Source organism: Janthinobacterium sp. KBS0711, from assembly GCF_000988085.1.
Classification (GTDB): Bacteria; Pseudomonadota; Gammaproteobacteria; order Burkholderiales; family Burkholderiaceae_D; genus Janthinobacterium; species Janthinobacterium lividum_E.
In genome coordinates, this window is sequence record NZ_LBCO01000035.1 from 134,457 (window position 1) to 177,276 (window position 42,820).

A 42,820-nucleotide genomic window follows, 5' to 3' on the forward strand; every position below is an offset into this window, starting at 1 on the left:
GGCCACCGTCGCACTGACGGCGCCGGCCACTGGGGGCGCCACCACCACCGTGACGGAATAGGCGCGCGACCCCGTGTAGGGTCCGCTGCCGCTGCTGCTGTCGGTCGCGGTGACGGTGAAGTTATATGGCCCCGCTGCCGTCGGCGTGCCGGACAAGGTGCCGTCCGCCGCCAGGCTCAGGCCCGTCGGCACGCTACCACCGGTGATGGCATAGCTATACGAGGCCGTGCCGCCGCTGGCGGCAATGCCCTGGCTGTAGGCGACGCCTGCTGTCATCGCCGGCATCACCGTTGGTGCCACCGTGATCGTAGGCGCAGTGACAGTCATCGAGTAGGCGCGCGCGCCGGAATACGGGCCGCTGCCCGTTGAACTGTCCGTGGCGCGCACGGTAAAGTTGAAGACGCCGCCCGCTGTCGGTGTACCCGAGAGAGCGCCGGTGGCGGTATTCAGGCTCAGCCCGGCCGGCAAGGCGCCGGCGCTGATCGCGTAGGTGTATGGCGCGGTGCCGTTCGCGGCCGTCACGTTCTGGCTATACGCCGTCCCTACGGTTGCTGCCGGCACGGTGCTTGGCGCAATAGTGATGGTGGGGCCGCCGACCGTGATGGTCACGGTGGCGGGTGCCGACGTGCCCACGCCGTTGCTCGCCGTGTAGGTAAAACTGTCCGGCCCTCCGTAACCTGCCGTCGGCGTATAGGTGATGCTGGTGCCGTTGGATGTCGCCATGCCATGGCTTGCGGCGGAAGCCACGGCCACCGAAGTTGCCGCGCCCCCGCTCAGGTTCAGGGTGATCGGATTGGCGCTGCCGCCGTAGGCCACCGTGGCGCTGACATTACCGGCAACGGGTGCACCAGCAGCCACCGTGCCGGAATACGCGCGCGCTCCCGAATAGGGGCCGGCGCCGCCGCTGCTGTCGGTCGCGGTGACGGTAAAACTGTAGGCCCCGGTGGCTGCAGGCGTGCCGGACAAGGTGCCGTCCGCCGCCAGGCTCAAGCCCGTCGGCAGGCTGCCGGCAGTGATGACATAGCTATGCGGCGCCGTGCCGCCGGCGGCCGTAATGCTCTGGCTGTAGGCGAGACCTGCCGTCATCACCGGCAAGGTTGACGGCGCCACAGTGACCGATGGCGCCGACACCGTCAGCGAGTAGGCGCGCGCACCGGAATACGGGCCGCTGCCCGTTGAACTGTCCGTGGCCCGCACGGTAAAGTTGAAGACGCCGCCGGCCGTTGGCGCGCCCGTCAGCGCGCCGGTGGCGGTATTCAGGCTGAGTCCGGCCGGCAGGGAGCCGGCGCTGATGGCGTAAGTGTAGGGACCCGTGCCGTTCGCGGCGGTCACGCTCTGGCTATACGCCGTCCCTACGCTTGCCGCAGGCACGGTGCTTGGCGCAAGAACGATGGTGGGGCCGGCCACCGTGATCGTCACGGTGGCCGGCGTCGAGGTGCCGATGCCGTTGCTGGCCGTGTAGGTAAAGCTGTCCGGCCCGCCGTAGCCTGCCGTCGGCGTATAGGTAATGCTGGTCCCGCTGGCCGTCGCCGTGCCATGCAAGGCGCTGGAGCCAATGGCCACCGACGTCGCCGCACCGCCGCTCAGGTTCAGCGTTATCGGATTGCTGCTGCTGCCATAGGCCACCGTGGCGCTGACAGCACCGGCCGTCGGCGCACCAGGCGCCACCGTGCCGGAATACGCGCGCGCGCCCGAATAGGGACCGGCGCCGGTGCTGCTGTCGGTCGCGGTGACGGTAAAACTGTAGGCTCCGGCCGCCGTCGGCGTGCCGGACAGGGTGCCGTTCGATGCCAGGGTCAAGCCTGCGGGCAGGCTGCCGGCCGTTCTGGCATAGGTGTAGGTGCCGGTTCCGCCGCTGGCGGCTATCGTCTGGCTATAGGCAACGCCGGATGTCATTGCCGGCAGGGTCGTCGGCGCGATGGCGATGGTGGGCGCGGAGACAGTCAAGGTATAGGCGCGCGTGCCATTGATGGCCAAAGAGTCGGTGGCGCGCACGGTGAAGTTGAAGGTGCCGCCCGCTGTCGGCGTACCCGACAGCACACCGCCAGCACTCAAGCTCATGCCAGCCGGCAAGGCGCCGGCGCTGATGGCATAGGTGTACGGTGCCGCGCCACCCGTCGATGTAAACGTTGTCGTGGGGTATGCCTGGGCCACCGTGGCATTCGGCACGGTGGCCGGCGCCACCACGATGGCCGAGGTGATCGTGACGTTGTAGACGATGGGCTGCCCCACATCATCCCTGACGGTAAACGTGTCCGAAGTCGCGCTGAGATTGGTATTCCGGTAGCGCACGGCATTCGTGGCATTCGAATCTTCCAGCGTGCCATACAGCGGCGCCACCAGGGTTCCCGTCAGGCCGAACTGGGAGCAAGGCGCATTGGTGTAATCCTCGTAATACTCGCCCCCCGCGACGATGCTGACGGCACGCGGGCTCGGGCAGGTGCTGGCGGCGGAAGCCTGGCTGGATAAGAGGGACAGCAAGAGAAACAGCAGGGTTCCCGCCAGGCGCATCAGCCACGATGGCACCAAGCCTTGGGCAGGCGGCGCGCCATGGATCCCGGCAATGCAGCCGTCAACACCGCGGACAGGCGTGAACAGCCATCCAAATTTCGTGAAATTTAGAAACATTTTTCTTCCCTCGATACATTTATCTTGACGCTGGACCTTGTACGGATAACGGTCATGGCAAACCTGCACGACGATGACAGCAACCTTCAACAGGCCTGAAGATGGCTTCCCAGCATGATTGAACCTTGCTTTAAGTCAATCTATGCTACTACGACTCACAAGGAAAGTAACTGCAAGATATTATCAAATAGGGAAGTTTTTTAACGAAAAACAATTATTGTTGAAATGGTGTATTTATCTGGCAACAGAATTGAAAGAGAATGCCTCATGGAGGGCTGGATTGACCAACTCGCCGTGTGTCATGCCAGTGGTTCATCGGGCGTGGGGGCAGCGAATTGGCCTGGCGCAGCCTGCCGTCAGTTGTACGCGCGCAACGCCGGAGACTGTCACCTTGCAAGCCACCCGCGCAGAATTTCTTGCCGACAGGCAGCATGGCCTGCCAGGCGGCTTGCCCGGCAGGCTGCGCCACCTGTTGCCAGCTTTACTGCATGGCTTGCTCCAAGCCAGGCGCAAACTCGGCGCCATGCTTGACCTGCGCGGTAGACGCCTTCAGGGTGGCGCCGATCGGCTCGGCGCGGCCCGACAGGCATTGCCCCAGGAAGTTTTCCGTCACCGCATTAAAGGCGATGTTGTTGACGGGCCGGGCAAAGCCATGACCTTCATCAGGGAACAGCACATACGTGACGGGGATATTCTTCGCCGCCATGGCCGCCACGATCTGGTCCGATTCCGCCACGTTGACTCGCGGGTCGTTCGCGCCCTGGCCGATCAGCAGCGGACGCTGGATGTTTTGCGCAAAGTTCAGCGGCGAGCGCTCCTTCAACAGCGCCTTGCCCTCTTCCGTCGTCGGGTCGCCCATGCGCTTGTAGAACTGCTGCTTGCCCGCTTCCCAGTACGGCGGGATGGTTTGCAGCAAGGTAAACAGGTTCGACGGGCCGACGATGTCGACGCCGCAGGCAAACGTCGTCGGCGTAAACGCCATGCCGGCCAGAGTGGCGTAGCCGCCATACGAGCCGCCCATGATGGCCACCTTGTCGGCCGTGGTCACGCCGCTTTTGACGGCCCATTGCACGGCGTCGAGCAGGTCGTCATGCATCTTGCGGCCCCACTGCAGGTCACCGGCCGAGATGAACTGCTTGCCGAAGCCCGTGGAGCCGCGGAAGTTCACGGACAGCACGGCGTAGCCGCGGTTGGCCAGCCACTGGTGGTAGCCGTTGTAGCCATAGGTGTCGCGCGCCCACGGGCCGCCATGCACCAGCAGCACCATCGGCACCGCCTGCGTGGCCTTGCCGTCGGCCGTCGCCTTCGACGCCTGCGGCAAGGTCAGATAGGACACCAGGGTCAGGCCGTCGCGCGCCTTGAGTTGCTGCGGATACATGGGCACCAACGGCGCGCCTTCCAGTTCGGGCCGGGTCACATATAAACGCGTGAGCTTCTTGGTCTTGCGCTCGTACAGCCAGCTCGATGGCGGCGCCGTGACGGCGTCGACACTCACCAGCCATTTATCGTCGACATCCGTGCGCGACGTTACCGTGAACTGGCCCTGCGTATTTTTCTTCAGGAAAGCCAGGTCGGCTTTCAGTTCGTTCGTCAGCGGCAGATATTCCTGCTGTAGATAATTGACTGTATACGCTTGCACCTGGCCCGTGCGCGTGTCGTACAGCGCGTCGGCGATGTCGGAACGCGGATCTTGCGCCACGACCGTGCTCTTGCCGCTGGCCACGTCCTGCGCCAGCAGCGCCGAAGTATTGCGGCCGCGCGAATCGGTCCAGTACAGAGTCTTGCCATCGACCGTGAAGGCCAGCGGCGCCGTCGTCTGCGAGTCTTCCAGACCCACTTCGGCCAGCGGCGCACTCTCGACCTTGCCGTCCGTCAGGCGGAAATACTGCATGCCGCCATCGGCGCGCGCCTTGCTGGCGATGCGCAGATTGAGCAGCTCATCGGCCAGGTAGCCGCCATAGCCATCGTTCTGCTGCACCAGGGTCAGCTTGCCGCTCGCCAGGTCCAGGCTGTACACGTCATGCCAGCGCGCATCGCGGTTATTGATGCCGACGAGGATGCGGTCCTTCACCTTGCTGCTGATCTGCACGATCCGCACGCGCGTCTTTTCGAACGGCGTGTAATTGGTCTGCTTGCCGCTCGCCACGTTCACGCCGTACAGCAGGAAGTTTTCATCGCCGCCCTTATCCTGGATGAACAGCAAGGTCTTGGAGTCGGGCGCCCAGAAGCTGCTGCGGATGGGCCGCACTTTCTCTTCGGTCAGCGGCCGCGCCTGCGCCAGGTCACCGGCCGGCGCCACCCACACATTGAGCACGCCGTCGCGCGGCGCGATCCATGACAGCCACTGCCCATCGGGGCTGAGCTTGCCACCGGACTTGCTGGGATTGCCAAACAGCTTGGCCCGCTCAATCAGCGGCGTTTCCTTGGCAGGGGCTTGAGCGTGCGCCGGCAGTGCGCTGGCGAACAACAGGACAGGCAGGACATAGCGAATCATGGACACCTCATGGTTGTGGAATGAAGGAAAACATGCTCATTGTGCATGTGCCAGCACATCATAGGCCAAAGCCATGTTGCCAGGTTGACTACAGCGACAGGAGACGAAAATCGGGGGACAGGATGGGGGAAATGGGGGATGAGAAGCAAAGGCGAGGATGGCAAACGGTCACCACGCGGACGATAAAATCGCTGCTACTGCGCGCGGGCGGCAGTCGTTTCGACGGACATCGATGCCTTCCTCTCATGGAGAAAACGCCCGTTCCGGACGGGCGGCCTGATATGGTTATCAGCAGGCCGCCTGATTACTCGAGCACCTCCAGTGCAAGCCAGGATGCATTGCTGGCAGGTATATCACGAGGTAGTTTCATGGAAACGTTCAATTCAAAATAGTCGCCCACATCGACCGTGACCGGCCACGTTGAAAAGGTGGCTTCGTACCCCAGCGAGGTAATGCTGGCATGCTTCGTCGTGCCGGCAAACGTCGCGCCGTTCATGTGCAAGTCGACCCTCAGGTCATTGAACGTTGTGTTGCCATCGATCCGGATGCTGCCGGACAAACGCACCCGTGAACCACGACAGGAATTGGGAATGATGATGCGGGAGACCGATACGCCTGTGGGGAAGAAACCGTCCGTGTCTTCCTGCACGACCAACGGCATGGCTATGGCGGCGAGGTCGCCAGGATGAGCAACAGCGGGCCCAATCAGCAAGTTAACACAGCGGAATTTTTCAGGCCGCAACAGCCGGCCATTCAACACCCGGAGGCCGCCGCCCTTAATAACGCCGCCGCCATCGCGCAACGTGATGCGGCCGCTGGCACCTATCCCTGCGTCCATCAGAATGGAGTCCCCATTGCCCCAAAAGGCGCCCGGCGCTCCGGCAAAGAATGGGTCAACGATCACGTCATGCCCCATGTCGCCGCCGTTGCGGTAAATTCCCTCCGAACAGCGTTCGTAATAACCACTCCAGGTATTGTCCCCGCCATTGATTATCGCCACGGCTGAGTTGCAAGGCTCGAAAATGCACGACGTCCGGTCAGGAATGGCACTTTGTACCAGGTCGCTACCGCCCAGTCCGATCCAACAATTACGATACCAGCAGTTACTGAGCCAGCGCTGCGTCGTCACCAGCCAGGCCGCATCGCCCCATTCAGCACCGTTGACAACGAAAGTGCCGTATTGACAGTCACTGAATTCGGCTCCCATGCGGGTGCCGGCCGCCCCTCCGACGATCACTTCGCCACGATGAAATTTCTCGATCCTGATATTCTCATACCAGAACGGATATGCGCGCTTGAGCCTCACGCCGACGTTCAGGTTTCTGGTCGTAAATGGCTTGCCGCGGCCGTGCCCTGTTGCCCAGCTGTTGACGGGTGGCGCAAAGTCGTCCGCATGGGTAAAGCCCCCGCGCAACGTCAGGTCGCACAGTTTGAAACCGCCAATCCAGTCGGCGCCTATCGGCCCGGTATCCTCGCCGCCATAGTTGGTTATGCAATAGCCGGTCGGACACCGCAAAACAGTCGCATCGCGCCCGGCACCGGACAGGATCTGACCATGAAACTTCAGTACCAGGCGGCCCGTCAAATACGTCCCGGCCGGAAAAATGACATATTTTTTGGCATCCATTGCAGCCTGGATCGCCGCCGTCGAATTTTTCACGCCGGTGGGATCAGCTCCGCCCGCGTACTGGGGATCTAGTATGTTGGCAATGCCATAGTACAACATATCAAGTTGCTGCTCCGTCGTACGCCCGGGACTGCTGTGATAGCCCACCATTGAGGCGCCCGATGGGTGATCCAGATCTTGCCGCAAGGTATCGACAATCGATTGCGAGCTCTCAATGTTATCAACATCATGGATAGTGTTACCAAACGTATCCTTCAAAATGATGCGGTATGCCCCGGCTCCGAACATCAATACTTCACCGTCTGCGTTCGCCAGTGTCGGGTTGGTATTGGCAATCGTCAGCGCCGCATTTTGATAGGTAGCCTTCGGCGTCAGCGTGCCAGCTGCATAGGTAAAAATCTGGCCGCCAACTGGAGGTTTCCAGGAGGCATCCTGAAACAATTGTTTGGCCCACGGCAAGAAACTACCAACCACATTAGATTCAGACGAGTTGGTGGAAATAAGCCTGGCCATTGCCGGTGTCGCCGCCCCTGCGGCCAGCGCAGCGGCAAACATGCTGCGGCGCGCTTTATTTGCTGGTCCAGAATTACTCATTACAACCTCCGCATTTGATCGAACTGAGATTGTACGAGTTGCTGATGACGCCTGCTGTTACAGTATGGAGGCATCTATACCGGCGCAAGCAAGCACGCGATGCTTGAATAGAATAAACGCATGAATTTTAGAGGAGCGCTTGAGATTGTTGATCGAAAGAGCGCGCACCTGAGATACTGGCGGTGCGCGACCCAACGATACGCTTGGAGCATTGCTCCGGAAAGGCCTAGCGCATCATTGCCAGCTTCCATTAACTTGAGGACGTTAACCCACTGGCACCTCTCGTTGCGGACCAGTCGATCCAACGAACACCAGTGCCGCGAACGCGGCCAAGCCGGCGGCGACACCAGCGCCCAGGAATGCGGCCTGAAAACCCGCCAGCACGCCTTCCGTGGTGTGGCCCGTACCGGAGGTCGCAAGCGCAACCATCATGGCGAGACCTATGGCAGAGCCGATCTGATAAGTTGTATTGATCAAGCCTGAAGCCAGGCCTGTTTCCTCAGGCCTGGCGCCGGCCATGCCTGTCATCGTCGTCGGAATATACGCCAGGGCCATACCCAGGGCGGCAAGCAGGGAGGCCGGGAGAACGTGCGTCACGTATGCACCGTTCAGCGGAAGGTTCGCAAACATGAGCAGCGCGCCAGCCATCAGCAACAAGCCAAGCACAAGGTTGGACTTGACGCCAAACCGGCCAATCAGCTTGCCAGAAAATCCCACCATCACGATCATGATCGTGATGGTCATGGGCAGCAACGCCAAGCCGCTGGCGAGCGCCGAAAGACCAAGAATTTGCTGGAGATACAGGTTCAGGAAGAACCAGAGCGGGATCCAGGCGGCCCCAAGCAATGCCATCACAAAATTGCCTGCCGCCAAGTTCTTCGTCTTGAAAATGCCCAGAGGAAGCAGCGGTTCGCGTCGCACGAACTGGCTGATCAGGAAGACGGCGAACAGTCCGGCGGAAATCGGCAAAATCGGCACCGAACCAAGGCTGGCAGATTCGATGGTGACGATGGCATAGACAAGACTGACAAGCGCCCCAGTCACACTGATCGCGCCAAACCAGTCAACGGCCCCAATGCTGCGCGGCGACTTGCGAAGCACGGCTGGAATCAGGGCCAGCACGAGCAGGCCGAGTGGCACGTTAATCAGGAAGGTCCAAGGCCAGGTCATCCATTCGGTGATGACGCCACCTAAAAACACGCCAGCTGAGCCGCCTGCAGCCGCCGCGGCACCCCAGAAGCCAAATGCTTTGCCAAGTTCGGCACCGTCATGCCCGAAAAGGCGCATGACGATCGTCAGTGCGGACGGTGCGATCAATGCGGCACCCACTCCCTGCAATGCGCGACCGGCAAGCAGCATTTCCTGGCTGTGTGCCAGCCCGGCCAACAGCGAAGCAGAAGTCAGTATGGCAAATCCGCTCGTAAAAATACGGCGGGCGCCAAGCAAGTCGCCCAACCGTCCTCCCAACAGCAGCAGGCCGCCAAAGGCGATGACATAGGCATTGAATATCCAGCTCAGCCCACTGGCGCTGAAACCGAGGTCCCGCTGCATGGCGGGAAGTGCCACACCGATGATGGACGTATCGAGAATCACGATGAACTGGGCGGCGCACAGCAAGGCCAGCGCAGCCCATCTCTTCGGATCAGGTATCAATTGTTGCATTGGAGTTCTCCAGATCAATTTCCCGCGTATTGCGATTGACATGGAGTATTTGGCTTACAACGCTGGGATGGTCAAGGGATAAGGCGCAAGGCCCGGACCGCCGTGTATCAACAGGGTCGGCCCGGCATGCCGCTCGCGCACAGGCAGATCAAGGCCTGCCGGCGAGTTGCTTCGTCCGGGGAAGCGCCCCGGCGCCTTCACAGTCGTAGCTTGCCTGCGCGCAGATCTCCCAGCCGCCGCCCAGCGCCTTGTAGATGCTGACAACAGCAAGCCGCTGGTTGGTGCGCGCGACGGCCAGCGCGCGACGGCTGGCAAAGTCGGCCCGTTCCGCTTCGAGCACGTCCAGGTACAGGCCCGCGCCTGCCGAAAACTGTAGCCTGGCAAGTCGCGCAGCCTCGCGGTTTGCCGCCGACTCAAGCAGCCGCAAGCCGAGCGTGCTGCCTGCCGTGTCATGGGCTTTGAAGGCATCGTCCGTTTCCTGGAGTGCGCGCAGGACGGTCTGGTCGTAGACGAGCAGGGCTGCCCGGGCGCGTGCCTCGCTGGCCGCGATGCGGGCGCGTACGCGCCCCGTATCGAGCAGATTCCAGCGGATGACGGGGCCGAGAAAGCTCGACTGCATGCCGGCGTCGCCCATCGCATCGAGGCTCCCCCCGACGAGTCCGATGGAACCCGTTACCTGGACCTCGGGATACAGGCCTGCCGTCTCCACCCCGATGCGGGCGGTCGCGGCAGCCAGGTTGCGCTCGGCCGCCGCAATATCGGCGCGCCGCGCGAGCAGCCCGGCAGGATCGCCCACGGCGATCGTCCGCACCGTCAGCGCATCACTTGCCGGCGTGGCGGCAGGAAGACGGAACGTCTGCGGCACTTCGCCAAGCAGGATGGCCAATGCGTTGACGGAGGCCGCGCGGCGGCGCTCCAGTTCGGGCGCGGCCACCTCCACCGAGCGCAGCAAGGCCTCGGCGCGAAGGCGGTCGAGTTCGCTGGCAGAGCCTGCGCTCACCATGCGCTCGACCAGCGCCAGGCTGTCGCGCTGGCTTTGGGTGATGCTGGCGACGACAGCGAGTTCAGCCTCGATGCCGCCCAGCTCGAACCAGGTGCTCGCCACCGCGGCAGCGACGCCCGCTTGCACGCCGCGCAGCAAGGCTTCGCGCGAACCCGCCTGCGCCTGGCCCGCCTCCACGGACCGCCGCACGCGGCCAAACAGGTCAATCTCCCAGGAAGCATCGACGGTGGCACGATAGCTTTCGCTCTGGCGCGGCTGGCCGGGCAGCGTTTCGGCCTTGCTCAAACGGCGCTTCTCGTACCCGAGCGCGGCCCCGCCTTGCGGCAGGAAACCTTGCCTGTCTTCGCGCAGCAAGGCTTTTGCCTCCGCGAGCCGGGCGGCAGCGATGCCGACGTCGTGGTTGGCCGCCAGCGCCCGCTGGATCAGGGTGACCAGCGCCGGGTCGTCGAAGGTGCGCCACCACTCCACCTCGACCGCTCCCGGCGCGAGACCGGCGTGGGCCTGAGCTGGGCTGCCGGAAAACTGCGATGCGGACAGCGGCGGCGGCAAGGGCGGCGCATAATCGGGGCCGACCGCGCAGCCGGCCAGCAACGTGAGCCCACTCAATGAAACTACAATTGTTTGATACGGGCTATTCATGTCGTGCTCCTGTTCATGCTTGTCTTGGTAATTGGCGTATGGCGCTCGAAGCGGGCCGCCAGGGCGCGCATCACCACATAAAACACGGGCGTGAGGAACAATCCGAACAGCGTCACGCCCAGCATGCCGGCGAACACCGCGATGCCCATGGCCTGGCGCATCTCGGAGCCGGCGCCACTGGCGAAGACCAGCGGCACGACGCCAGCGATGAAGGCGAGCGAAGTCATCAGGATGGGCCGCAGCCGCAACCGGCAAGCTTCGATGACCGCATCGAGCGCGCTCGATCCTTCCATTTCCAGGCTACGTGCGAACTCGACAATGAGGATGGCGTTCTTCGCCGCCAGTCCGACCAGCACGATCAGTCCGATCTGCACGAAGATGTTGTTGTCGCCGCCCGCCAGCCACACGCCGATGATCGCGCTCAGCAGACACATCGGCACGATCATCAGGACGGCCAGCGGCAGCAGCCAGCTGTTGTACTGCGCGGCCAGGATCAGATAGGCAAGCAGCACGCACAGCGGGAAGATGAACAGCGCCGAATCGCCGGCCAGCTTTTGCTGGTAGGTAAGATCAGTCCATTCAAAGCTCATGCCTTCAGGCAGCACCTCCTTCGCCAGCCGTTCCATGACAGCTATCGCCTGCCCCGAACTGACGCCTGGCATCGCGCCGCCCGAGATGTCGGCCGAGGGATAGCCATTGTAGTGAACCACGCGGTCAGGACCGGAGCTGGGCGTGACGGTGACAAACGACGACAAAGGCAGCATGTCGCCGGCCGCGTTACGTACCTGCAAGCGGCCGATGGCCTCCGCCTGCATGCGATGCTCCGCATCGGCCTGGGCCGTCACCTTGTAGGTTCGGCCGAAGCGGTTGAAATCGTTGACATAGAGGGAACCGAGATAGATCTGCAGCGACTCGAACACGTCGGCCAGGCGCACGCCCTGGCTCTTGACCTGGGTACGGTCGATGGCGACCTCGAGCTGCGGGGCATTGACGTCCAGGCTGGTCATGAGGCCGGCCACCTGTCCCGACTCGCTTGCCTTGGTCATCAGGATATGCGTCTGCTGCACCAGGGCATCGAGCCCGGCGCTGCCACGGTCCTCGACCAGCATCTTGAAGCCGCCGGTCGCGCCAAGGCCGGGCACTGGCGGCGGCGGGAACACGCCGAGGAAACCGTCGGGAATGCCGGCGAACTTCGCCTGCAGGCGCCCGGCGATCGCGCTCGCCGTGAGGTCGGGCGTCGTGCGGGCCTTGAACGGGTCGAGCATGACGAACATGACGGCCGCGTTCGGCACGTTGACGAAGCCGTTGATCGACAAGCCAGGGAAGGCGACGACGCTTTCAACGCCAGGCTCGGCCAGCGCAATCTTCGACATCTGCTTGGCGACGGCATCGGTGCGGTCCAGCGATGACGAGTTGGGCAGCTGAGCGATTGCCACCAGATAGTATTTGTCCTGCATCGGCACGAAGCCCGGCGGCACGGCCTTGAAGCCGAAGAAGGTCAGCGCGAGCAGGCCGCCGTACACGAGCAAGGCCACGCCGCTGACCCTGACGACTTTGCGCACGGTGTTGCCATACGCATCCGGCGCGCGCTGGAACGGCCGGCCCAGCATCTGCAACAGGCGCTCGGCACGGCCACGCAGGCTGCGTGGATCATGCACGGCGCCAGCCCCGGCCTTGACCTTACCTGGCTTGAGCAGGAGGCCTGCAAGCGCCGGACTGAGCGTGAGCGAATTGACGGCCGACAGGATGGTAGAGATGGCGATCGTCAGCGCGAACTGGCGGTAGAACTCGCCCTGCAGGCCGCTCAGGAAGGCGGTCGGAATGAACACGGCGGCAAGCACCGAGGTGATCGCGATGATGGGACACGTGACCTCGTCCATGGCGCACCTTGCCGCTTGCCTGGGCTCTTCGCCATTTTCGATGTGGCGTTCGACGTTCTCGACCACCACGATGGCGTCGTCGACGACGATGCCGATCGACAGCACCAGGCCGAACAGGGACAGCGTGTTGAGCGAGAAGCCCATCAGATGCATGACGGCGAAGGTGCCGATCAGCGACACGGGCACCGCCATGAGGGGAATCAGCGAGGCGCGCCAGTTGCGCAGGAACAGCACCACCACGATGACGACGAGAATGATCGCCTCCAGCAAGGTCGTTGCCACCGATTCCAGCGAGGCACGCACAAAGACCGTCGGGTCATAGGCGATGCGCGAGCTCAATCCCGCCGGGAAATTTTCCTCCAGCCGCCGCATGGTGTCGCGTACCGCCTGCGCAACGTCGAGCGCGTTGGCGCCTGGGCTTTGAATGATTTGCAAGGCGACGGCCGGCTCGCCGTCCAGCAGGCTGCGCAGCGCATAAGCGTCGGCACCCATTTCGATGCGGGCCACGTCGCGCAAACGCGTCACCTGGCCTTCGGCGCCCGTGCGGATGATGATGTCGCCGAACTGTTCCTCGTCGGTCAAGCGTCCGAGCGTGTTGACCGTCACCTGGAAGGCGGCGCTGGAATCGGGAGACTGGCCGACGGAACCGGCGGCCACCTGCACGTTCTGTTCGCGCACGGCGGCAATCACCTCGCCGGCCGTCAGGCCGCGTGCGGCGATCAGGTTCGGGTCGAGCCACAGCCGCATGCTGTATTCGCCCGCGCCCCAGACGAGGACATCGCTGATGCCGGGGATGCGGGACAGCTCGTCGCGCACCTGCAGGTAGGCGTAATTCGATATGTACAGGGGATCGTAGCGCTTGTCTGGCGACAGCAGGTGGACCACCATCAGGATGTCCGGCGAGGTTTTCTGCGTGACGACGCCCTGGCGCTGCACCTCTTCAGGCAAACGCGGCAGTGCGCGCGCGACCCGGTTCTGCACCTGGACCTGCGCCATGTCGGCATTCGTTCCCTGCGCGAAAGTGACGGTCAAGGTCATGCGGCCGTCGGTTGCCGATTGCGACGACATGTACTGCATGCCCTCGACCCCGGTGATGGCCTGCTCGAGCGGCGCCGCCACCGTTTCGGCGATCACCTTGGGATTGGCGCCAGGATAGGCGGCGCTCACCTGCACGGTCGGCGGCGTTACCGCGGGATACTCGCTGAGCGGCATCTGGAAGAAAGCAACGATGCCGGCGAGCACCATCAGGACCGAGAGGACGATGGCAAAGATCGGGCGGTCGATGAAGAAACGTGGGAAGGACATTACGCGGCTCCCGAGGTTTTCGGCACGGCGATGGGCGTGCCGTCGATGCCGGCCGACTGCGGCGTCACCTGCATGCCAGGGCGCACCAGGCCCTTGACGACGATGCGCTCGCCGGGCTGCAGCCCCTGCTCGATCACGCGCAAACCGTCGACCATCGGGCCAAGCTCGACGGGCCGGAACTCCGTCTTGTCGCCTTTGCCGACCACCAGCACATAGCGGCGCCCCTGGTCCGTGCCTATCGATTGGTCGGACACGAGCACCCTGGCTTGCTGCGCCCCCGTCTCCAGCCTGACCTTGGCAAACAGGCCGGGCGTGAGTTTTCCATCGGGGTTGTCGACCACGGCGCGGACGCGCACCGTTCCCGTGCCGCGATCAGCGGCGTTGGCCAGGAAATCGACATGGCCGTGGCGCGTGTATGTCTTGTCCGTGGCCAGCGCCACCATGACCTTGGCCGCCTGCGTTCCACGCGCGGTGGCGCTGGCGCGGCCGGCGGCGAGCGAGCGCAAATAGGTGCGTTCATCGACATCGAAATACACGTGCAGGGGATCGATGGAAACGATCGTCGTCAGGGGCGTCACGCCGCTGGCGACGTAGTTGCCCTCGGTGACGAGGACTTGGCCGACTCGTCCGCTGATCGGCGCCGTGACGCGCGTGAAACCGAGCTCCAGCTGCGCAGCGTCGAGCGCGGCCCTGGCGGCATCAACCTGTGCCTTGCCCGCATGCAGCGCCGCCGTCGCCACGTCGAGACGGTCGCGCGCGACGATCTTCGTGGCGAACAGCTGTTCGGCCCGTGCATGCTCGGCCTGCGCCAGCATCGATGCCGCTTCAGCCTCGCGCAGGCGCGCCGTGGCGGCATGCACCGCCGCCTGAAACACGCGCGGATCGATCACAAAGAGCTTGCTGCCCTTCTCGACAAAGCGGCCTTCCGGCACGCTCACATCCTGCAGGTAGCCGGCCACCTGCGGGCGCAGCTCAACCCGCTTGACGGCGGTCAGCGAGCCGTTGAACTCGACGTAAGGTGTTGCCTGGCGAACGATCACTTCGGCAACGGGAACGCTGGGCGGCTTGGCGGCAGCGGCAGGCGATGCCGTCTGCTTGCATCCGCTGACGGCAAGCGCGGTGCCCAGCACCGCGGTAATCAGGGTTATTGGTGTGACTTTCATCATTGTGCCTTTCGCGACTGGAGTCGACATGGTTTTGTTGAGCTGAAACAACTCCCATTGCCTTTATCCGACCTGACACACTTGGAAGGTCAAGCTTTTTATAAATTTGAGGGCTGCGGCGGAGCGGTGTATTGGTGCGCACGGTGATCGCGTCGATATTTCTTTGGCGTGTATGGAGTGGGGAACGCCGCATCTGGGCCTGCGCCAGGACAACCCTACGTGGGCGCGCGGCACAGATATGCGCATACTGAAAGAATCACAGATCGAGGGTGGGCGGATCAGGATCAAGCCAGGCAAGACACAAAAAACAGTGGCAAAGCTGTCGATATCGCCGTCATGCCTGAGACTGCCAAAGTGATCGCCCGCGCCCATGACTAAAAATCAAGTATGGGTTAATCAGTCAGTTCGTGTTCCCGCCGCAAAAAGGTGGCGCCGACACCTGATCGGGCCTCAGTTCGATGTGGGATGGCGCCGATGATACGCAGCAGCGCAAAGCCCGACGGTAATGGGGGAAAATTTTCGGCTGACGTCACCCAAATATTGAAAATTCGGATGTGGCTTGCGCTCAAACGTGCAGCACTGGGGCCGCGGTCGCACCGTGCTGCGGCAATTCGACTCGCACTCTTAAAGCGATAACGAGAGCAGCGAACAGCATCACAACGCCAGCAATAATGAAAACGCCCGTGACTCCACCAAACCCGAACATAATGCCACCCAATGCAGCGCCGGCAGCTATTGAAGATTGCACCGCAGCGACGACCATGCCACCAGCGGTCTCCGCTTGATCAGGGACAGCACGGGCTACCCAGTTGGACCAGGCAACAGGTACGCCGCCGAACGCCAGGCCCCACAGAGCGACCAAAAGCATCAGGCCTGTTCCTTGGACTGGCAGTAGGATCATGCCGAATGCCGCCAAGCCCACCAGCGCAGGCATGAGCACTAAAGTAGCACGCAGGCTGCGCTCCATTAGCCAGCCGGCCAGCAGCGTGCCAACGAAGTTGGCGACACCAAAACCCAGGAGCATCAGAGACAAACCGTTTACATCTATATGGGCAACGCTTTCAAGCGCGGGGCGAATATAGGTGAACAATGCATATTGCCCCGTATGGGCAAGTACGCAGCCCAACATCCCGATCCCGATCCCCTGGCGACGGAGCAATCCCAGTACCGATGTGGTGCGCATCATGGTGCGCGGCGCCATACGGGGCAGCGTGAACAATTGAAACAAAAGTGTTAGCCCTCCGACAGCCGCGGCTGCTATAAATGCACTGCGCCAGCCATATAGCCCCCCCAGGTAGCTGCCCAACGGCACGGAAACGACGGTCCCGATGGCGATGCCACTGAATATGATGGATAGCGCTCGCGGCACCAACTTTGCCGGCACCAGCCGCATGGCCACGGCTGCCGCCATGCTCCAAAAGCCTCCTAAGGCGACGCCCAGAAGAATGCGCATCACCAACAATACTGTCAAGCTTGAGGATAACGCCACGAGCAGGTTGGAGGCGATCATCAGCACTGTGAAAGCCAACAAGACGACACGCCGGTCAAAATGACGCGTGAGACGTGGCACCGACAGCCCGGCGAACATGGCCACGACGGCCGTCACCGTCACTGCCTGACCAGCTAGTGCCTCCGATACGCCAAGGTCGAAGGCCATCGGGGTCAATAGACTGGCTGGCAAGTACTCCGCCGTCAGTAAACCGAAAACCCCCATTGCCAGTGAAAACACTGCCATCCATGCTGCCGCCACTGGCTCTACAGACACATCGTTCGCGTTGGGCGTTTGCCCGGTAGCAAAAACATCGTTGTTCATCTCTACAATCCCTAAAACAATCAGAGTCGAAAGTCTAGAGGTAAAATTCAGGATGATCTATGATGGTGAATCCTGATGTTTTGATCAAAACACCTAAAATGCGCAAGCAAAATCAAATGCCCCTATCATCTAATCTCGTCAGTGAACTATTGACCGGCATGCGCCTGCGTGGAGTCCAGTACCGCCGCATTCAGACCGGTCCAGCTTTCGGCATAGGCTTTGAAGACAAGCCAGGCCACGCCTACTTCCACTTCCTGGCCGTTGGCACTGCCTTCATATCCACGGATGATGGTGAGTTGCACAAGCTGTCCGCCGGTAGCGCGGCGTTCATGCCTCACGGTGGGAGGCATCAGCTTCTATCGGATGCGGGTATCGCATTTCAGGACATCGCAAAGTTCAATGCCGCGCCCCTTGGTGAATCCGTTAGCGGAGTGGACACATGTCCCAGTACGCACCCCGTGCCCAGTGCGGTTATTTTTTACGGCTGCATGGAATTCGATCTCGGCGGGATGCAAGGGATCGGCAAGCTGATGCCAACCGTCATGGTGGCTGACACGCAAGCGCAAGGCTATCCCGGATTACTGCCTGTTCTTGATTCGATGAAGCGTGAAATCTGCGCCGGCCGTATTGGCTTTGCAGGCATTCTCGCTCGCCTGGCGGAAGTCGCGGCAGCAATGATCGTGCGCGGCTGGATTGAATGCGGTTGTGAAAACGCTTCTGGCCTCCTCGCCGCATTGCGCGATCCACGCCTTGCTCGTGCCATATTGGCGCTGCACCGCCAGCCTGGCCGTGAGTGGACAGTTGCACAGTTGGCTGCGGAGTGTCATATCTCCCGCTCTGTCTTCGCGCGACGCTTTGAAACCACCATCGGAGTGCCGCCCCTGCGCTATGCCACGGAATTGAGAATGCGTCTTGCCACACAATTGCTCACTCACGAAAGAGTGTCCATCGACGTCGTCGCCCGACGCCTTGGCTATACATCTCAAGCCGCGTTCAGTCGTGCTTTCAAGCGCGTCATCGGCAAGCCGCCGGGTGCCTGTCGGCAAATGCTTTGAGGAGAGTAGCTTAAAGAAGCGCCGATCAATCCATTTTTTCAGCGGCATAGTCGCAAAGTGGCCGAACAGCACGTCGATCAAGCGCATTCGGTCGGAAACCATTGAGCCAGCCTACTCTGAGCGGCGCTCCACCCGGGCCATCGACAAATACGCGTTCCAGCTTTCTGCGCTCCTGAAAACCGAGGCGACGCGATCACGCAAGCAACGGCGCACGCTGAAACAGATCCATGAAGACTTGAAGGAATTGGGACTCGAGGTATCTGACGACAAGGGCGCGGCGTTCGCGAGGACATCGAGGGAGGGGTAAACTGAGGGGGCCAATCCGGCCAGCAAACGAACACTGACGGCGCAGGTGGTGGAAAAGGTGTTCAAGGCACCAAGCCAGCGCACTATATTTGTGGTGACGTCGTCCTTCATCGCGGATACTAAAAGAGACTGCAGACGATTCCTACAACGTTCAAGACAGCTCTTGCTCTCGTTAAGACACCTACATCAGGGACGCAAAAGTCACAAAAAAAAGCTGTGTACACATCTGTGTACACAGCTTCTTATCTCAGCAGCACAAAAACTGCCAAGTCTTTGAATCTAATGGTCGGGGCGAGAAGATTCGAACTTTCGACCCCATGCACCCCATGCGCGATGATACTTAGCCGAAACCCGCATGGATGCTACATATAGGGGGTGAGTCGTATAATATACAGTACTTTCCGATAGGTACTCAAACCCGCATGTTTCGGTGTTCCATCTTCAAATATTATACATTTTGACAGCTATTTTCCACGATTTTAAACAAGCGGCTGTTCAGTGCATTGACTGCAGTCACTCAAAGGTCATGCGCCCCTGATCCACAGTATTTTCATGCGCATTGCTAACTTGCATGCTGGAGACCACCTCCAAATACTTCGCCTGATCTCTAAGAAAAGCGGTATCTAAAATTCCTCTCTTCGAAAGCGAGACGTACAGAGCAGCCGCGTATGCTTGGCAATTTATCGAACGATCAGGGTTAAATGCAATATCAGTAAATGCTGAGTAGCTCAACACCTCTTCCGCCAAGGTAGGCTGCTTGTGCAAAGCATTCATGTAAAGCCAGTCATAAAATGCTGTGCGAGGCTCAAGTTGCCAATCGACTCCGAAGAATGAAAACTTAGTCATCCGACCGCATTCGTTCAATCTAGGGTCACGCTTGGCGTCCAAGGAAGTTCTTCCCAACAAGTCAATGAACGGCCCGCCTCGCTCGAATACTTTACTTGCCTGATAAGCACACTCAACGCTGAATTCCCGATTGTATTTTAGCGTTCGTATTTTGAGATTGAAAGCACTTAGCTTAGTACCAACATCTTGCATAGATTTGCTGGAAATCTCAAGGATCATTTCCGAGCAAATCTCTTTGCGTGCAGCCATGTGCAGAGCCGCAATCGACTTCTGCGCCTGCGAAAGTGCCATGCCGGGGAACCACTCAAAATCGACATACACGGTAGAAACAAGAACCGGGCCGTCAACCACTGGTATGAATACTGGGCGTTTAGCCATTTGCCTTCCATTTATCGAAATCGCGGCGTGCTGAAAAGTACGTAGTATTGTAAACGATCTGTTGCTGCAGATTCATTGCCTTGTACTGCCGCTGTACTGCCTGATCGTTAAAGATTATAGCGACGATGTCCTGCGGTGGGATAGGCTCAAACACTAATATTTCTGCCTGCGGATGTGTAGGGTAGTTCTCTGGCACAGCAAGAGAGGCACGCGGAACTCCTGGAAAATCATCAAACATGGCGTGCAGTGCAGGAAGCGTTTTACGCATGTTAAGAGGAATATTTGTCACTTCGGCTTTGGCTGCATTTTGGCGGCAAAATGCACAGTCTTTCTCCCATAAGACATTGGGTTTAATGGCGAGAACAACCCATTGTGTATCGGGAGTATTCAGGCGGAACGGGTAAAATAGCTTGTAGTTTGGGAAGCTAATTGACAGGCAGATTCCCGTCGTACCATCAATACGTTGTTGATCGTTTCGTATCGAGGCCACTCGATTTGCATCTAAGTGATTTGTGGGAAGTAATCCGTTTGCCAAAATTGATGGCAGATTCCCCAACTGCGTGAAGTGAAACAAATGCTTGATACCGCGTGCGGTTGCGAACTGTTGAATTGGCATCTAGTCCCTCAATAATCAATGTTGTTAATAAATAATATCACTTTAGTCAACAAAAAATGAATTACCAACAACATAAAGAGACGCCAAGCAACACTTTTCCACCGCATGCCCTACAGATAAATTTTCCATGCTCCTATCCGAGACAAGTTATCTGTATTCGTTTCTATTCTCAGCAGGAATCATGCCCTTCAGCCGGTGCTCATCCGCAAACCGGGGCCTGACATTTGGAAACGGCCTTAGCTTTTATAAAATTGGCACCGTGAAATTCGCCGGGCATTGAAGCACAAAACTGTTAAGCTTTTTTGTCCGATTGTCAGATCTACCCACACTCTCAAACGCCCTAGTCCGTGCTCATTTTTTCACGCGCGGCGGAAGCGGATCAGCTACAGCCACCAGGCGCTCTGCTGGATACTGCTGGAACAAATCATCTTCGTTCACCAGAGAACCATCGAGCCAGCCGTGATACTGGTCCGGGTCAACGCTTTGTTCGAAGACGGCACGATCCAGGAAGCGGCTTGCTGGGCGCACGCGCGGCGCAAATTCCACGACCTGCACGCGGCGCGCGCGACGCCGCTGACCACCGAGGCGCTGCGCCGGATCGCCGAGCTCTATGTGATCGAGGCCGAGATCCGGGGCAAGCCGCCCGACGAACGACGACAAGTTCGGCAAGCCCGCTCGCGCCCGCTGCTCGAGGACTTGGAGCACTGGCTGCGCTCCACGCTCGATACGCTGTCGCGCAAGTCCGACACGGCGGCGGCGATCCTGTACGCGCTCAAGCTCTGGCCGGCGCTGCTGCGCTACTGCGACGACGGCGCCATCGAGATTGACAACTCGGCGGCCGAACGCGCCTTGCGTGGTGTCGCCATTGGTCGGCGCAACTATCTGTTCGCCGGCGCCGACAGCGGCGGCGAACGGGCCGCCGCGATCTACTCGTTGATCGGCACGGCCAAGCTGAACGGTGTCGCACCCGAAGCTTGGTTGCGTCACGTGCTGACGCATATCACCGATCATCCCGTCAACCGGGTTGATGACTTCTTGCCTTGGAACTGCAAGCTGCCAGCAGCCCTTTGAGATCACGCCGCTTCCCAGCGGTGTTGTGACTTTCTGAAATAGACGCGACGAAAGGTATTGCGGTACAGGGCTAGGCCAACTTGATTTTGCTAAAAGCTGCGACGATTTTTCGCTGAATAGCTGCGACTAATCCAAAGGGATAACGAAATGGCTGCGAACGACGTCGTCCCTGAACTGACAACTTCCGTAACGCCACCAGCAGAGGCAGGGAGCGGCTGGTTCCGCCCCAGGCTGGGTGAAAACTCCAAATCTCAAAATATTCGTGGGTAGGGTTACCATTCCCGCCACCGAGAAAACGGGGTAGCGCGCGTTTTGAGAGGCCGATTTTTGAAGAACCAGAATTTTTCTGCGTTTCCACACAGCCTGGCCTCAAAGCAGAAGTTCAGCTTGGCGGCAGAGGTCTCCCTAAGCGCACCCTCCCCACACTGTCATTTTCGAAATGTTGAGTGATGAGGAATCCATATATACCTAGAGATCGGAGAATGTAGTGTAGGACGGGAGCGATTCGCATAGCAAAACTAATATGCGGTTTACTTGCACACAGGACACAGATATAGTCTAGGCAACAAATTAGTGCGGACCTGATTGGAGCATTTAGGCATGAACTCATCTTATACCCGTCCCATCAGGCCTGTAATCCTTGTCGTGGACGACACGCCGGATAATCTTCTGTTGATGGCCAACTTGCTCAAGGATAGTTATACGGTCAAAGCAGCAAATAACGGCGAGAAAGCACTGCGCATCGCGCGCGATGCACCGCCGCCCGACCTCATCCTGCTTGACATCATGATGCCTGGGATGACCGGCCACGAAGTGGCGCAGGCACTGCAGGGCGACCCGGCCACGCGCGACATACCCATCATCTTCTTGACCGCTATGGCCTCCAGCGAGGACGAGACGCACGGTCTGGAGCTGGGCGCGGCCGATTACATCACCAAACCGATCAGCCCGCCCGTGGTGCTGGCGCGCGTGCGCACCCAGCTCAAGGTCAAGGACGCGGCCGACTTCCTGCGCGACAAGAACGACTACCTGGAACAGGAAGTCCAGCGCCGCACGCGCGAGCTGGGCGCGATCCAGGACGTCACGATCCACGCCATGGCCTCGTTGGCAGAGACGCGCGACAACGAGACCGGCAACCACATCCGCCGCACCCAGCACTACGTCAAGGTGCTGGCCGAACACTTGCGCGAGCATCCGCGCTTCCGCGCTTTTCTCGACCCCGACACCATCAAGCTGTTGTTCAAGTCGGCGCCGTTGCACGACATCGGCAAGATCGGCATCCCCGACCGCATCCTGCTCAAGCCTGGCCGCTTCGAGCCCGAGGAATTCGAGATCATGAAGACCCACACAACGCTAGGGCGCGACGCCATCGCCCACGCCGAGCAACAACTGGGCATGGATGTCGACTTCCTGCGCCTGGCTAAGGAGATCGCCTACTCACACCAGGAAAAATGGGACGGCAGCGGCTACCCCGAAGGCCTGGCCGGCGATGCCATCCCGATTTCGGCGCGCCTGATGGCGCTGGCCGACGTCTACGACGCCCTGATCAGCCGCCGCGTCTACAAGGAAGGCATGTCGCATGAAAAAGCGGTTCAGATCATCGCCGAGGGGCGCGGCTCGCACTTCGATCCCGACGTCTGCGACGCCTTCCTGGCCAATCTGCAGGTGTTCCAGCAGATCGCCGCGCGCTACGCCGACAGCGACCACGACATGGCCAAGCAGGCCGCCGCCATCGCGCACACCCTGCCTGCAAAGTGAGCACCGACATGCGTTCGCCCCTGGCCTATGTTGAACGGCTGCGCCTGCGCCAGAAGCTGGCGGCCGGTTTCTGCGCGGTGCTGTTGCTGGCCTTGGCGCTGGGCGTGCAAAGCCTGCGCACCCAGGACCAGCTAAGCGGAGACATGCAGCACCTGCTCAGCGAGGGCATGATCGGCATCGTGCAGGTCAAGGAAGCCCGCATCCAGCTCACCCGCTTCGAGCTAATGCTGCACAAGGTGGCCAACGCCCCGGACCCTGTTGCCGTCGACGAGGCGCTGGAACAGCTCGACAAGGCGCGCGAACAGTTGCATTTCGCTGCCGGCGAGGCCCGCGCCACGTTGCTGCGTACCGACAATCAGCAACGCTATGCCGTCTTCGAAACCATGCTGGCGCGCGCCGAACGCATCGCCGACGAGGCCATGGAGCTGACGCGCGAGAATCGCAATGCCGAGGCCAACGCCTTGCTCAACAGCGAACGCTTCCAACAGGCCATGCGCACGGCCGACCTGCAGATGGCCGAGATCGCCGCCGTCAAGGATTCCAACGCCCGCAGCACCATCTACCAGATTCGCCAATTCGCCCTCACCAGCAGCACCCTCACCTACGCCCTGCTGATCGGTGGCCTGGCGGTGGCGCTGCTATGCGCCTGGTGGATCAGCATCTCGATCCGGCGCCCGGTCAACCGCCTGCGCGAGGCGGTCGATGCGCTGGCCGCCGGCCAGCTCGACAGCGTGATTCCGCACACTGACTACCAGAACGAAACGGGCGACCTGGCCCGCGCCATCGCCAAGTTGCAGGTCGAATCGCGCCAGCTCGACATGCAGCGCTGGATCAAGTCGCAGGAAGCCTCGATCCAGGCCGAACTGCAGCAAGCGGCCAGCCTGGACCAGGCCGCGCAGCGCCTGTTGACGCTACTCGCGCCGCTGGTGCAGGCTGGCCAGGGCGCGCTCTACTTGCTTGACGAAAACGCCGCCGCATTGCGCCTTGCCGCCAGCTACGCCGCCGATCCGGACCATCCGCCGGCGCCGCAACTGGCGTTGGGCAGTGGCCTGCTGGGTCAGTGCGCGCAGGACCGCCAGCCGCTCCAGCTCGACGCCCTGCCGGACGACTACGTGCAGATTCACTCGCAACTGGGGCGGTCGCGCCCACGCCACCTGCAGGTGCTGCCACTGCTGCACGGCGAGCGCCTGATGGGCGTGCTGGAGCTGGCCGGCTTCGACGCTCCCAGCGAATCGGGCCGGGTGCTGATGGACGAGCTGCTGCCCAAACTGGCGATGTCGCTGGAAATCAAGGCACGCAGCCACGCGGTACAGGCCATGGCGATCGAACTCGAAGCGCAGCAGGTGGTGCTGAAAGCCACCGAGGCCTGGTATCGCGGCATCATCGAGGCTGCGCCGGACGGCATGCTGGTAATCGATGTGCACGGCCTGATCATGATGACCAACCCGCAGCTCGACCAGCTGTTCGGCTACGAGGCCGGCGAGCTAGCCGGCCTGCCGATCGAAGTCCTGGTGCCGCCAGAGGCGCACGGGCGCCACGTCGGCTCGCGCGACGGCTTCATCGCACACGGCACTGCGCGCCAGATGGGCACGGTCGGCGCCGACCTGCACGGCATGCGCAAGGACGGCAGCCGCTTCTCGGTCGAGATCGGCCTGTCGCGGCTGCCGGCCATCGCCGAGCGCGGCGTGTGCGTGTGCGCCTCGGTGCGCGACATCAGCGACCGCAAGCTGGCCGAGGCCGAAGTGCTGCGCGCCAAGGAGATCGCCGAGGACGCCACCCGCGCCAAGAGTGACTTCCTGGCCAATATGAGCCACGAGATCCGCACGCCGATGAACGCCATCATCGGCATGAGCCACCTGGCGCTACGCACCGATCTCGACAAAAAACAGCGCAACTACATCGAGAAGGTGCACCGCTCAGCCGAGAACCTGCTGGGCATCATCAACGACATCCTCGACTTCTCCAAGATCGAAGCGGGCAAGATGAGCATCGAGCAGGCGCCGTTCCGGCTGGAGGACGTGCTGGAAAACTTCGCCAACATGATCGGCCTGAAGGCCGAGGACAAGGGCCTGGAACTGTTGTTCGCCACTCCGGCCGACCTCCCCACGGCGCTGGTGGGAGATTCGCTACGGCTGGGCCAGGTGCTGGTCAACCTCGGCAACAACGCCGCCAAGTTCACCGAGCGCGGCGAGATCGTGGTCGGGGTCGAGCTGGCGGCCGAGGCCGGGGAACAGGTCGAGCTGCACTTCTGGGTGCGCGACAGCGGCATCGGCATGACGCTCGAACAGTGCGAGCGCCTGTTCCAGTCCTTCAGCCAGGCCGACAGCTCAACCACGCGCAAGTACGGCGGCACCGGGCTGGGCCTGGCCATCTCCAAGAAACTGGTGGAGTTGATGGACGGCCGGGTCTGGGTCGAGAGTGTCCCGGGCCATGGCTCGACCTTCCACTTCAGCGCCCGCTTCGGCCGCCAGGCCGAGGTGCAGCCGCGCCGCATGTTCCATGCCGACGAGCTACTCGGCCTGCGGGTGCTGGTGGTCGACGACAACGCCAGCGCACGCGAAATCCTGTCGACCATGGCGCGCAGTTTCGGCTTGGAGGTGGACCTGGCCGACAGCGGCCACAGCGCGCTGCGCACCATGGTCGAGGCCGAGCGCAAGGGCCTGCCCTACGACCTGGTGTTGCTGGACTGGCGCATGCCAGGCATGGACGGCGTCGAGACGCTGCAACGCATGCAGAGTGGCGCCGTGACCCACATCCCATCGGTCATCATGGTGACGGCCTTCGGCCGTGACGACGCCCAGGAAGCGGCGGCGCGCCAGAAGATCGCGCTGCCAGTGGTGCTGACCAAGCCGGTCACGCCGTCGACCCTGCTCGAAGCCATTGGTGAGGTGCTGGGCAAGGGCGTGGTGGCGGAGACACGACAGGCCGAGCGTCAGGACCGCAGCGTGGCCGACCAGGCCCGCTTGGCCGGCGCCCGCTTGCTGCTGGCCGAGGACAACGACATGAACCAGGAACTAGCGCGCGAGCTGCTTGAAAGCGCTGGCATCGTGCTCACCATCGTAGGCGATGGGCAACAGGCGCTGGACCTACTGGCTCAAGCCGGGACCGTCGCCTTCGACGGCGTGCTGATGGACTGCCAGATGCCAGTGATGGATGGCTACGAAGCCACCCGCCGCCTGCGCGCCCAACCCCGCTACGCTCAGCTGCCGATCATCGCCATGACCGCCAACGCCATGGCCGGCGACCGCGAAATGGCGTTGACTGCCGGCATGAATGACCACATCTCCAAGCCGCTGAACGTCACCGCCATGTTCGCCACCATGAGCAAGTGGATCCGCCCGGCGCAGTCGGCATTAGCAGCGCCCCCAGCGGGGCAGCCAGATTCCGCAGGCAAAGTGGTTGCGGCCCTACCTGCCGAACTCCCCGGTATCGACCAGCGCGCCGGCCTGGCGACCAGCATGGGCCGGCAGGACCTTTACCTGCGCATGCTGGTGCGCTTCCGCGACGGCCACGCTAGACTGCGGGGGGAATTTGAGGCTGCGCGGCAAAGCGATGACCCCACAGCGGCGGCGCGGGTAGCCCACACCTTGCGCGGCACCGCCGGCAACGTCGGTGCCAAAGGCGTGGCGGCGACAGCTACCGCACTGGAACTGGCATGCAAAGCTGGTGTAGCCGAAGCCGAACTGGCTGTGCTGCTGACGGCGGTCGAAAACGAACTGGCGCCGGTGCTGCTCGGCCTGGCGGCACTGGGCAACTATACTGCAGCGGCAGAGAACACCCGGGCCGGGGCCATCGCAGCGGCTCCCGCCCTGCCGCCTGACGCGGCCGCCACACTTGCCCAGCTGCGCAAGCTGCTGGCCGACAGCGACACCGCCGCGCTGGATGTGCTGGAGACATTGGAATCGCAAGCCGCCGGCCACCCGCTGGCGCGACAGCTGCGCAAAGTCAGCCAGGCAATTGAACGCTTCGACTTCGACGCTGCGCTGGAAGCGCTTGATGCCGTGGTGCAGCCAGCCTGACAAGCAAGGCCGCCGCGCGATTCGCCTTAGGCCGGGGGCGGCACCGACGGCAGGCTGACAATCAGGGTGGTGGTCTGGAGCTCGTCATCGACGGCGAAGGCCACCTCGCCGTATTGCGCGCGCGCCAGTAGGCGTGCCGAATAAGTGCCCAGGCCGGTGCCGCCGGACTTACCGTCGGTGACGAACTTGTCAAAGAAGCGTTCGCGTATCGGTTCCGGGATCACACCCTTGTTGACTATCTCGATGCGCAACGGGCTTCCGGTGTACAGCGTGGCAATGACACGGGTGCGCTCTGGCGCTGCCTCGCAGGCGTTCTTGATCAGATTATTCAGCAGCGAATAGGTCAACATGGCATCGCCCAGCGCTAGCGGAGCGTCGATGCCGACATCGAAATCGGTGTCGACCGCCAACACCAGCTGCTTACCCGCGTAAGTGGCGCGTGCCGTCTCAACCACCCGCCGCAACATGTCGCTGATGGGCAGCGGCGCTGCATGGAGCACGTATTTTCCCGTCTCGATCTTGTACAGCTCGGTGGACAGGTTGACCATGTCGGTCACCTGCAGCATGGCCTGCTCGGCCAGCCGCAAATTCTCAAGCTGTCGGCGGTCCATGTCGGCGGCGTCGATCAGCGACTGCACTATGCCGATGGCGCCGGCCAGCGGTCCCTTGAGGTCGTGCCGCGTCATGGCCTCGACGTCATCGCGCAGGCGGGCGATGGCGAGCATGTTGTCGTAATCGGCTTGCAGGTGGCGGCGCAGCTCGACGTAGCGCATGAAGTTGTCGACCCGCAGCTTCAGCTTGGCCGGGTCGATTGGCTTGGTAATGAAGTCCACCGCGCCCAACTCCATGCCTTGCAGGCGCGCGGCGTCGTCGGTAAGGGCGGTGACGAAGATGATGGGTACATTTTCTGCGCTGGGATGCTCGCGCATGCGGCGCGCCACTTCAAAACCGTCCATGCCGGGCATCATCACGTCCAGCAGCACTAGGTCTGGCGGCGTGTCGCCACAGCACAAGGCCAGTGCTTTCTCGCCGTTGTGCGCTGCCTTGATGCGGTAGCGGCCCTTGAACACATTGGCTAGCACGTACAAGTTGTCAGCGGTGTCGTCGACCAGGAGCAATGTCGGAGGCAACGGTTCCCTTGATTGTAAATGGACCGCCGCCGGTGGCTTGACGATCACATCGTCCACGGGTGTGGCGGCCTGCGGCGCGTCGATGTTCGTTTCCTTATCCGGCGCCGGTGCTGCAACCTGATGCGCCATCGCCCGCTTGATGCTAGTGGCCAGCCGGCCCGCCGTGTAGGGTTTGACTAGCAGGTCGCTGACACCGCTGCTGATGGCCGTTTCGATGCGGCTGCGCTCGGCCTCGGCGGTGATCATAATGAACGGCATGTGCACATGGCGCGGACTGGAACGAATCATCTGCAGTAGGGCGATGCCTGTCAACGCCGGCATATTCCAGTCGGAGATCACCAAATCATAACGCTTGCGCTCAATCATGCGCCAAGCTTCAGAGCCATCGGCTGCGAGATCCACCGATCCGTAGCCAAGCGAGGCCAGTTGGCCAGCCGTGACCTTGCGCATTGTTTCAACATCATCAACCACCAGTATTCTCAGCACTTGTGCCATGTCTCCCCCATGTGAGGCCTGCTACGTGGGGTAGCACACCGTTTCATTTATTATGCGGCATTTTTTTATCGATTTGAAATGAAAGCATTTCAAGCCGTCAAGGTCGGCTTCTGGCCCAGGCTGTATAAAAACGTCAATCGCTGTGACGCCATCATCGATCAAATCCCGCAACTAGCCAAGACGTCACTGGGCAGACGCTTACGGAATATCTGCCCCGTGAACTGTGCTGCGGCAGCGGCATGAGTTGCTGGCGGCGCCTGCACGCATGGCAACAGGCAGCTAGCTGGCAACGCATCCACGAAGCCATGCTGCACCACTTGCGGGAGTACGACCAAATTCAATGGGAACGCGCCAGTGTCGACTCGGCCAGCGTGCCATCCCCCTCGGCGGACAGCATACCGGCCCCAATCCCACCGACCGCGGCAAGCTCGGTTGCAGGCACCATCTACTCGTCGACCACGCGGACTGCCTCTGGTGGCAAGCATATCGGGGGGCTCAGGTACATGATTCCCGGATGCTGATCCCGCTGCGCGAAGCCATCCCGTCAGTGGCAGGCCTGACGGGCCGGCCACGCAAACGTCCGGCCAAACTGCACGCCGACAAGGCCTATGCCTAACGTGCCCATCGGGCCTCGCTACGTGGCAGAGGCATTGCACCGCGCATTGCCCGCTACGGCATCGAATCGCGCGAGCGCCTTGGCAAATGGCGCTGGGTGGTCGAACGCACGCTCGGCTGACTCCACCGTTTCCGCCGGCTGCATATCCGCTATGAACGTCGTGCCGATATCCACCAAGCATTCCTCTCGCTTGCCTGCATACTCATCTGCAGGCGATATATTCGGAGGTTTTGTTAGGCGCTCTTAGGCGAACCGTAAGCGCCTTGTCTTAACCTTCTTGATCTGCTTGCCGCCGATACAGGTCGACGCTTGCGCCGACTTCAGTGCGACCCACCACGTCCGCTGCGTAGTTAAAGCAGCGTGCTATGCATCGCCGCTTCGCTACTCATCACTGGTCCTTTCTCAAGTAGGAAGTCTCGAGCTGGCTTGACTTTCTTTTTCCCGAGAACTGCAAGGAGGAAATGTCTCGTGCAGGAGGCCCTCACATATCCCTTATCATAAAATCCTCAATCGCGATTAAAATTGCTTTAACAGAGAGCCTTGCACCAATACGATATCGCTCCTGTAAGATTTACCATCCCCTCCAAAATCAGTTGGACGACGATAATACTTACAACAAGGAATCGAAATGAGCCTATCAGGCCCGGTTGGACAAAAAATGCCACTAGTTGGTGAAGCCAAGCGGCAGGCAACCGATTCCATTTTGGGATACGATTATCAAATTTGGCGCACGGTCGAAGCTTGGATGCTTCTGAACCCTAGCGATATACTATACATTGAGTGCGCTGAAGATTACGATATTGCCAGCGATGCCGGTGTCGTGATGGCGCAGGTTAAAAACTCCCCAAAAGCCATCACCCTGAACTCGGCCGACGTAAGGGCCTCCATTCGAAATTTCTGGACTGCTCGAAAGAAAAATTCCAATCGTGGCAAGCTCAGTTTGCGTTTTTTGACGCGTGGTGAAATTGGTCATGAGCGCGACAGAGAGTTTGGCGATGAAAAGGGACTCGATCTATGGAACGACGCGGCGGCGGGCGACGCCAGCGCAGCCAGGCGCCTGGCTACTTACTTGCAAAAGACTCTCAGCGACGCTTCTTTGGCCTTGTTTCTCAAAACATCCGTAGACGATAAATTAATTGAAGATTTGTTCTGTCGCATTGAATGGGTGACCGGCGAGCCTGCCATCGAAGCTGTCCAACTCGCAGTTCAACGAATGGCGATACAACACGGCGCACAGGACCGTATCACGGCGCAAGCTTCCGCCAGAGCCGTTACCAGCCTCTTGGCGAGTTGTCGCGAGGTCGCAGTCAGAAAGGAGCCTCAGGCCAGGAGTTTGACGCGGGAAGACTTGCAGCTGATTTTTGAGCAGAGCACTACACTGCCGATCCCCATCACCAATAATATCCAGGCGATGCTAAACGCGCTAATCTCGCCGGGCACCGGGCACACTTCGTTCTTGGCGTCCACCGTGAGCAACGAGTTGCCTCCGCTGACACGCCCCTATCTTCCTCGCACCGATTTTGTAGCGGCCATAGCGAGCAGCTTGGTGGACTCGCCAGCTGCCTTACTCGTTGGTTCAGAAGGGCGAGGGAAGACGACTGTGGCCAGCATTCTAGGGCACCAGGTTAGCGGGAAGGTCCGCTGGGTGGATTTGACCGCATATCCTGATGAACCGGCCATAGCAATGGCCTTGGAAGACGCACTCATTGCCGCACGCGGGACCGAACCACCCAAATGCATCATCTTGGATAACGTTCCGGTCGCACAAGGCATGCCGGATCACATCTGGACCATCATACGAGCGTTAATCGAATCGTGCCGCTATGCAAGGGCGGTCTTGCTGTTGACTGCCAAAGGGGTCTCGGACGACGCGGTAGATTCTCGATTCCGGGCAGCTCAAATCAAAGTATTGTCGATGCCTGCGTTGACCCAGCCTGAGGTAGAGCAATTTTTTTCCGAGCTAGGATGTCCAGCAGAAAAAGCGACTCACTGGTCAAAGATATCCCTCATGCAGTCAGGTAACGGACATCCTAAGCTAGTCTACTTGCACGGCCTGGAACTACGCGACACGGGTTGGCCAGCGGTCACCGGCGACGCCATCATCACCGCTCCGACGAGCATCGAAGAGGCCCGAGCTCACACGCGTCTAGTGGCATCGAAAGTGGTCGACGATATTGATCGTCCGTTTTTATACGCGCTGAGCATGGCGATAATTCCGTTCAACCGAGCGGTGGCGCTAAGCGTCGGGACCGACCTGTCCATAGAGGCGCCTGGCGAGAGTTTCGATAGGTTGGCAGGACGGTGGATCGAGCATCGGGGTGCCTCACGGTATTGCGTCACCACAATGCTGACTGGCCAGGCACAGAAAATTTGGGCTGCAGATAAGGTGTGTGAGACCCACCGAATGCTGTTTGACGCCTTCATTGGTAGGACGACTATTAATATCGACGAGGCCTGGGGCATCTTTTTCCATGCGTTTGCAAGTAAAGAGCCTAAAAGGATCGCAGGTTTCCTCAAGAATTTAATATCCGAGGATTTCGATAAAGTTCCACATTTCGCCGAAGCATTAGATATGTTTCTGTTGTTAGGCAGCGAAGGCTTGAAATTCGCTATTCCCTTTGACCAAGAATGTTCGATTCTATTACGGATCATTCAATTCAGGATCGCAAAAGCGTCCAGACTCGATAAGCTAGCCTCTATCGCTGAGAGCTGGGAATGGGAGGTTGAACAAATTCCAGACCAGAAGAAAAAGGCGGTGGCCAAGATAATTCGCGGGCTTTCCATCGCTTGCTGCATAGACGGGGATTTACCTCCATCGTTAGTAATCAGGGCGCTCAGAGATGCTTCAAAATATCAGGAGCTTCAGCTTGGCCTCGATATTCCAACCCCTCCCCAGATATTCGGAATGGATGAGAACGCTCCAGCACTTGCTCTGCTATTCTTCGGCGCTCAGACACGATGTAAGAGCGCGAAGGATTTGCAGCAATTTCTGAGCGCGCTAGATGAGCTCGAGAGTCCTATACGAAACCAAATGCTTCAGGCTTTTGACGGGCCCTACACCCGCATGGGCATCTCCATGGTAGAGCGCGCCTGGCTTGGCGAGTTAAAGCGCGAGAGTCAGGACTGGACAGCCTTCATTAGCATTTTAGATCAGGCTCAGTTCCTTGCCAAGAAATGGGAGTGTGAGCAGCTTCTCGCCGCGGCCGTCAAAATTCTATCTATCATTTACGACGAGCAACTTGGTGATAGCGAAAAGGCCCTAGAGGTGCTTCGCACATCCACCTTGCACGGAAAATCAATCATCCTGATGAATCAAGAGGCCAACGTATTGTTTCGCCATGACGATTTTGAAGCCGCATTGCGTTTGTGGCGGGAAGTTTTGCATGATGGGGAAGATGTAGAAGAAGCGTCCTTACGTTGGAATGATCGGTTCTCGATGCGCAAAGCCGCGATTGCAGCCGGGAAGCTTGGCCACTTCGCGGAAGCCGCTAGCTGGCTACAACTTGGGGCGATGGAGGCCCGGCGGATGCCTGCCGGAGTACCAGCTGCAGCGTTTGAGCTGGATGCCTCGTATTGCTGGTTTAGGCATGGCGACGGGCAAAAGATGGTGGCATCATTGACTGCCGCGGCGGCAGAACTTAAAGGCAATTACGACCGCCAGACCGAGTTCTTCCATTTCGCGGCCCTTAAAAACCTTGGCAACACCGCGTTATGGCTACAAGGGCACTTCCTGGGCGATAACCAAAGAGGGACAGAGCCATTCGTTGGGAGTTCAAGCAACCCAGACATCGATCGGGCAAGCTACCAAGCTCTTCCCATCGGTCCGTTTGCCATAGCAGCGTACCTGATTTTGGACTTGGCTCATAAAATCGGGGTAGAGACGAACGGGCTTAAAGAATTGGTTGCCGAAATTAAAGCATCCAATAACGCCACCGCCGGCTTTCAGCTTGAACTGTTGAAACTGGAACGGACCATAGAAGGCGGTAAGTTGAATGCCGTAGCGGACTGTGTGTATGGCCTTCAAGTTGCAATTTGGCGTAGCGCGAAGGCCCAAAGATCAGAGTCAGTCGAGTCCAACGTCTGGGGTGAATTTGCGGTGGATATGGATGTGTCCAACTTGCCATTGAATTCGTCAGATATCAAGTGGCTATTTTTGATAGCTCTGACGCTAAGGACGATCATTAAAGGATCTGCGGAAGCCCTTGCAAATGAATGGGATGCGGATCTAAGAGAGCGACCGCGTGCGGAGGATTTCAAATCGATAATCAAAGGCTTGATTCCAAATTTCGCGACCAGTGCTGCGATAGCCTACTCCGTAATGAGAGCGAAACCCCTTACTCACGCGAACATTGGCGCCGCAGCGAAATTTCTCGCCAATGACCAACGCAACCCCGTAGACACGCTATATGCACAGGCAGCACTCCTATTTTGGTTCCAGCATTCGCCTGCCAAGATCGTCTTTGATTATTCGCTGGATGCATTCCATGCAGCTTTCTCGAACCAGTGGCGACAGCATATTTCCACTCCGGCGCTGCTTGTGGATCCGCGCATGACAATTCCAATGCTCGAGTCTGCAATTGGTAGCAAGGGGCCAACGGCCAAGAGGATACTGAATCTCTTGCTGGCGGGATGCGCCGCATGCCACGCCTCGATCCCACCAGAGCTTGTTAGCGGCTTGGAGAAGCTATCAAGCGAACGAAGCGCGCGCGATAGCTTCTTGGCAAGGAATCCATAATCATAAAAAAGATGAACGCCCGGCATTTTTCATCCGAGGTAACAACCCCAGGCCAGCGTTTGAAGTTTCCGGCAGAATAAAAAAGACTTCAAGAGATCGACTACAACGGAGGCAAACTTTGCTCTCGTTAAGATATCCTCATGAACACAATAGTCACAAAAAAAGCTGTGTACACATCTGTGTACACAGCTTCTTATCTCAGCAGCACAAAAACTGCTAAGTCTTTGATTCTAATGGTCGGGGCGAGAAGATTCGAACTTCCGACCCCATGCACCCCATGCATGTACGCTACCAGGCTGCGCTACGCCCCGACGAGGTGGGAATTATAGCAGACGCTTTTAGGTTTTTGCCATGCTTTGCGCATGATTCATATCGAACTTCGCAAACTTTTTTGCATGCCCCGGCCAGGCGCCCTATTCACTCAGCAGCAGCGCCGTGAGGACGATGCGGAAACCGGCGATCAGCGGTTCGACCTTGACGTCGGGATTGTGCACCACGCGCACGGGCAAGCCCTGGTACATGGCGATCATGGCATTCAAGCGTCCTTCGAGCATCTCTTCGTCGGCCGGCAGGCCGCGCTTGATGCGCGCGTCGCGGATGATCGTCAGGAACAGGGCGCGCGAACGCCGGTCGGCACAATGCAGCATTTCGGCAATGGCGGGATTGCGCGACGCTTCGGCAAAAATCTCCAGCGGCATCACCCAGGTTTTCGGGTCCAGGCTTTCCAGCACGTGCTCTCCCGCATTGTCGATCACCGACTGCAGCGGGTCTTCGCGCTGCGCCAGATCCTGCATCAGGTTCGACACCCGCTCGGTGTTCTTCATGACGAAGGCGGCGATGATCGCATCCTTGCTGTCAAAATAATTATAGATGTGGCCCGCGCTCATGCCGGCCGCTTTCGATATCTCGGCCATGCTGGCGCCGTGAAAGCCGCGGCGGCTGAAACAGCTTTCGGCCGCATCGAGCACCTGCTTGCGCCGCGTGTTGGCGCGCTCCGGGTCCGGATGCTTCTTTTCAACTTGGTTCATGATTTTCCAGTAGCGCGCCGGCCCTGCCCCTGCGGACAAGGGCAAGGCCGGCGTCGGCGTCCCCGTGGTTATTGGGTGCCGCCAGCCGCCGCGACGGCTGTCTGCTCAGGCTGCCAACCGCCGCCCAGCACCTTGTACAGGGTGACCAGGTTGGTCGATTTGGCCAGGCGCGCCGTGATCAGGCTTTGCTGCGCCGTGTACAGCGCGCGCTGGGCCACCAGGGCGTTCAGGTAGGACTCGGCGCCCTGCTTGTAACGCGCGTCGTGGATGGTGTAGCTCTTCGTCGACGCCTCGACCAGCGAGACCTGCGACTGCAGGCGCTCGTCGATGGTGCCGCGCTGGGCCAGCGCATCGGACACTTCACGGAAGGCGACCTGGATCGCCTTTTCGTATTGCGCCACGGAGATTTCACGCTGCACCTTGGCGATATCGAGGTTGGCGCGGTTCACGCCACCATCGAAGATCGGCAAGCTGATCTGCGGCAGGAAACTCCACGTGCCGCTGCCCGCCTTGAACAGGCCGGACAGGTTGTCGCTGACCGAACCCGCCGTCGCCGTCAGCGATATGCGCGGGAAGAAAGCCGCGCGCGCCGCGCCGATGTTGGCATTGGCAGCGCGCAGGGTGCGCTCGGCCGCCAGCACGTCGGGACGGCGTTGCAGCACGTCCGACGGCACGCCGGACGGAATGTCCGCCAGCGCCGTCACGGCGCCGAACTCGCCTTGCGGCAGCAGGTCGGCCGGCACGGGGCCGCCCACCAGCAGCACCAGCGCGTTCTGGTCGAGCGCCACCTGGCTCGTGTAGACGGCCACGTCGGAACGGGCCGATTCCACGCTGGTCTGGGCATCGTACTTGTCCAGGCCCGAGGTGGCGCCCGCACTGAAACGGCGCACGGCCAGGTCATACGACGACTGCTGGCTCTTCAAGGTGTCTTGCGCCACGCGCAGGCGCTGCTGGTCGGCCACCAGGTTCAGATAGGTGCTGGCCACTTCGGCCACCAGGCTGATCTGCTGTGCACGGCGTGCTTCTTCCGTGCCCAGGTATTGCTCCAGCGCGCTGTCGGACAGGCTGCGCACGCGGCCGAAGAAATCCAGCTCGTACGCCGACACGCCCAGGTTCGCCGTGTACTGGCGATTGATCGACGCTTCACCCGTCGGGCTGGCGTTTTTCGAGATGCGCGTGGCCGACTGGCCGCCCGAGGCCGACAGGGTCGGGATCAGGGCGGCGCGTTCGATGCCGTAGGTGGCGCGCGCCTTCTCGATGTTCAGGATCGAGACGCGCAGGTCGCGGTTGTTGGCCAGCGCCAGTTCCAGTACCTGGCGCAAACGCGCATCGGCAAAGAACTCGCGCCAGGCGACGTCCGCCACCGGCTTGGCATCGGCGGCGGCCGTGTCGGCCTTGTAGGAAGGACCGGTCGGCCACGCCGTGGGCGCCGGCGCTGCCGGACGCTCGTACGTGGGAGCCAGGCTGCAACCGGCCAGCAAGGCCAGTGCCGCCATGGAGAGTAGCGTTTTTTTCATATTAATGCGCATCCTTAGAAAGCGTGACGGCTGGCGAACCAGGCGTCGCCGGCGTGGTCGGCGCGTCCGACTTCGAGAAGAAGCCGCGCACCAGCACGAAGAACACCGGCACGAAGAAGATACCGAGGAACGTGGCCGTCAACATGCCGCCCAGCACGCCGATACCGATGGCGTTCTGGCTGCCGGAACCGGCGCCGCTGGAAATAGCCAGTGGCAACACGCCCAGGCCGAAGGCAATCGACGTCATCAGAATCGGACGCAGACGCAGACGCACCGCATGCAAGGTCGCGTCCAGCAGCGACATGCCCGATTCCTGCATTTCCTTGGCGAATTCGACGATCAGAATCGCATTCTTCGCCGACAGGCCCACCACCGTGAGCAAGCCCACCTGGAAGTACACGTCGTTCGACAGGCCGAACAGCCACGTGCCCAGCACGGCGCCGATCACGCCCAGCGGTACCACCAGCAGCACGGAGAATGGAATCGACCAGCTTTCATACAGCGCGGCCAGGCACAGGAACACGATCAGCAGCGACAGCGCATACAGCTGCGGCGTCTGCGAACCGGATTCGCGCTCTTCCAGCGACACGCCGGTCCAGCTCATGCCGATGCCAGGCGGCAGCTTGGCGACCATTTCTTCCATCGCGTTCATGGCGGCGCCCGTGCTTTGGCCCGGCGCCGGCGTACCGAGGATCTCTACCGACGGCAAGCCGTTGTAGCGTTCCAGGCGCGGCGAAGCATAGATCCACTTGCCCGTGGCGAAGGCCGAGAACGGCACCATCTGGCCAGCGGTATTGCGCACGAACCACTTGTTCAAGTCTTCCGGCAGCATGCGCGATTCGGCATTGCCTTGCATGAACACTTTCTTCACACGGCCGCGGTCGAGGAAGTCGTTTACATACGAACTACCCCAGCCCACGCTCAGCACGCGGTTGATTTCCGAGATCTGCAAGCCCAGCGCGGTAGCTTTCTGCTGGTCGATGTCGATCTTGTACTGCGGCGTATCTTCCTGGCCGTTCGGGCGCACACCGACCATGGCCGGATTTTGCGACGCCATGCCCAGCAACTGGTTACGCGCCGCCATCAGGGCGTCATGGCCGACACCGCCGATATCCTGCAGCTGCATGTCGAAACCGGTGGCGTTACCCAGTTCCAGCACGGCAGGCGGGGCGAACGTAAACACCATCGCATCCTTGATCTGCAACAGCTTGCCCATGGCGCGGCCGGCCACGGCCGGCGCTTTTTGCGCCACGTCCTTGCGCAGCGACCAGTCTTTCAGGCGCACGAAGGCGATACCCGTATTCTGCCCGTTACCGCCGAAGCTGAAACCGGCCACGGCAAACACGGAAGCGACGTTGTCCTTCTCGCTGTTCATGAAGTGGTCTTCGACCTGCTCGATCACTTTCAGGGTGCGCTCTTGCGTGGCGCCCGTCGGCAATTGAATCTGCGTAAACAGGATGCCCTGGTCTTCTTCCGGCAGGAAGGAGGTCGGCAAACGCATGAAGACGAATACCAGGCCGGCCAGCAGGATGACGTACAACAGCATCGAACGGGCGCGGTGCGTGATCATCGCGCCAACCATGCTTTGGTACTTGTTGCTGCTGCGATCAAAACTGCGGTTGAACCAGCCGAAGAAACCCTTGTTGGTTGCGTGATGGCCTTTTTCGACCGGTTTCAGCAAAGTCGCGCACAAGGCTGGCGTGAAGACCAGCGCGACGACGACGGACAGCACCATCGACGAGACGATCGTGATCGAGAACTGGCGGTAAATCACGCCCGTCGAACCGCCGAAGAAGGCCATCGGCACGAACACGGCCGACAGCACCATGGCGATACCAACCAGCGCGCCCGTGATCTGCGTCATGGACTTGCGCGTCGCTTCCAGCGGCGACAAGCCCTCTTCGCTCATCACGCGCTCGACGTTTTCCACCACCACGATCGCATCATCGACCAGCAGGCCGATGGCCAGCACCATGGCGAACATGGTCAGGGTATTGATCGAGTAACCGAAGGCATTCAGGATGCCGAAGGTACCGAGCAGCACGACCGGCACGGCCATGGTCGGGATCAGGGTAGCGCGGAAGTTTTGCAGGAACAAATACATCACCAGGAATACCAGGATGACGGCTTCGACCAGGGTCTTGACCACTTCCTCGATCGACAGTTTCACGAACGGGGTGGTGTCGAACGCCACCTGGTAGCTCATGCCTTCAGGGAATTGTTTGCTCAGGTTGCCCAGCATGGCTTTCGCCGCGTTGGCCGTATCGAGCGCGTTGGCGCCCGTCGCCAGCTTGATCGCCACGCCGGTTGCCGCATGGCCGTTGTAGCGGGCCACGGTGTTGTAGTTCTCGCGGCCCAGTTCCATGCTGGCCACGTCCTTCAGGTGCACCATGGCGCCCTCGGTGGTGGTTTTCAGCAAGATGGCGCCGAACTGCTCCACCGTCTGCAAGCGGCTTTGCGCCGAGACGGTAGCGTTCAGCTGCTGGCCCTTGACGGACGGCGTGCCGCCCAGTTCACCGGCCGACACTTCCGCATTCTGCGCCTGCACGGCCGTGATCACGTCCGCCGGGGTCAGGTTGAAGCTTTGCAGCTTGGCCGGGTCGAGCCAGATACGCATGGCGTACTGCGAACCGAACAGCGTCACATCGCCCACGCCCGGCACGCGGCTCAGCGGATCGACGACGTTGGCGGCCACATAGTCGCTCAAGTCGGTCTGGTCCATCTTGCCGTTTTCGGAAATGAAGCCGAACACCATCAGGAAGTTTTTCGTGGCTTTCGACACGACAAGACCCTGTTGCGTGACAGCCGTCGGCAGCAGTGGCGTAGCCAGCTGCAGCTTGTTCTGTACCTGCACCTGGGCGATGTCGGGATTGGTGCCGCTGGTAAACGTCAGCGTGATGCTGATGCCGCCAGTCGCATCGCTCGACGAGGACATGTAGCGCAAGCCGTCGATACCCTTCATCTTTTGTTCGATGACCTGGGTGACCGCATCTTCCACGGTCTTGGCGGAGGCGCCAGGGTAGGAGCCGCTGATCGAAATCGACGGCGGAGCGATGCTCGGGTACTGCGCGATCGGCAGGCTGAGGATCGAAATCACGCCGGCAAGCATGATGACGATCGCGACCACCCAGGCAAAAATCGGGCGGTCAATGAAAAAACGGGCCATTAATATTCTCCTGAATTAGTGGGCGCTGGCAGCCGATGCGGCGGCAGAGGCGGCAGCGGCAGCGGCGGGCGCAGGAGCGGCTTCGGCCTTGGCAGGCACGGCAACGGCTGGGGCGCCTGGCTTGACTTTTTGCAAGCCTTCCACGATCACGCGGTCGCCTGCGGCCAGGCCGGACGTCACCAGCCAGTTGGTGCCGACGGTGCCGCTGGTGGTCAGCACGCGCTGCTCGACCTTGTTTTCCTTGTTCAGGATCATGGCCGTGGCCTGGCCCTTCTGGTTGCGCGTCACGCCCACTTGCGGCACGGTAATGGCTTTCTCATCGACGCCCGTTTCCAGTTGCGCACGCACGTACATACCTGGCAGCAATTCACCTTTCGGGTTCGGGAACAGCGCGCGCAGGATCACATTGCCCGTGGTCGGATCAACCGTCACGCCGGAAAACTGCAGCTTGCCCGATTCGCCGTACTTGCTGCCGTCCGGCAGAATCAGGTCGACCTTGGCCTGGCCTTCGCCCACTTTCTTCAGCGAGCCGTCGGCCATCTGGCGCTTCAGGCGCAGCAAATCCGTGCTCGACTGGGTCACGTCGACATAGATCGGATCGAGTTGCTGCACGGTGGTCAGCGCTTCGGCCTGGCCCGCGGTGACCAGCGCGCCGGCCGTCACGGTCGAGCGGCTGGTGCGGCCGCTGATCGGCGCCGTCACGGTGCTGTAGCGCAGGTTGATATTGGCCGATTCCAGCGCCGCAGTGGCGGACTCGACGTCTGCCTTGGCTTGCTCGAACGCAGCGACGGCATCATCGTATTCCTGGCGGCTCACGCCTTCGATGGCGACCAGTTCCTTGTAGCGGGACGCTTTCGGACCGGCCGTCAGCAGATTGGCCTTGGCTTTCGACAGCGCGGCCTTGGCCGAATTGGCGGCAGCCTGGTACGTGGCGGAATCGATCTGGTACAGGGCCGTGCCCGCTTTCACATCGCTACCCTCGACAAACAGGCGCTTCTGGATCAAGCCGCCGACTTGCGGGCGCACATCGGCGACCTGGTAGGCGTTCGTGCGGCCAGGCAATTCGGCGCTCATCGGCAACGCGGCCGGATTAACAGTAAACACGACCACCTGTGGCGCTTGCTGCGCGTGAGGTGCTTCCTGTTTTTTACTGCAGCCGGCCATGATTACAGTGGCGCACAGAACGGCAATAGCGCCGCTCGTACGCGGCGACGTCAGGGAAAAGGTTGGTTGCATCTTGGACTTTCTGAAAAAGAAGCTGGCTAGTGTCGTTAGAAATGACTAAATTTATTAACGCAGATCAAAGAATGAACGATCATTCTAAAATCGTCAAGCATCGTTACAATTGAAACATAGTAACTATTAAGCGAATTAACTTATGAATGAGGCAACAAATCAAAGACAGCTACAGAGACGGCACGCCAGAAAAGTCAGCTGCGAAGCTGGCGGACGGTGGCAAAATGGCAATGAGGAAAAGGTGGATTGAGTGAATACTGTAGCAGGGTCAAGATTTCTTTGCTGAACTCACCGACACGGACGCAACACCGCTCCTCACGGCAGGCGTGGCGGAATAATTATTTACCAATGGTATCGAAAAGACATGCCGCAGCAGACGCGCTACTATATTGACCACGGCGTGGCAAAGCGGGGGCGCGATGATGACGGCACAGGCGCAAGGAATGGCGCAACACGATGGCGCGGGCGGCCTGGACACACTGCTGTCGACGGGCGTACCCGGCCTCGACGCGATTGTCACGGGCGGCTTGCTGGCCGAGCGCCTGTACCTGGTCGAAGGCGTGCCCGGCACGGGCAAGACCACCCTGGCGCTGCAGTTTCTGGCCGAAGGGGCGCGCAGGGGCGTGCCCGTGCTGTATATCGCGCTGGCCGAATCCGAAATCGAACTGCGCGCCGCCGCCCTGTCGCACGGCTGGGACCTGGCCGGCATCGCCATCGAAGAGGTGGCGCCCAATGACGACATGCTCGATCCCGAGCGCCAGTACACCATTTTCCACCCATCGGAAATCGAACTGGCCTCGACCAACCAGCGCATCCTGGCCGCCATCGAAAAACACCGCCCTGCCCGCCTCGTGCTCGATTCGCTGTCCGAATTGCAGCTGCTGGCGGAAAACCCCCTGCGCTACCGGCGCCAGGTCGTGGCCTTGAAACAATACTTGGCCAGCCGGCACTGCACCACCATGCTGATCGACGATCGTTCCGCGCTCGACGACGGCTTGCAAGTGCGTAGCGTGGCCCATTGCGTGATCTCGCTGGAGCTGCAAAACCAGGACTACGGCACTGACCGGCGCCGCGTGCGCGTGGTGAAATACCGGGGCGTGCCGTTTCGCAGCGGCACGCACGACTACAAGATCGCCCATGACGGCCTGGTCGTCTTTCCGCGCCTGGTGGCGGCCGACACGCGCCGCGATGGCGGCCATCAGCGCCTGTCGAGCGGCGTACCCGAGCTCGACGCCATGATAGGCGGCGGCCTGGAAGAAGGCATGAGCACGCTCATTTCCGGCCCCGCCGGCAGCGGCAAGTCCACCCTGGCGGCGCAATTCGTGCACGCGGCCACGGAGCGAGGCGAACCGTGCGCCATGTTCCTGTTCGAGGAAGCGCGCAGCAAGCTGCTGACCCGGGCCGACAGCGTGGGCATGCGCCTGCAGGCGGCGCTCGACACGGGCTTGCTCAGCGCACAGCAGATCGATCCGGCCGAACTGACACCGGGCGAATTCGCCCAGGCCGTGGTCGACGCGGCGGAGCGGGGCGCCAAGGTGATCGTCATCGATAGCCTGAACGGCTACATGCATGCCGTACCCGATGAGCGCTTCCAGAGCACCTACCTGCACGAACTGCTCAATTACCTGAGCCAGCACAGCGTGGCCACCCTGCTCGTTGGCGTGCAGCAAAACATGCTGGGCACCTCGATGACGACGGCGGCCGACGCCAGCTATCTGGCCGACAGCGTCATCATGCTGCGCTACTACGAAACGGAAGGCGAGGTGCGGCAAGCCATTTCCGTCTTCAAGAAGCGCGGCAGCGCGCACGAGCGCAGCATCCGCCGCTTCGACATCAGCCCGCAGGGCATCCGCATCGGCCCGGCCCTGGCCGGCTTTCACGGCATCCTGTCGGGCTTGCCCACCATCGGCGGCACGCCATTCCCCTAGGAATGCCATGGAGCAGCGCATCCTGATCTACGCGCCTGCCGGCCAGGATGCCGCCCTGGCCGGCACGGTATTGGCGGGCAGCGCCATCGCCAGCCACGCCTGCCGCTCGCCC

At 60.7% G+C, this 42,820-nt stretch carries 20 protein-coding genes, 1 tRNA gene and 2 pseudogenes; 7 read left to right on the top strand and 16 right to left on the bottom strand.

Translation table 11 applies throughout. The annotated features are described in order from the left end of the window. From VM94_RS23880 to VM94_RS23915, 8 genes are all read right to left on the bottom strand, one after another. The coding region (locus tag VM94_RS23880) for a beta strand repeat-containing protein (protein ID WP_235433007.1) at window positions 1–2,526 on the bottom strand (2,526 nt) is incomplete at its 3' end. Between the two features lie 583 nt (window positions 2,527–3,109). Continuing rightward, window positions 3,110–5,122 carry a S9 family peptidase gene (locus VM94_RS23885; RefSeq protein ID WP_046685751.1) on the bottom strand — a complete coding sequence of 671 codons (2,013 nt, stop codon included), beginning with the start codon at window positions 5,120–5,122 and terminating at the stop codon, window positions 3,110–3,112. A gap of 304 nt (window positions 5,123–5,426) precedes the next feature. After that, entirely contained in the window at window positions 5,427–7,343 is a 1,917-nt protein-coding gene (locus tag VM94_RS23890) for a glycosyl hydrolase family 28-related protein (protein ID WP_082127892.1), read from the bottom strand. A gap of 264 nt (window positions 7,344–7,607) precedes the next feature. After that, window positions 7,608–9,005 (bottom strand): MFS transporter, encoded by a 1,398-nt coding sequence (locus VM94_RS23895; protein WP_046685753.1) that lies wholly within the window; start codon window positions 9,003–9,005, stop codon window positions 7,608–7,610. Window positions 9,006–9,153: 148 nt separating this feature from the next. Continuing rightward, complete coding sequence (locus tag VM94_RS23900) at window positions 9,154–10,647, bottom strand: efflux transporter outer membrane subunit (RefSeq protein ID WP_046685754.1); 1,494 nt, start codon at window positions 10,645–10,647, stop codon at window positions 9,154–9,156. Then, window positions 10,644–13,832 carry an efflux RND transporter permease subunit gene (locus VM94_RS23905; protein ID WP_046685755.1) on the bottom strand — a complete coding sequence of 1,063 codons (3,189 nt, stop codon included), beginning with the start codon at window positions 13,830–13,832 and terminating at the stop codon, window positions 10,644–10,646. The genes VM94_RS23900 and VM94_RS23905 overlap by 4 nt, the downstream gene beginning before the upstream one ends. Further along, entirely contained in the window at window positions 13,832–14,998 is a 1,167-nt protein-coding gene (locus VM94_RS23910; protein WP_046685756.1) for an efflux RND transporter periplasmic adaptor subunit, read from the bottom strand. Before VM94_RS23910 ends, VM94_RS23905 begins: the two co-directional genes overlap by 1 nt. A 562-nt stretch (window positions 14,999–15,560) precedes the next feature. Beyond that, entirely contained in the window at window positions 15,561–16,808 is a 1,248-nt protein-coding gene (locus VM94_RS23915) for an MFS transporter (protein WP_046685757.1), read from the bottom strand. Window positions 16,809–16,867: 59 nt separating this feature from the next. Here VM94_RS23915 and VM94_RS23920 point away from each other — a divergent pair, with 59 nt between their 5' ends. Then, on the top strand, window positions 16,868–17,863 hold the full coding sequence (locus VM94_RS23920) for an AraC family transcriptional regulator (RefSeq protein ID WP_046685758.1): 996 nt from the start codon (window positions 16,868–16,870) through the stop codon (window positions 17,861–17,863). Window positions 17,864–18,682: 819 nt separating this feature from the next. Here the strand turns inward: VM94_RS23920 and VM94_RS23930 are convergent. Further along, window positions 18,683–19,393, bottom strand: coding sequence for a DarT1-associated NADAR antitoxin family protein (locus VM94_RS23930; RefSeq protein ID WP_046685759.1), 711 nt, complete (start codon window positions 19,391–19,393; stop codon window positions 18,683–18,685). Then, window positions 19,386–20,009: a DarT ssDNA thymidine ADP-ribosyltransferase family protein gene (locus VM94_RS27970; protein ID WP_082127893.1), complete on the bottom strand. Its 624-nt coding sequence runs from the start codon at window positions 20,007–20,009 to the stop codon at window positions 19,386–19,388. The genes VM94_RS23930 and VM94_RS27970 overlap by 8 nt, the downstream gene beginning before the upstream one ends. 483 nt (window positions 20,010–20,492) lie before the next feature. Here VM94_RS27970 and tnpC point away from each other — a divergent pair. From tnpC to VM94_RS23945, 3 genes and pseudogenes are all read left to right on the top strand, one after another. Then, window positions 20,493–21,080: pseudogene (gene tnpC / locus VM94_RS23935) on the top strand (IS66 family transposase); the annotation flags it as partial. Window positions 21,081–21,680: 600 nt separating this feature from the next. Continuing rightward, window positions 21,681–22,838 (top strand): response regulator, encoded by a 1,158-nt coding sequence (locus VM94_RS23940; RefSeq protein ID WP_046685760.1) that lies wholly within the window; start codon window positions 21,681–21,683, stop codon window positions 22,836–22,838. An 8-nt stretch (window positions 22,839–22,846) separates the two neighbouring features. Next, a complete protein-coding gene (locus VM94_RS23945) occupies window positions 22,847–26,857 on the top strand; it encodes a hybrid sensor histidine kinase/response regulator (protein WP_046686220.1) in 4,011 nt (1,336 codons plus the stop codon). A gap of 26 nt (window positions 26,858–26,883) precedes the next feature. Here the strand turns inward: VM94_RS23945 and VM94_RS23950 are convergent, their stop codons facing one another. Next, the gene (locus VM94_RS23950) at window positions 26,884–28,482 is read right to left on the bottom strand and encodes an ATP-binding response regulator (RefSeq protein ID WP_046685761.1); all 1,599 of its coding nucleotides are present in this window, start codon (window positions 28,480–28,482) and stop codon (window positions 26,884–26,886) included. A 203-nt stretch (window positions 28,483–28,685) separates the two neighbouring features. Here VM94_RS23950 and VM94_RS29430 point away from each other — a divergent pair. Together VM94_RS29430 and VM94_RS23960 are read left to right on the top strand one after the other, a co-directional pair. Then, window positions 28,686–29,335 (top strand): annotated as a pseudogene (locus tag VM94_RS29430) (IS5 family transposase); the annotation flags it as partial. A gap of 391 nt (window positions 29,336–29,726) precedes the next feature. Next, complete coding sequence (locus VM94_RS23960; protein ID WP_046685762.1) at window positions 29,727–33,833, top strand: hypothetical protein; 4,107 nt, start codon at window positions 29,727–29,729, stop codon at window positions 33,831–33,833. Between the two features lie 234 nt (window positions 33,834–34,067). Here the strand turns inward: VM94_RS23960 and VM94_RS23965 are convergent. The 5 genes from VM94_RS23965 to VM94_RS23985 form a co-directional block, all read right to left on the bottom strand. Continuing rightward, window positions 34,068–34,144: transfer RNA gene (locus VM94_RS23965), tRNA-Pro, on the bottom strand. A 102-nt stretch (window positions 34,145–34,246) separates the two neighbouring features. After that, on the bottom strand, window positions 34,247–34,861 hold the full coding sequence (locus tag VM94_RS23970; RefSeq protein ID WP_034752166.1) for a TetR/AcrR family transcriptional regulator: 615 nt from the start codon (window positions 34,859–34,861) through the stop codon (window positions 34,247–34,249). A 68-nt stretch (window positions 34,862–34,929) separates the two neighbouring features. Beyond that, window positions 34,930–36,378: an AdeC/AdeK/OprM family multidrug efflux complex outer membrane factor gene (adeC, locus tag VM94_RS23975; RefSeq protein ID WP_046685763.1), complete on the bottom strand. Its 1,449-nt coding sequence runs from the start codon at window positions 36,376–36,378 to the stop codon at window positions 34,930–34,932. Window position 36,379: 1 nt separating this feature from the next. Continuing rightward, entirely contained in the window at window positions 36,380–39,544 is a 3,165-nt protein-coding gene (locus tag VM94_RS23980) for an efflux RND transporter permease subunit (protein WP_046685764.1), read from the bottom strand. A 15-nt stretch (window positions 39,545–39,559) separates the two neighbouring features. Then, window positions 39,560–40,780 (bottom strand): efflux RND transporter periplasmic adaptor subunit, encoded by a 1,221-nt coding sequence (locus VM94_RS23985; RefSeq protein ID WP_046685765.1) that lies wholly within the window; start codon window positions 40,778–40,780, stop codon window positions 39,560–39,562. A 443-nt stretch (window positions 40,781–41,223) separates the two neighbouring features. Between VM94_RS23985 and VM94_RS23990 the strand changes: the two genes are divergently transcribed. Beyond that, complete coding sequence (locus VM94_RS23990) at window positions 41,224–42,708, top strand: ATPase domain-containing protein (RefSeq protein WP_046685766.1); 1,485 nt, start codon at window positions 41,224–41,226, stop codon at window positions 42,706–42,708. Window positions 42,709–42,820: the final 112 nt, after the last annotated feature.

Excerpts from the sequence above, each read along its gene's own strand:
- VM94_RS23910 (WP_046685756.1), bottom strand. The coding sequence starts at position 14,998 with ATGATGAAAGTCACACCAATAACCCTGATTACCGCGGTGCTGGGCACC.
- VM94_RS23985 (WP_046685765.1), bottom strand. The coding sequence starts at position 40,780 with ATGCAACCAACCTTTTCCCTGACGTCGCCGCGTACGAGCGGCGCTATT.
- VM94_RS23940 (WP_046685760.1), top strand. The coding sequence starts at position 21,681 with ATGAACTCATCTTATACCCGTCCCATCAGGCCTGTAATCCTTGTCGTG.
- VM94_RS23905 (WP_046685755.1), bottom strand. The coding sequence starts at position 13,832 with ATGTCCTTCCCACGTTTCTTCATCGACCGCCCGATCTTTGCCATCGTC.
- VM94_RS23950 (WP_046685761.1), bottom strand. The coding sequence starts at position 28,482 with ATGGCACAAGTGCTGAGAATACTGGTGGTTGATGATGTTGAAACAATG.
- VM94_RS23990 (WP_046685766.1), top strand. The coding sequence starts at position 41,224 with ATGGCGCAACACGATGGCGCGGGCGGCCTGGACACACTGCTGTCGACG.
- VM94_RS23960 (WP_046685762.1), top strand. The coding sequence starts at position 29,727 with ATGAGCCTATCAGGCCCGGTTGGACAAAAAATGCCACTAGTTGGTGAA.
- VM94_RS23895 (WP_046685753.1), bottom strand. The coding sequence starts at position 9,005 with ATGCAACAATTGATACCTGATCCGAAGAGATGGGCTGCGCTGGCCTTG.
- VM94_RS23890 (WP_082127892.1), bottom strand. The coding sequence starts at position 7,343 with ATGAGTAATTCTGGACCAGCAAATAAAGCGCGCCGCAGCATGTTTGCC.
- VM94_RS23945 (WP_046686220.1), top strand. The coding sequence starts at position 22,847 with ATGCGTTCGCCCCTGGCCTATGTTGAACGGCTGCGCCTGCGCCAGAAG.
- VM94_RS23980 (WP_046685764.1), bottom strand. The coding sequence starts at position 39,544 with ATGGCCCGTTTTTTCATTGACCGCCCGATTTTTGCCTGGGTGGTCGCG.
- VM94_RS27970 (WP_082127893.1), bottom strand. The coding sequence starts at position 20,009 with ATGCCAATTCAACAGTTCGCAACCGCACGCGGTATCAAGCATTTGTTT.
- VM94_RS23930 (WP_046685759.1), bottom strand. The coding sequence starts at position 19,393 with ATGGCTAAACGCCCAGTATTCATACCAGTGGTTGACGGCCCGGTTCTT.
- adeC (WP_046685763.1), bottom strand. The coding sequence starts at position 36,378 with ATGAAAAAAACGCTACTCTCCATGGCGGCACTGGCCTTGCTGGCCGGT.
- VM94_RS23885 (WP_046685751.1), bottom strand. The coding sequence starts at position 5,122 with ATGATTCGCTATGTCCTGCCTGTCCTGTTGTTCGCCAGCGCACTGCCG.
- VM94_RS23920 (WP_046685758.1), top strand. The coding sequence starts at position 16,868 with ATGATGGTGAATCCTGATGTTTTGATCAAAACACCTAAAATGCGCAAG.
- VM94_RS23915 (WP_046685757.1), bottom strand. The coding sequence starts at position 16,808 with ATGAACAACGATGTTTTTGCTACCGGGCAAACGCCCAACGCGAACGAT.
- VM94_RS23970 (WP_034752166.1), bottom strand. The coding sequence starts at position 34,861 with ATGAACCAAGTTGAAAAGAAGCATCCGGACCCGGAGCGCGCCAACACG.
- VM94_RS23900 (WP_046685754.1), bottom strand. The coding sequence starts at position 10,647 with ATGAATAGCCCGTATCAAACAATTGTAGTTTCATTGAGTGGGCTCACG.